General features: G+C 34.9%; 52 protein-coding genes and 1 pseudogene (1 of these 53 running past the window's edge). 13 read left to right on the forward strand and 40 right to left on the reverse strand.

The window, feature by feature from the left end; all coding sequences use genetic code 11:
* The 9 genes from ACIQ7L_RS16535 to ACIQ7L_RS16575 all read right to left on the reverse strand — a co-directional run.
* Positions 1-279: SH3 domain-containing protein (locus ACIQ7L_RS16535; protein ID WP_400570748.1), on the reverse strand; the 279-nt coding region annotated here is incomplete at its 3' end.
* A 268-nt stretch (positions 280-547) separates the two neighbouring features.
* Positions 548-2,404, reverse strand: a complete 1,857-nt coding sequence (locus ACIQ7L_RS16540; RefSeq protein WP_400570597.1) for a PTS fructose transporter subunit IIABC — start codon at positions 2,402-2,404, stop codon at positions 548-550.
* Positions 2,405-2,416: 12 nt separating this feature from the next.
* The gene (gene pfkB / locus ACIQ7L_RS16545; RefSeq protein WP_400570598.1) at positions 2,417-3,328 is read right to left on the reverse strand and encodes a 1-phosphofructokinase; all 912 of its coding nucleotides are present in this window, start codon (positions 3,326-3,328) and stop codon (positions 2,417-2,419) included.
* On the reverse strand, positions 3,325-4,077 hold the full coding sequence (locus ACIQ7L_RS16550) for a DeoR/GlpR family DNA-binding transcription regulator (protein WP_400570599.1): 753 nt from the start codon (positions 4,075-4,077) through the stop codon (positions 3,325-3,327). The genes pfkB and ACIQ7L_RS16550 overlap by 4 nt, the downstream gene beginning before the upstream one ends.
* 152 nt (positions 4,078-4,229) lie before the next feature.
* Entirely contained in the window at positions 4,230-5,393 is a 1,164-nt protein-coding gene (locus tag ACIQ7L_RS16555) for an iron-containing alcohol dehydrogenase (protein WP_400570600.1), read from the reverse strand.
* A 115-nt stretch (positions 5,394-5,508) separates the two neighbouring features.
* The gene (locus tag ACIQ7L_RS16560) at positions 5,509-6,051 is read right to left on the reverse strand and encodes a DUF420 domain-containing protein (RefSeq protein ID WP_097898793.1); all 543 of its coding nucleotides are present in this window, start codon (positions 6,049-6,051) and stop codon (positions 5,509-5,511) included.
* Between the two features lie 317 nt (positions 6,052-6,368).
* Positions 6,369-6,707, reverse strand: a complete 339-nt coding sequence (locus ACIQ7L_RS16565) for a hypothetical protein (RefSeq protein ID WP_141523114.1) — start codon at positions 6,705-6,707, stop codon at positions 6,369-6,371.
* Positions 6,708-6,768: 61 nt separating this feature from the next.
* Complete coding sequence (locus ACIQ7L_RS16570) at positions 6,769-7,911, reverse strand: BC_2427 family protein (RefSeq protein WP_400570601.1); 1,143 nt, start codon at positions 7,909-7,911, stop codon at positions 6,769-6,771.
* 156 nt (positions 7,912-8,067) lie between these two features.
* A complete protein-coding gene (locus ACIQ7L_RS16575) occupies positions 8,068-8,775 on the reverse strand; it encodes a CsxC family protein (protein ID WP_400570602.1) in 708 nt (235 codons plus the stop codon).
* A 388-nt stretch (positions 8,776-9,163) separates the two neighbouring features.
* Between ACIQ7L_RS16575 and ACIQ7L_RS16580 the strand changes: the two genes are divergently transcribed.
* Entirely contained in the window at positions 9,164-9,979 is an 816-nt protein-coding gene (locus ACIQ7L_RS16580; RefSeq protein WP_400570603.1) for a formate/nitrite transporter family protein, read from the forward strand.
* A 297-nt stretch (positions 9,980-10,276) separates the two neighbouring features.
* Positions 10,277-10,549, forward strand: a complete 273-nt coding sequence (locus ACIQ7L_RS16585) for an HU family DNA-binding protein (RefSeq protein ID WP_003199316.1) — start codon at positions 10,277-10,279, stop codon at positions 10,547-10,549.
* Positions 10,550-10,650: 101 nt separating this feature from the next.
* Here the strand turns inward: ACIQ7L_RS16585 and ACIQ7L_RS16590 are convergent, their stop codons facing one another.
* The 5 genes from ACIQ7L_RS16590 to ACIQ7L_RS16610 form a co-directional block, all read right to left on the reverse strand.
* Positions 10,651-11,382: an ABC transporter permease gene (locus ACIQ7L_RS16590; protein WP_400570604.1), complete on the reverse strand. Its 732-nt coding sequence runs from the start codon at positions 11,380-11,382 to the stop codon at positions 10,651-10,653.
* On the reverse strand, positions 11,367-12,293 hold the full coding sequence (locus tag ACIQ7L_RS16595; protein WP_400570605.1) for an ATP-binding cassette domain-containing protein: 927 nt from the start codon (positions 12,291-12,293) through the stop codon (positions 11,367-11,369). Before ACIQ7L_RS16595 ends, ACIQ7L_RS16590 begins: the two co-directional genes overlap by 16 nt.
* A gap of 140 nt (positions 12,294-12,433) precedes the next feature.
* Positions 12,434-12,739 carry a metal-sensing transcriptional repressor gene (locus ACIQ7L_RS16600; RefSeq protein WP_400570606.1) on the reverse strand — a complete coding sequence of 102 codons (306 nt, stop codon included), beginning with the start codon at positions 12,737-12,739 and terminating at the stop codon, positions 12,434-12,436.
* Between the two features lie 287 nt (positions 12,740-13,026).
* Positions 13,027-14,259, reverse strand: a complete 1,233-nt coding sequence (gene pepT, locus ACIQ7L_RS16605; protein ID WP_400570607.1) for a peptidase T — start codon at positions 14,257-14,259, stop codon at positions 13,027-13,029.
* A 207-nt stretch (positions 14,260-14,466) separates the two neighbouring features.
* A complete protein-coding gene (locus ACIQ7L_RS16610) occupies positions 14,467-14,856 on the reverse strand; it encodes a VOC family protein (protein ID WP_400570608.1) in 390 nt (129 codons plus the stop codon).
* Positions 14,857-15,101: 245 nt separating this feature from the next.
* Here ACIQ7L_RS16610 and ACIQ7L_RS16615 point away from each other — a divergent pair, with 245 nt between their 5' ends.
* Positions 15,102-16,292 (forward strand): DUF2515 domain-containing protein, encoded by a 1,191-nt coding sequence (locus ACIQ7L_RS16615; protein ID WP_400570609.1) that lies wholly within the window; start codon positions 15,102-15,104, stop codon positions 16,290-16,292.
* Positions 16,204-16,665: a CBO0543 family protein gene (locus tag ACIQ7L_RS16620; RefSeq protein ID WP_400570749.1), complete on the forward strand. Its 462-nt coding sequence runs from the start codon at positions 16,204-16,206 to the stop codon at positions 16,663-16,665. Before ACIQ7L_RS16615 ends, ACIQ7L_RS16620 begins: the two co-directional genes overlap by 89 nt.
* Positions 16,666-16,702: 37 nt before the next feature.
* On the opposite strand, the gene ACIQ7L_RS16625 is transcribed toward ACIQ7L_RS16620, so the two are convergent.
* Positions 16,703-17,302, reverse strand: coding sequence for an undecaprenyl-diphosphatase (locus tag ACIQ7L_RS16625; protein ID WP_400570610.1), 600 nt, complete (start codon positions 17,300-17,302; stop codon positions 16,703-16,705).
* Between the two features lie 527 nt (positions 17,303-17,829).
* On the opposite strand from ACIQ7L_RS16625, the gene ACIQ7L_RS16630 reads away from it, so the two are divergent.
* The 7 genes from ACIQ7L_RS16630 to ACIQ7L_RS16660 all read left to right on the forward strand — a co-directional run bounded on the left by ACIQ7L_RS16630 (position 17,830) and on the right by ACIQ7L_RS16660 (position 23,416).
* A complete protein-coding gene (locus ACIQ7L_RS16630) occupies positions 17,830-18,210 on the forward strand; it encodes a VOC family protein (protein ID WP_400570611.1) in 381 nt (126 codons plus the stop codon).
* Positions 18,211-18,578: 368 nt separating this feature from the next.
* Positions 18,579-19,973, forward strand: a complete 1,395-nt coding sequence (locus tag ACIQ7L_RS16635) for a sensor histidine kinase (RefSeq protein WP_400570612.1) — start codon at positions 18,579-18,581, stop codon at positions 19,971-19,973.
* Between the two features lie 96 nt (positions 19,974-20,069).
* Positions 20,070-21,143: an ABC transporter permease gene (locus tag ACIQ7L_RS16640; protein WP_400570750.1), complete on the forward strand. Its 1,074-nt coding sequence runs from the start codon at positions 20,070-20,072 to the stop codon at positions 21,141-21,143.
* Complete coding sequence (locus tag ACIQ7L_RS16645; RefSeq protein WP_400570613.1) at positions 21,143-21,856, forward strand: ABC transporter ATP-binding protein; 714 nt, start codon at positions 21,143-21,145, stop codon at positions 21,854-21,856. The genes ACIQ7L_RS16640 and ACIQ7L_RS16645 overlap by 1 nt, the downstream gene beginning before the upstream one ends.
* A 235-nt stretch (positions 21,857-22,091) precedes the next feature.
* Positions 22,092-22,460, forward strand: a complete 369-nt coding sequence (locus ACIQ7L_RS16650; RefSeq protein WP_098308159.1) for an HsmA family protein — start codon at positions 22,092-22,094, stop codon at positions 22,458-22,460.
* A 61-nt stretch (positions 22,461-22,521) separates the two neighbouring features.
* Positions 22,522-22,920 (forward strand): DUF2871 domain-containing protein, encoded by a 399-nt coding sequence (locus ACIQ7L_RS16655; protein WP_097895315.1) that lies wholly within the window; start codon positions 22,522-22,524, stop codon positions 22,918-22,920.
* Positions 22,921-22,933: 13 nt separating this feature from the next.
* The gene (locus ACIQ7L_RS16660; protein WP_335360840.1) at positions 22,934-23,416 is read left to right on the forward strand and encodes a CcdC family protein; all 483 of its coding nucleotides are present in this window, start codon (positions 22,934-22,936) and stop codon (positions 23,414-23,416) included.
* 154 nt (positions 23,417-23,570) lie between these two features.
* Here ACIQ7L_RS16660 and ACIQ7L_RS16665 read toward each other — a convergent pair whose 3' ends face one another.
* On the reverse strand, positions 23,571-24,239 hold the full coding sequence (locus ACIQ7L_RS16665; RefSeq protein WP_400570614.1) for an O-methyltransferase: 669 nt from the start codon (positions 24,237-24,239) through the stop codon (positions 23,571-23,573).
* Positions 24,240-24,306: 67 nt separating this feature from the next.
* Positions 24,307-25,581 carry an MDR family MFS transporter gene (locus ACIQ7L_RS16670; RefSeq protein WP_400570615.1) on the reverse strand — a complete coding sequence of 425 codons (1,275 nt, stop codon included), beginning with the start codon at positions 25,579-25,581 and terminating at the stop codon, positions 24,307-24,309.
* A gap of 138 nt (positions 25,582-25,719) precedes the next feature.
* Between ACIQ7L_RS16670 and ACIQ7L_RS16675 the strand changes: the two genes are divergently transcribed.
* Complete coding sequence (locus ACIQ7L_RS16675) at positions 25,720-27,447, forward strand: ABC transporter substrate-binding protein (protein ID WP_400570616.1); 1,728 nt, start codon at positions 25,720-25,722, stop codon at positions 27,445-27,447.
* Positions 27,448-27,949: 502 nt separating this feature from the next.
* On the opposite strand, the gene ACIQ7L_RS16680 is transcribed toward ACIQ7L_RS16675, so the two are convergent.
* A complete protein-coding gene (locus ACIQ7L_RS16680; RefSeq protein ID WP_400570617.1) occupies positions 27,950-30,733 on the reverse strand; it encodes a dynamin family protein in 2,784 nt (927 codons plus the stop codon).
* 605 nt (positions 30,734-31,338) lie between these two features.
* Here ACIQ7L_RS16680 and ACIQ7L_RS16685 point away from each other — a divergent pair.
* Positions 31,339-31,425, forward strand: a pseudogene (locus ACIQ7L_RS16685) (DNA alkylation repair protein); the annotation flags it as partial.
* A 393-nt stretch (positions 31,426-31,818) separates the two neighbouring features.
* On the opposite strand, the gene mutL reads toward ACIQ7L_RS16685, so the two are convergent.
* From mutL to ACIQ7L_RS16795, 22 genes are all read right to left on the reverse strand, one after another.
* On the reverse strand, positions 31,819-33,750 hold the full coding sequence (gene mutL / locus ACIQ7L_RS16690) for a DNA mismatch repair endonuclease MutL (RefSeq protein ID WP_400570618.1): 1,932 nt from the start codon (positions 33,748-33,750) through the stop codon (positions 31,819-31,821).
* Between the two features lie 8 nt (positions 33,751-33,758).
* Positions 33,759-36,431, reverse strand: coding sequence for a DNA mismatch repair protein MutS (mutS, locus tag ACIQ7L_RS16695; protein WP_400570619.1), 2,673 nt, complete (start codon positions 36,429-36,431; stop codon positions 33,759-33,761).
* Positions 36,432-36,611: 180 nt separating this feature from the next.
* Positions 36,612-37,154: an outer spore coat protein CotE gene (cotE, locus tag ACIQ7L_RS16700; RefSeq protein WP_400570620.1), complete on the reverse strand. Its 543-nt coding sequence runs from the start codon at positions 37,152-37,154 to the stop codon at positions 36,612-36,614.
* Between the two features lie 218 nt (positions 37,155-37,372).
* Positions 37,373-37,804, reverse strand: a complete 432-nt coding sequence (locus ACIQ7L_RS16705) for a YlbF/YmcA family competence regulator (protein WP_097895301.1) — start codon at positions 37,802-37,804, stop codon at positions 37,373-37,375.
* A 3-nt stretch (positions 37,805-37,807) separates the two neighbouring features.
* Positions 37,808-39,337, reverse strand: coding sequence for a tRNA (N6-isopentenyl adenosine(37)-C2)-methylthiotransferase MiaB (gene miaB / locus ACIQ7L_RS16710; RefSeq protein WP_400570621.1), 1,530 nt, complete (start codon positions 39,335-39,337; stop codon positions 37,808-37,810).
* Positions 39,338-39,780: 443 nt separating this feature from the next.
* Complete coding sequence (locus ACIQ7L_RS16715; RefSeq protein ID WP_097895298.1) at positions 39,781-40,647, reverse strand: 2-oxoacid:ferredoxin oxidoreductase subunit beta; 867 nt, start codon at positions 40,645-40,647, stop codon at positions 39,781-39,783.
* The gene (locus ACIQ7L_RS16720) at positions 40,634-42,391 is read right to left on the reverse strand and encodes a 2-oxoacid:acceptor oxidoreductase subunit alpha (RefSeq protein WP_400570622.1); all 1,758 of its coding nucleotides are present in this window, start codon (positions 42,389-42,391) and stop codon (positions 40,634-40,636) included. Before ACIQ7L_RS16720 ends, ACIQ7L_RS16715 begins: the two co-directional genes overlap by 14 nt.
* Before the next feature lie 247 nt (positions 42,392-42,638).
* On the reverse strand, positions 42,639-43,562 hold the full coding sequence (locus tag ACIQ7L_RS16725) for a dipeptidase (protein ID WP_400570623.1): 924 nt from the start codon (positions 43,560-43,562) through the stop codon (positions 42,639-42,641).
* A 62-nt stretch (positions 43,563-43,624) separates the two neighbouring features.
* Positions 43,625-43,885 (reverse strand): stage V sporulation protein SpoVS, encoded by a 261-nt coding sequence (gene spoVS / locus ACIQ7L_RS16730; protein WP_000404341.1) that lies wholly within the window; start codon positions 43,883-43,885, stop codon positions 43,625-43,627.
* Positions 43,886-44,033: 148 nt separating this feature from the next.
* On the reverse strand, positions 44,034-44,828 hold the full coding sequence (locus ACIQ7L_RS16735) for a TIGR00282 family metallophosphoesterase (RefSeq protein ID WP_003199419.1): 795 nt from the start codon (positions 44,826-44,828) through the stop codon (positions 44,034-44,036).
* A gap of 202 nt (positions 44,829-45,030) precedes the next feature.
* Entirely contained in the window at positions 45,031-46,593 is a 1,563-nt protein-coding gene (rny, locus tag ACIQ7L_RS16740) for a ribonuclease Y (protein WP_400570624.1), read from the reverse strand.
* A 477-nt stretch (positions 46,594-47,070) separates the two neighbouring features.
* The gene (gene recA, locus ACIQ7L_RS16745) at positions 47,071-48,105 is read right to left on the reverse strand and encodes a recombinase RecA (protein WP_400570625.1); all 1,035 of its coding nucleotides are present in this window, start codon (positions 48,103-48,105) and stop codon (positions 47,071-47,073) included.
* A 142-nt stretch (positions 48,106-48,247) separates the two neighbouring features.
* A complete protein-coding gene (locus ACIQ7L_RS16750; protein ID WP_400570626.1) occupies positions 48,248-49,486 on the reverse strand; it encodes a competence/damage-inducible protein A in 1,239 nt (412 codons plus the stop codon).
* A 20-nt stretch (positions 49,487-49,506) separates the two neighbouring features.
* Positions 49,507-50,085 carry a CDP-diacylglycerol--glycerol-3-phosphate 3-phosphatidyltransferase gene (gene pgsA, locus ACIQ7L_RS16755; protein WP_400570627.1) on the reverse strand — a complete coding sequence of 193 codons (579 nt, stop codon included), beginning with the start codon at positions 50,083-50,085 and terminating at the stop codon, positions 49,507-49,509.
* A 63-nt stretch (positions 50,086-50,148) separates the two neighbouring features.
* On the reverse strand, positions 50,149-51,048 hold the full coding sequence (locus ACIQ7L_RS16760; RefSeq protein ID WP_400570628.1) for a helix-turn-helix domain-containing protein: 900 nt from the start codon (positions 51,046-51,048) through the stop codon (positions 50,149-50,151).
* Positions 51,049-51,069: 21 nt separating this feature from the next.
* A complete protein-coding gene (locus ACIQ7L_RS16765) occupies positions 51,070-51,855 on the reverse strand; it encodes a DUF3388 domain-containing protein (RefSeq protein ID WP_012094875.1) in 786 nt (261 codons plus the stop codon).
* Between the two features lie 138 nt (positions 51,856-51,993).
* A complete protein-coding gene (locus tag ACIQ7L_RS16770) occupies positions 51,994-52,242 on the reverse strand; it encodes a DUF3243 domain-containing protein (protein ID WP_097895285.1) in 249 nt (82 codons plus the stop codon).
* 80 nt (positions 52,243-52,322) lie between these two features.
* Positions 52,323-53,036, reverse strand: coding sequence for an elongation factor P 5-aminopentanone reductase (gene ymfI, locus ACIQ7L_RS16775; protein ID WP_097895283.1), 714 nt, complete (start codon positions 53,034-53,036; stop codon positions 52,323-52,325).
* A gap of 181 nt (positions 53,037-53,217) precedes the next feature.
* On the reverse strand, positions 53,218-54,504 hold the full coding sequence (yfmH, locus tag ACIQ7L_RS16780) for an EF-P 5-aminopentanol modification-associated protein YfmH (protein WP_400570629.1): 1,287 nt from the start codon (positions 54,502-54,504) through the stop codon (positions 53,218-53,220).
* Positions 54,505-55,779, reverse strand: a complete 1,275-nt coding sequence (gene yfmF / locus ACIQ7L_RS16785) for an EF-P 5-aminopentanol modification-associated protein YfmF (RefSeq protein ID WP_400570630.1) — start codon at positions 55,777-55,779, stop codon at positions 54,505-54,507. It lies immediately after the preceding gene.
* A gap of 211 nt (positions 55,780-55,990) precedes the next feature.
* Positions 55,991-56,950, reverse strand: coding sequence for an ABC transporter permease (locus tag ACIQ7L_RS16790; RefSeq protein ID WP_400570631.1), 960 nt, complete (start codon positions 56,948-56,950; stop codon positions 55,991-55,993).
* A protein-coding gene (locus ACIQ7L_RS16795; RefSeq protein ID WP_400570632.1) for an ABC transporter permease crosses the window boundary here: on the reverse strand, positions 56,951-57,671 show its 3' portion. Its footprint extends 338 nt past the window's final position; only the last 721 of its 1,059 coding nucleotides appear in the window; its start codon lies beyond the right edge, outside the window; it ends in the stop codon at positions 56,951-56,953.

Below are 57,671 nucleotides of genomic sequence, written 5' to 3' on the forward strand. Positions count from 1 at the left end.
CCATCCGTTTTCTGTATTTGTAACATCTAACTTATTACCATTTAATAATTTACCGACAACTTTTGATTCCGTAGTTGGGTTTTCGCGTACGTTTAATACGTCTGTTGTTACAACAGTCTCTGCTTTTGCAGAAGTAGTGAAAATCCCAAGACCAAAAACCGCTGCTGCTGCTATACCAATTAATTTTTTCATGAATAGCCTCCATTCGCTTTGTTTTCGTGTCCTCATTATAGCAACAGTTTTTTTGGGAATTTGGAAAATCACACAATTACAAACCATTCGTAATAAATTATTAATAGTTTGTAATATAAAATTGAATGTAAAAAATAGATTTCTATCTGTATTCACATGAGTTTTACTAGAAACCTTCTCCTTATTGAATAAATATTTTTTTACATAAAAAATAATAGTGTTACTTCTCTGTTACAAAACACATGAGAACATTACGATTCTTAACCGCACCATGTCTTTTTATTTAACACATTGTATATTCAATTAAAATCGAAAAAGACAGCTATCCTACTAAACAGCTGTCCTTTTCGATTTCTTATTGAATTTTCTTTTTCCATATCCCTATCATAAGAGCCGATACAATAGATCCTATTAATATAGAAAGAATATATAACATTGGTTTATTTACTAACATAATGACAAACAACCCACCATGAGGAGCTGGTAATGTGATTCCAAATAACATCGATAACGCACCAGCAAGACCTGACCCAACAACACAACTTACAATCACACGGATTGGATCCGCTGCTGCAAATGGTATTGCTCCTTCTGTAATAAATGATGCTCCCATAATATAGTTTGTCAAACCCGACTTACGCTCTGCTTCTGTAAATTTCGTTTTAAAGAATGTAGTTGCAAATGCAATCGCAAGCGGTGGTACCATTCCACCCGCCATAACAGCTGAATGCACGCCAAAGTTTCCAGCCTCAATTGCAGCAATACCAAATGTAAATGCCGCTTTATTAATCGGACCACCCATATCAACAGCCATCATGCCACCTAAAATAAGTCCTAACAATATCGCATTTGTACCGCCTAAACCATTTAACCAACCCGTTAATGCTTCGTTTAAAGCAACTACAGGTGGATTCACAATTTTTAACATGAGTATACCTGTAATTAATAATCCAAATACCGGATATAATAAAACAGGTTTAATTCCCTCTAACTGTACTGGTAAATTTGCAAATAGTTTCTTTAAACCAAGAACAACATATCCTGCTAAGAAACCAGCAATTAATCCACCTAAAAAGCCTGCGTTTGCTTGTGCTGCTAAAAAACCACCGATAATACCTGGCATAAATCCTGGTCGATCTGCAATAGAACTAGCAATAAATCCAGCTAATATTGGGACAAGGAATGCAAACGCTCCTGTTTTCCCTCCACCAATGCTCATCAAAACTTCTGCAATCGGCCCTTCCGCTTTAATTCCACCAAAGAAAAACGCAAGTGCAATTAAAATCCCACCTCCAACTACGAACGGTAACATATTACTTACACCATTCATTAAATGCTTGTATATACCAAATCCTTTTTCTTTTTCAGCTGTCTCTGCTTTTCCACTTTCTTTTATCCCTTTAAAAACCGGGGCATCTTGATTTACAGCACGCTGAATGAGCTGTTCCGATTTTCGAATACCATCTGCAACTGGCACTTGAATGATATGCTTTCCAGCAAAACGATTCATCTCTACTTGTTTATCCGCCGCAACAATAACTGCTGTTGCACGCTCAATATCCTCTTTTGTTAATCCATTTTTCACACCAGTTGACCCATTTGTTTCTACCTTAATCGCAATTCCTAATTCTGCTGCTTTTGCTTTTAAGCTATCTGCAGCCATATATGTGTGAGCGATACCAGTCGGACACGCTGTGACAGCTAACACGTATGGTTCATTTCCCTCAGGCTTTACTGTCTCATTTTGCACTTCTTGTTCATTCTCTTTTTCATCAAACAAACGAATGATTTCTTCTTTACTTGTAGCTTCTAAAAGTTGTTTTCGAAACTTCTCATCCATTAATAGCGTAGATAAACGGGATAAAGTTTCTAAGTGCATATGATTTGCCCCTTCACTAGCGGCAATCATAAAGAATAAATGCGCAGGTTGTCCATCAAGTGATTCATAATTGACACCGCTTACACTTCGACCAAAACAAATAGCAGGTTGTTTGACCGCTTTTGTTTTGGCATGCGGGATAGCAATCCCTTCCCCAATTCCAGTTGTACTTTGCATTTCACGCTGTAAAATAGCATCTTTAAATTCTGATCTACTATTTAACCTTCCTGCCTTATCTAATTTCTCCACTAATTCATCGATGACAGCTTCTTTAACTGAAGCTGTCAAATCCATGATGATTGTATCCCTTTTTAAAATCTCTGTAATTTTCATATACTGTTCCCCCTACCGCTTTGTAATGATTACTTGGGATAATAATCCTTCCACTTTATCTTTTGTACACAAATCTGCAGAAAATGCTGTTGCACTTCCTGTTGCAACACCATAACGAAATGCTTCTATCACATCTTTTGTTTTTTCATACATCCCTACAAATCCTGCAACAAGAGAATCTCCTGCTCCAACAGAATTAATGACTTTTCCTTTTGGGACAGTCGCTTCATATACTCCCTCACTTGTGAATAATAAAGCACCATCACCTGCCATAGAAACAATTATATTCTGTACACCTTGCTCAATTAATTTTTTGCCATATGGAAGAATTTCTTCCACTGTTGAAAGCTTTTCTCCGAACAATTCTCCAAGTTCATGATGATTTGGTTTTATTAAGAACGGTTTATTTTTAATTACATGTTCTAGGGCACTCCCACTTGCATCAACAACTACTTGAATACCATGTTTTACTCCATAAGCAGCTATTGTCTCATAGAATGTTTTCGGGACAGAAGAAGGTATACTACCAGCTAATACAACACAATCTCCGGCCTGCATACTCTCAATTTTTTTCATTAGCTGGTCAAACTGTTCATCCGTAATAATCGGACCTTGTCCATTTAATTCTGTTTCTTCCTGTCCTTTTATTTTCACATTAATTCGTGAATCCCCATCTACTTGAACGAAATCAGTTGTAACACTTTCCCTTTGCAAAGCCTCCTTAATAAATTGTCCTGTAAACCCTCCCGTAAAACCAAGAGCTGTATTCTGAACATCAAGGCGATGCAGCACGCGAGAAACATTAATCCCTTTCCCTCCAGGGAATTTCATATCTTTCTCCGCTCGATTCACTGTCCCTAACATGAAAGGATTCACTTGGACAACATAATCAATGGATGGATTTAAAGTAACTGTATAAATCATTGTTTATCAACCTCAATTACATTTGTTTTTCTTTTATATTCTTCTAGCTCTTCTTCTAATACATTTGTAATAATCCTTGCCTCTTCGACATTTGCAATTTTCGCAAATGCAACTTCTGAAAATTTACTTTCATCTATTAAAAAATAACCTTCATTTGCTAATGTTAATGCCATTTTTTTCAGCAATGCTTCCTCCGGATCTGGCGTTGTATATCCAAGTTGTTCATGTACACCATTTGCTCCTAAAAAACACTTATCAAAACGATATTTCTGTATACTTTCCTGTGCCATGGCACCAATTAAAGCTTTCGTTCGGCTCTTCATCATTCCACCAAGCAAATAAGCCCGAATATTATTTTCAACTAATGCTTCAATATGCATAAGTCCATTTGTAACAACTGTAACGTCTTTATTTGTTAAATACGGAATCATTTCAAACGTTGTACTCCCTGCATCTAAATAAATACAATCTCCTTGCTCAACAAATGATGCAGCATAACTTGCAATTTGTTGCTTTATTTGAATGTTTTTGGATGATTTTTCAACCATCGTCGGCTCTTGACCTTTTCCGGTTAATATCGCTGCTCCTCCATGCACTCTTTTTAATAAACGCTGCTTTTCTAGTTGTGCTAAATCACGACGAATTGTTGATTCTGAACTCTGCGTTCTTTCAACTAATTGTTGTAATTTCACAACTTTGCATTCCTTTACAAGCTTTAAAATAAGCTGATGACGTTCAGGCGTTAACATATTATTCACCTCTTCTTTGATTACAGTATAATGAAAACGAATTCGAAAATCAACCAAAAACATTCAAAATTAGTCACAAACAATCAAAAAAACCCAATTAAAACAACCTTCTTGAGGCATATCAAGAAGGTTGTTTTACATTATCTTATTTTTTATAGTGACGCTCTATAAATTGCTACCACGTCTTCTTTATTTAACTTTTTGAAATGACCGAATTCACCATAAGCCATCGCTTTATCTGCCATTAAATCGACCTCGGCTTCTCCAATTTCATAATCAGCTAATCGAATCGGCGCTTCAATAGACGTCCAAAATTGACGTAAAGCTTCAATCCCTTCTAAGGCAACTTCCTTATCCGTTTTCCCTTCTTCTTCTACATGAAAGACACGTACTGCAAACTGTTTAAAACGCTCAACATTTTCATCTAAAACATGTTTCATCCAATTTGGGAATAAAATTGCTAAACCTCCGCCATGTGGTATGTCATGCACGGCCGAAACAGCATGCTCAATATTGTGCGTTGCCCAATCTCCTCGTACTCCCATTGCTAAAATACCGTTTAGCGCCATCGTTCCACAATATAAAATCGTTTCTCGATACTCATAATTTTCCAAATCATTTAGAAGTTTGGGAGCCGTTTCAATGACCGTTTTTAAAATAGACTCGCAATAACGATCTTGTAATTCTATATTTGTACCTTGATGAAAATATTGTTCCAATACATGCGACATAATATCAACCATGCCATAAATTGTTTGATTCCTTGGTACAGAAGTTGTATGAACTGGATCTAAAATAGAAAATTGCGGGAATGTAACAGGGCTTCCCCATCCATACTTTTCATTTGTCTCCCAATTCGTAATCACAGATCCCGCATTCATTTCAGAACCTGTCGCCGCAAGAGTTAGTACTGTACCGAACGGTAACGCTTCACTAGCGAATGCTTTCTTTGTCACAATGTCCCATACATCTCCGTCATATTTACTACCCGCAGCAATTGCCTTTGTACAATCAATTACACTTCCCCCACCAACTGCTAAAATAAATTCAATTCTATTTTCTTTACACATTTGAATTCCTTTATTTACAGTCGACAAACGAGGATTAGGCTCCACACCTGTCAATTCAAATATTTCTGCATCCATTTCTTTTAAAATAGAAATTACATTCTCATATATACCATTTCGTTTAATACTTCCTCCTCCATATACGAGAAGAACCTTTTTACCAAACTGCGGAATTTCACTTTTTAACTGCTCTAATTGTCCTTTACCAAAAATAAGCTTTGTCGGATTACGAAATACAAAGTTTTGCATTCAATCAACCACCCTTCTTTATTAAAAGCAACTATATTTTTGTATACCATATTTTTCTCATTTCTCCAAAATATTTGCCCAATAAAAAAATCTCAGCCAAAGAGGCTGAGATTTTTTATTGATAATAAGGTGAGATCATTAAGTAAACAATAACACCAGAAAGACTTACGTATAACCAAATCGGCATCGTCCAACGCACAATTTTACGATGACGTGTTAATTGATTTGTAAACCCAAATACAAGTGAAAACAGCGCAAGCGGTACAATAATTGCCGCAAGAAAAATATGTGTAATTAAAATAAAGAAGTACACATATTTAATAATTCCTTCTCCACCAAAATGCGTTGCTGGCGCTAAGTAATGATACGTTAAATATGAAACACAAAATAACAATGTTGTTGTAAATGCCGCAAGAATAAAACCGCGGTGCATTTTCACATTTTTTTTAATAATAGAGAACAACGCTGCCACTAAAAATACAAATGTAAAGCTATTAAAAATTGCATTTAACAACGGCAAAATTGTTACGTCAAAATGTACTTCTCCTTTGTAGCCAACAGGTCCAAAAAACAAAAATAAAATAATCGCATTGACAATTACAGAAAGCGTTATCACAATAGGAGCATAGCTTTTCTGATTTGTTGAATGATCCACCAAATTGTTCACTCCTTCTTCTTCCACATATATATAATTAACCTCACTATTTTAACATATTATTCACAGTGTAAATGTGACAATAGTTTGACACAGTAAGGTCAAACAAAGAAAAAATCCTTCTTAACTATACTTCTTAAGAAGGATTTTTTCGCTTTATTATTGAAATAGCAATGCGATTAGTTTTTGTTAAAAAACAGATCGCTATATGCTTGAAAAATTTCAGACATTTGATATCCCATTAATGAAATTGCTGTTAATGAAAAGAAACCAATCATAAAAAATCGAATCCACATATAAATCTCCTCCTTGTATTTAGCTTATAATACATGTGCTATATAACAAGTTGGATAACAATCTTCTTCCTCGCCTTCTTTTTTCTTTACAATCGCTGTTATAAAACGAATCATAAAGAATGTAACAAACGGAAGTTCTTCGTAATTTATATTGGCATAGCTTAGTAACGGCTCCCGTTGTAAATCAGATGGGGATGAGAAAGAATAGAACATACCTTGCTCTTCTATATATACAATGACAACTTTCATACAAAATAATATCCCGAGAAACGAAACAATATCTTGCCAATCTGTCGTATATAAAAAATTATAAAGATCTAATACGTACTCTTCCATCATCATCCCCCCTTTCTTTTTTACCATTTTCCTCGCCTTTGTATAAAAAGTCAAGAAAAATGTTTTATATACACTGTGTAAATAGTGATTATATGATTTCCACTTGTACATCTTGCTCCTGTAATACTTGAACGATTAACTCCAGCACCATATTTTGCATTAACTGGTACATTTTTTTCTGTGGCGTATTTTTCTCTACGGTATACTCAATATGCTGCAAAACATAACCTTCCACAAGTAAAATCCCTTTTTCAATCATTACCGAATTTTGTTTTACATTTATAGCTTCTGATAGTAAGACTTTACTTTCTGTCAAAATAATCTCCTGCGAAACCTTTTTAATTCTTGTGACTTTTTCTTTAAACATCACTATTTCTTGCAAACTAATCTCAGTTTTGTATTTTCCTATTTCTATTGGTAATTTCGTCGTTATATAATTACTGGATTTGCTGTCTTTTCTCTGTTTTGATATCAAATTGTGCATAGGAACCCACAAAGATTGTTCCATATTATCATTTTCAATATACCTTACGTCTTCCTGATTAGGAAGCTCTAGAAGTACCCTCTTTTCAAAAAGCTTTGAAGAAACTAAACAACAATATGGCTCTTCATGATAATGATGTACTGTAGCTAACAACTTTGTATCTAACTCATAAAACACTTTATTCGTTTCGCTATGAAATACAAATACTTCTTCATCTTTATTACTTAATATAGGCGAGTTTGAAAAACTAGACACTTCAGCAACAGTAGAAAATGGAGTTTTCACTACCATAGAACGTACTATACTTCCTATTTTTAATTCAGTATGTAAATTATCCTCTTTCTTTAATCCTTTGGGTTCATTCTCTTCTTTCTTCAGCTCTTGAAGTTCATTCTCCTCTTTCTTCAGCTCCTGAAGTTCATTCTTCTCTTTCTTCAACCCTTGAAGTTCATTCTCCTCTTTCTTCAGCTCCTGAAGTTCATTCTTCTCTTTCTTCAACCCTTGAAGTTCATTCTCCTCTTTCTTCAGCTCCTGAAGTTCATTCTTCTCTTTCTTCAACCCTTGAAGTTCATTCTCCTCTTTCTTCAACCCTTGGAGTTCATCATCCGCTTTCTTCAACCCTTGGAGTTCATCATCCGCTTTCTTCAACCCTTGGAGTTCATCATCCGCTTTCTTCAATTCTTGAGTCTTCTTATATTTAGAAAAAAATTTTTCCGCCATTTTATTATCAATCCACGGCTTATTCATCATCAATCACTTCCTAACCGATGAATTTATTCTATATTTTCTACGCTTCACACCGAATAGAGAGACATATGTACATAACCGCTGTTGTCATTTATATATGTTTTATACTGACAAAAAAGACATCACCTTTTCTATAGAAAAGGTGATGTCTTTTTTTTATAAACCTACTTCTCTAGTACGCACTTGCTGTACTTGTAATACTTTCAAAGTAAGGTCTAGTACAATTTTTTCACGCAGTGTATCGAACGGCTCATTTAAATTTGTAGGGCATGGTGAAAAATCAAGTTCAAAGAATTTAGCACTAATTAATTCACAAAATGGTTGTTCGTTATAAAATACCGAATTTTCGAAGAAGTACTTATCTAATCGAGGTAAATCACCATTCTTAGGATTAATAAAGTGAGAAGTAGTATCTGAAGAAGCTGCGATTATAGGTTGTGTTAGAAAATCACCATCTGCTAAATCTGCAAACCCAGAAAAATTAACATTGGCAATACGATCAATTAGATTTCCATTACACTTATCAGATGCATATTCAATATTTTTACGAATAAAGCCTTGTACAAATAATTTCGCTCTTGTAACGCGGCGATAACTTGTACCTGCTACTGGAGTAAAAGCGACAGGAACTAACTTACATTGTGTTAAAAATACATTTTTCAATACACGTTTAATTTCGACAGCAGGAGGATTTAACGGAATAGTCGATTCTACAACAATTTGAAGCGTTCTCTCAGCTAAAACAACTGGTACTTTTATCAATGCGTTTGGCGTAACAATTGGTGCTGCTGCTACATCAGATAATGGTGTTTGAGTTTGTCCCTCTACTTGACATGGTACATTAATCGGACATTGTTCACTCATATTTAATACTCTCCTTTTTATAAATAATTTTAGAGTTTTTTAAACTCTTTACGCTATAATGTATGTATTTTTTATAGCAATGCGTGGGTTTTCGTAATAGACTCTTTTATTATTTTATTGATAGAAATAAAATTCACTTTTTAATAGTCAATCTTACATGTATGATAGGAGCCTCCATGAATACTTACCTACTATTAACCTTCCTTTTCATACCGCACTAACGATTGACAATATCATACAAATTTTATACCATGTTTTTATGATATTTTTCTTAAAAGGCTGCTTATTCTACATAATAACGTATAATCTATATGAACAAATTCATATGATTAATAGATAAGTGTGTATGAATAACCATGTAGATTATTATAAAATGGAGGGGTTTTTTATGTCTGTCTATGCACCACACGAAATTACCGAGTTGGCCGCTAACTCAGGTAAAAAGAAAGCATCTTTACCACTACTACCGATGTTAATTCTTGGATTTTTTGGCGGCGCTTTCATATCATTTGGATATTTACTCGATATTCGTGTCATTGGAACAATGCCAAAATCTTTTGGATCACTTACTAGTTTTTTAGGCGCTGCTGTTTTCCCTATTGGCCTTATACTCGTTATCCTCGCTGGTGGTGAACTATTAACTGGTAATATGATGACCGTACCGATGGCTTGGTTTCAAAAAAAGATTACTTTCTCTAAAGTAGTAACGAACTTATTGATTATTACAATTAGTAATTTTATTGGTGCGGTTTTCGTTGCTTATTTCTTTGGCCATGTCGTTGGATTAACTGAAGGACAATTTTTAGCAAAAACCGTGTCTATCGCACAAGCCAAACTACATGATACACCCGTACAAGCATTCTTCTCTGCTATTGGATGTAACTGGCTCGTTTGTTTAGCTGTTTGGCTTAGTATGGGAAGTAAAGAGTTTAGCGGAAAAATCATTGGCATTTGGTTTCCTGTCATGACCTTTGTTGCCATTGGATTTCAACACGTTGTTGCCAATATGTTTGTAATTCCAGCTGCTATCTTCGCTGGTCATCTAACTTGGATGGAATACTTCCCTAATTTTATTGTTGTCTTCTTAGGGAATTTAGTAGGTGGTATGCTGTTTGTTGCTTTACCTTACTTTTTAACTTATAAAAAACAACTATCACCTCAAAATGAAACAGCTGAATTAAAGAAAAAATCTGTATCTGCTTAAGATAAAAAGAAAGGTATGCTTCTATTTTGAATTTGGCGTACCTTTCTTTTTTTATTCCACAATAGCTAGTTTAAAGTAAATAAAACTTTATTTTCCCTAAACTGATTATCATTTTCATCCAATGATGGTATAATTCTCGCTATCAATGGATAAACTTGAGGTGTTTTCTTCTATAAAATGAAACTCGTGTACGATACATTTTTCAATTTTTTTGTGAATCTATCTGCGTACACTTGTTCTCCACACTTTTATACGTTATAATAACAACTTAAATAGTATTACATATGAGGTGAAGAAATGAATAAAACTGAATTAATTAAAAATGTAGCACAAACAGCTGAAATTTCTCAAAAAGAAGCTACTGTAGTTGTACAATCTGTAGTAGAATCAATCACAAACACTTTAGCTGCTGGTGAAAAAGTACAACTTATCGGATTCGGTACATTTGAAGTTCGTGAAAGAGCTGCTCGTACAGGCCGTAACCCACAAACAGGTGAAGAAATGCAAATCGCAGCTTCAAAAGTACCTGCTTTTAAAGCTGGTAAAGAATTAAAAGAAGCAGTAAAATAATAAAAAAACAGCTTTCTCATAAGTGAGAAAGCTGTTTTTTTATTTTGGGGCCCTTTCTAAAAATTACTTCCATCCTAAAGATTTCTAAATTCATGTAAAAATTATACTACTCTCTTGTACTCTCTAATCGATAAAATGAACCCTATTGCAAAAAGACATAATAAACTTATGACTCCAACTGGATAATTAATAAACGTCCTTCCCACGCCTTCATGCGGACTAAATAATAGCGGTACAACCCATGGATACATAACATTCCCTGGGACATTTACTAGAATTAAATTAAAAAATAGCACAAAACATAATAGTATCACTACAGACAAAAAGCTTTTCCACCTTATCGCAAAAAATGCCCCAATTGGTATTAAACAAAAATGCATAATTGCCATTAGCGATAGCACTTTTAATTGTTGAAACAATAAAGGCATAGTAAACGGTAAATCTGTTATAAATATCCCTAAACATAGCGGTAAAATCAATAATAATAGCATTGTAATTACAATACATCCAAAAATAATAATTAATTTTCCAAGATAAAACGTTAATTTGGGAATGGGACTCGTAAATAAAATAATTTGTGTACCTTCTTGATACTCCCTAGAAAAGATGTACCCTGTTAATATATAAAAAGTGGCTGTACCTGTCATAAGATTAAAAAACATAACAATCGTTTTATAATATTCTGCCCAACCAGTTTGTGTAATTGAATACTTTGGGTTTATTGCATATATACAAAAGATAAGCAAGATTGTAATAATCGGTAAACAACCTATTACATATAAAATCTTAGAACTTTTTAATTTAATAAGCTCGGACTTCAAAACAGAGAGCATCGTCGCTCACCACCAATTATGTTCATAAAATAATCCTCTAATGTTTCTTTTACCATTCCAATCTCAAACACATCAATACCAGACTCAATTAAGTTTCGATTAATTTCTGCTGTGTTCGTTATATCATTAAACAACCTCAACTCTCCATCTCTCATCTCATACTTAACATTATGAAGTATCTTCCGTAAGGCATCTATACTTTTACTTATATTATTTACCCTTAAACGAACATATTTTTTGTACTTCTCTTCAAGCTCATTCCGATCACTTTCTTCTAATAATTTTCCAGCATGTATAATACCAATTCGTGTTGCTACTTGCTGCACTTCACTCAAAATATGGCTCGATACTAAAATCGTTTTATTATGTTCTTTTGCAAGTTTTATTAATAATGTGCGAATCTCTTTAATTCCTGCGGGATCAAGCCCGTTTGTCGGTTCATCTAGTAATAGCAACTCTGGATTATGTAATAAAGAACGTGCAATTCCTAGTCTTTGCTTCATTCCTAATGAATAATTTTTAACTTTTTTCAATTTTACCTGCTCTAAATCTACAATTGATAAAACACGCTGAATCGCTTTTTCATCCTTCATCCCCATATAATGACCGCTAATACGTAAATTATCAATTCCATGTAAGTTCCCATAAAACCCTGGGTATTCAATAATTGTTCCTATCTTTCTAAGTATCTCTCTATTCTTTTCATGAAATCTTTCCCCAAATAAAAATACTTCTCCATTCGTAGGTTTTAATAATCCCATAATCATTCGAATCGTAGTTGTTTTCCCTGCACCATTTTCTCCAAGAAAACCATATATTTCTCCTTTCTTTAAATGTAGCGATACGTTATCTACCACAGCCTTTTCATCATATATTTTTGTTAGATTTAATGTCTGTAATATATAATCCATTGTATCCACTTCCCTTTTTATGCTAACAACTAAATTTTACCAAATCAATAAATCAACGAGGCATTTTTTACGGAATATTAAGAAATTATTAAGAACTGTTAAAATAAAAAACAAGCTAGATAAGATACTAGCTTGTTCCATTACGCTTTTGAAAATCGTTCAAACACCGTCATTAATTCTTCAATTGCTTCGTCTCCATTACCATCTTTAATAGCACTAGAAACACAATGATTCGTATGATTTTTAAGTATCCCCATTCCAACCTTCTTCATCGCTGCATTAATAGCTGAAATTTGCACTAAAATATCAACACAATAGCGATCATTTTCGACCATGTTCTGGATACCACGTACTTGCCCTTCAATTCTCTTTAATCTATTCATGATTTGTTCTTTTTCTTTATCCGATCGATGAGTAGTAGCCTTTTCATTTTCTTTAGGATTCATTTTATCACCTTCTTAAAATTTCTACCGTATTAACAAATAGATATTTATAACAAACCTATTCAAATTTTATCTATATGTAATAACATCTAATCGGAGTATAACATTTATAACATAAAATATACATATGGATATACTCTATATCAAAATCCACTACAAAGTACTATGATCTTCTTGACCTATACTAAACCTTGAAAGCAATTCCCACACAAGTTCACTTTCATAAACCTTTACAATTCAACAACAAGAAAAAAATCCAGATAGCAATTTATTACTATCTGGATTTCTTTTTATGCCTGTTCTTCAAATAGGCGTGCTATTTCTATAATCACTTGAACAGCCTTTTCCATATTATCTACAGAAACATACTCAAATTTACCGTGGTAGTTTTCCCCACCAGTAAAAATATTTGGTGTTGGCAAGCCCATATATGATAATTGAGACCCATCTGTCCCCCCGCGGATTGGTTGGATATTTGGCTCGATATCTAAGTTTTTCATCGCCTCATAAGCAATATCAACAATTTCTCTAACTGGTTCAATTTTCTCAAGCATATTGTAATATTGATCTTTTATCTCAAGAATAATATTTTCTGCACCATATTTTTCTTGCATTTGTTTCGTAATATTTGTGATTTTATCTTTACGAGCCTCGAAATTATCACGGTCAAAATCTCGAATAATGTAATGAGATTTACTTTGCTCAACATCACCATTTACAGAAATAAGGTGATAAAAGCCTTCATGTCCCTCTGTATATTCTGGTGCCTCTTCTGCTGGTAACTGTCCATGAAATTCCATCGCTAACTTACTTGCATTGAGCATTTTATTTTTTGCTGTTCCAGGATGCGTATTATTTCCTTTAAAAATTAACTTTGCGCTGGCTGCGTTGAAGCTTTCATACTCTAGTCCCCCAAGTGGACCTCCGTCCATTGTATAAGCAAAAGACGCTCCAAAAGCTTTCACATCGAAATGAGATGGGCCACGACCGATTTCTTCATCAGGCGTAAATGCTACTCTAATCTTCCCATGTTTAATTTGTGGGTTATGTAATAAGTACTTCATGGCAGTCATAATTTCTGTAATACCAGCTTTATCATCTGCACCAAGAAGTGTTGTTCCATCAGTCGTAATTAAAGTATGACCTTTATATGATGGTAGTTCTGGGAATAACTCCGGCGTTAAAATTACATTTAATTCTTGATTCAACGTAATGGCCTTACCATCAAAATTTTCATGAATTTGCGGTTTCACATTCTTTCCTGTAAAATCAGTCGCTGTATCTAAGTGAGCTAAAAAGCCAATTACAGGAACATCTTTATCCGTATTCGCAGGAAGTGTTGCCATTACATAGCCATTGTCATCCATCGTTACTTCTGTCAAACCAATTTGTTTTAATTCTTCAACTAGTAATTTCCCGAACTCAATTTGTCCAGGTGTTGATGGTACTGTCTGACTTTCTTCATTCGATTGTGTATCTACCTTCACATATCTCGTAAATCTTTCTATAATTTCTTGTTTCAAATTCGTTCACTCCCTTTTCATAAATCTCTCTTTATTATAATCCTTAAACCGAAATATTTTAACTTTTTTGACTGTAATAGCATCATTTTCACACGATTCACTAGGAATAAGTCTTACAATGAGAACGGTTTCGATTCATAATTAAAAATTAGATATGGAAGCGAAAGCTAACAAAAATGACCTCAGATTTTTATACCTACGCTGTTTTTATTTCTCTATATACATGAGTACGATTCTCCATCCATCAGGATCTTCTATTGTAATACCTTTTTCTTTCCAGTACGGATTTTCTGGCTCAACTTCATCATAGCCCATTGCATGTAACCTACTATGTACTTTTTCAATTTCAGCTTTATTAGGCATATAAAATACAAGTAAGTTATCCTTTGTTGGAGCTGGACATGGACTACCATTCATATGCCTTGTAAACTCTAAATGATATTCTGCATCAGGTAATCCAAACATAATTCCATCATATCCTTCATGATTATGAAACTCACCTATACGTTTTAAACCTAGTCCTTCTTCATAAAATGTGATAACCTCTTCAAATTTATCTGTCGGGCGTGCAATTCTAAGCTGAACGCAATTCTTCATACATTCCCCTCCCTATAAAATATCATTATGCTCTTATCTATTAATATAAATGAGTTCCACATTTATTAAATCCCTCATTCGTATGAAGATGAAGTAGCACAAAAGGTTAATCGTGCTTGTAGTAAAAAGTATTACACTTTCTACATCCCCTAAAAAACAGTTCACATGTATTTATAATGTGCGTAATAAAATGGTGATAACCGTTCTACTAAACTTTAAAATTCATATTAACGGGAGGAAATGGAATGTACGAAAACAATCGAAAAAGAAAATGGAACGGGCCTTCCAAAGCAATCCCATTTTCTCTTTTAGAGGTAAAAAATGAACTAAAGAAAAAAAGTAAAAGCAATTCCCCTTCCCTTAAAACGTATACACTAACTACAGAAGAGAAAATGCTCATTTATAAAATTAAAGAACAAACAAAACTGCTTAACAAAAATAATGTAACGAGGACACGTGCTTATTATCAGTTTTACCTCCGGCACCCTGAGATACATTGGGCTCTGCTTGGACATATGGTATCACGTAATGGTGGGTGGAATATGACAGATTTAAAAGGCGATTTATATACAAGGCTATTATCAGAAAAAGATCAGCTTGCCTTTTTCTCTTTTTTAGAACGCGGGAATTGGTTAATTTTTCAAGATGTGTATCCGCAGTTTTTATTATATGAACAAAGTATCCAAAAATCTAAAGGATTATTCCACCTTCTATCATATCTCAATGTATCAACATTTATGGAAACAATGTGGAATTGTTTTTGGCGAACAGGCAATTGCTATACATTAGCCATCGCGACAATTATTAATGAACAAAGTTATTTAGAAAAAAGGGTAATACAAAATGCTCATTTTAAAAAGACAGTACTAAATAGTGTTGGATTTAAACTCTTTGACTTCTTCCGTTTTAATCACATCCTTTTTCCATTCTATGAAGATGAGACTAAGCAAAAAATAGTACTATTTGGTGATACAATGAAGCATTTCACTTCCGTGCATGAGCGGATTCTGCTCGGCAAACGGTTATACTCATTGTTATTTCGTAACGAACATATCTTACCTAAAGTGATACATTGGGCTCATGATCATCCACATACTGGATCACGAAAAGATTACTGGCCTCATTTATTTTCTAGTGTAAACGAATCCTTTTCACGTGAATTTTATCGACGTAGAATAAAAAAATGTCAATTACGAAAAGATGCAGATCGTTTATACAGTCCAGCATTACTTTACGCTTGGAAAGACCTTAAACATACAGAAGTGGAAAAAGAAGACTGGTTTGAAGATTGGCACATCGTGGACTATTTAATTGATAAAGGAGAAAATAGTAATGGAAAGATTGAGGATGACTATTGCAAAACGCTTAAAAAAATTGAAATTGCCATTCTCGCAAAAAAAAATATCCTTCTCAGAGAAGAAAAAACAGAAGAGTAATCACCTAGCGTTTGTCGTCACGATCATTCTCTCCTGTTTCATCGGGACATATTTAGACTTCCTATTTGTCAGTAAACAAATGTATGCCTTCCCAGTAAGACCATTCCCCACCATATTTGCAATCAACATTGCTTTTACATTATTAATATTACCGAGCTTTACTGCCCTCTTTTTACATATTGCAAAGATGTTGTCTACATTTTCAAGAATTCTATTTATTATTTTAATTGGAATTTGCGCGAGCATATCCGAACAAATCGCCGAAAGTTTAGGATTGTTCACTCATAGCGAAAACTGGCATCATACATATTCCTTATTCGGATATATGATTTTCATGTTTTTTATATGGAAAATTTATCAGTGGCTGCGATAATAGAACAAACTCTTTTCACAATTTCTTCAATGTATACTCAAAATCCTTTCGATTTGTTTTTTGATGGTAAAACATGTTGCTCTACTCTTTCATATAAAGTAAATAATTGTTTAATAAAAGAAAATTTCGTTGTTAACCAATATGACAATAAGGCTGAAATACTTCCTATTAAAGCCCCTATTGCAACATCGAAAGGATAATGAACCCCTACCCAAATACGGGAGATAGCTACACAGAATGCAAGTACAAACCACAACCACCCAATCTTTTTACGAACAAGCCAAAATGAGAAACAAATTGAAAAAAACAGAATCGTGTGGTCACTGGGAAATGAATTATCTACAGCATGATTGACAAGTTTATTAACATCAGGCAGTACTGCAAATGGTTGATAATTCGAATGAAATTTTCCTGCTATTTTTCCGATTATCTCAGCAGTCACGAAAGCAACCATCGCTTGAATAACCATCATCCTATTTTTTCTAGATCCAGTAAACCAATAAACTATAATAATTAAACCTAAAAAATATACCATATATTCCGCTAAAAATATCATGGTTGAGTTTAGGAACGAATATTGTTTACCTAAATCATTGATTACTCGAAAAGCATCAATATTTAATTGAGAAAAAGACATTTTCAAATTCCTCCTTATGTGCGTATATCACTATAAAACAAACACAAATCTAAATGGTTTACTCATGTAAAAATACCAACCTTCTTGTATGCTTATAATTTTATTATGGGAAAAAAGTTTTAAATGGGACTTAACTACTTCTTAACTATCTCTTAATTAAGAAGTATATAAATACAAGTTAAAACCTCTTTCTTTTTAGGGGTACGAGAGCATCTGGCCATGCAATGCGTTTTTCATTTCCCCTAAAGAATTAAGCATGAATAATCCTAAGAGATAAACAGAGGCACCAAATTACATTAGAACTTCTTATAACAAAAAAAGTGCAACGAATACACTAACGATTCAACCACTGTCTTTTAAAAATTGTAGTTGCTTAACTTTATTTGTTTATTTTCAAGGAGATTATGACTTGAATCATGAAAATAGTTGTTTATGCCTTACATTTGATATAATCATTAAACAGTTATATGTTATTAATACCTAAAAAAATCAATACGAACTGGACTAGAAGAAAGTGAGAGAAGCAAATGATTAATAAAGTCGGTCAAATTATGCTATATGTAAATAACCAAGATGAGGCATTGCAATTTTGGACAGAAAAAGTAGGATTTAGTGTAATTTCTGAAGAGGATAATGGTCAAGGTTTTAGATGGATTGAAATTGCTCCAACAAAGGAAGCAGGAACGAGTATCATTCTCCACGACAAGGAATTCATCGCCAAAATGCAACCCGAATTAAATCTTAATACACCTTCGATAATGTTTTTCTCAGAAAATCTCGACAAATTACATACAGACCTTTCGAATAAAAAAATCACAGTCGGAGAAATTGTAAGTATGCCTTCTGGCAAAGTATTTAATTTTGCTGATAATGAAAAAAACTACTTCGCGGTCATGGAAAAAAAGTAATCACAAAATTATAAGAGAAATGAAAAGTGTGCTGTCAGTTGTACTGGCAGCACACTTTTCATTTTCTTAGAAATTGTAATAACATGTTCATCTTCTGTTCATAAACATTTCTTATTCTACAAAAGTGAAAGGAGGAACACTTATACTTATTGTATTTTTCACTTTGTTGGATTTTCCAATCTCTTATATCATTTGTTGCCATCATTTTATTTAAAGTGAAACTTCCATCATTGGGAGTTTTCCTTCATCCCCTACTGTTCAGACACATGCCAGCAGTCAACTCCCTCCTATCTTCTATGTTTTCTCAAAATCTCGATACGGAGGTCTTACTTTCAAAAAATAGAACGATAAATTAGAGGTGAAAAAATATGCGCTCATTATATTCTAGATTCGTTATCATATCCATTTTTATTATGCTCGTTAGTAGTATATTGGCATTTTTACTTACAAATGTATATTATCATGTTTATTTAAAACCATATAACAGCGAGAAAATTTTAAAATATGCACAAGAAGTAAAATATTTATATGAGAAAAATACAGAACAAAATAAAGATGATTATTTACAGTCTATTTCTAACCTTGGCTTTGAAGTTTACGTAGTAGACGATAAAAAACAAGGCAAGCGGTACGGTGATAATTTCAAGAAAATGAATATTAGCGAAGAGACAATTGAACATGTATTAAAAGGAAATATATACAATGGGATTGCAACGTATCCTAATCGTTTATTTGCTACTGGTTTTTTTGACAATACACTTTTAAATAGTATTGGGATTCCTATCGAAAACAATGGTAAGGGTTATGCGCTATTTATTCGTCCGGATATTCAACAGCAATTTGGAGAATTACGTATTTTCTATGCTGTTTTATTAGGATTGATTATTGTAATCAGTCTAATTTGCATCGCGATAGCTACGCGCTTTGTCGTTCGCCCTATTCAAAGATTTACACATGCGACAAAAGAAATTGCAAATGGTAAATATGATTTAGTACTACCAGAAAATCGCAGAGATGAGATTGGGACACTTGCGACTAATTTTCGTAAGATGGCCAAAAGATTACAAAATTCAGAGCAGATGCGACAAGAATTTGTTTCGAATGTTTCGCATGAGTTTCAGTCCCCCCTATCATCTATTCAAGGGTTTTCTAAAACATTGCAAACAAATGATTTAACGAAATCTGAGCAGGAACATTACCTAGAAATCATCGAATCAGAAAGCAGGCGTATGTCCAGTTTATGTAAACAATTATTAATGCTTGCATCGCTTGATAAGGAAGAACTTACTTTACGTAAACAATCTTTTGATCTTGGACAGCAAATAAAAGATATTATTTTTATGCTTGAGTGGGATTGGAGAACAAAAGATCTTGCAGTTGAAATGGACGTTCCTAACATGCAAATTTACGGAGACGAGAACTTGCTCCATCAAGTATGGACGAATTTGTTTACCAATAGTATTAAATTTACAGAAAGCGGTGGGACAATTTCATTTGAAGCAGAAGAACTAGAAACAGAGTGGCGTATTTCGATTACTGATATGGGTATTGGTATACCAGAGAATGAAGTGAAAAAGATATTTGATCGATTTCATAAAGTTGATACTGCCAGAGATAGAAAAGTAAATGGAAGCGGATTAGGTCTTTCTATTGTAAAAAAAGTTATTGACCTTCATGAAGGAGCAATAACAGTTGATAGTGAACTTGGAAACGGAACGACCTTCTCTATTTACCTTCCAAAACAAGAAGAAGAATCTATCTAAACGGTAGACTCTTCTTTTGTAATCTTTTGTTCATATTCTGTTCATATTTCCTCTTTATGATAAGAGCATAGAACGAAACAAGGAGGAATGAACGTAATGTTTTTAGCACTTAAAGAATTAAAACAATCAAAATTACGATACGGATTAATTGGTACAATTATGATGCTTTTATCATTTCTTGTACTTATCATATCAGGTCTAGCAAATGGTTTATCTCATGATAATGCCTCTTCTATTCTCGAAATGAAAGCAGACAAATTTATAATATCAAGTGATGCCGAGGGTAAATTATTGCGCTCTCAAATTAAGAAAGAGAATGTAGATAAAGCATTAGCACAAGTTGATGAAAAAGATGCGGTTCCAATGCATCTTAAAATGACGACATTTGAAAAAGAAGGAAGTTCAAAAAAAGTTGATGCTGCTATTTTTGCAAGTAAACAAGATTCATTCATCGCCCCAAAAGTAATTGAAGGGAAAAACAGCGCTTTAGCAGACAATGAAATCGTTGCTGATGAATCCATCAAAGAAAAAGGTGTGAAGCTTGGAGATGAGCTAGTAGATCCTATTTCTAAGAAAACTTTCAAAGTTGTCGGTTTTACAGAAAATCAAATGTTTAGCCATACACCTGTTGTTCATATGAGTGAAAATGTATGGAGCAGCATTGCAATGCCAAATGAAAAAGATTACAGTGTAATCGCTCTAAATACTGATAAAAAAATTGATAATGTAGACAATGTAAAAGTTGTTGATAAAAAAGAAGTACTGCAAGGTATTCCAGGTTATAAAGAAGAACAAGGAACATTAACGATGATTATTGCGTTCTTACTTGTAATTTCAGCATTATTAATCGGTGTTTTCTTCTATGTCATTACATTACAAAAAACACACCAATTAGGCGTATTAAAAGCAATCGGAACAAAAAATTCATATTTAGCAGGTAATTTAGTTGTACAATCTATCTTCTTATCTGGTGTCGCTCTTGTAATCGGCATTGGCTTAATCTTGGCAGTAGAGACTGTTTTACCAGCCGGCATGCCATTCTTATTAACAACAACAACAATCTTGCAATATTCAGGTATCTTTATCTTAATTAGTATATTCGGTACACTAATTTCTCTATATCAAGTATTGAAAGTAGATGCATTAGAAGCAATCGGAGGTGGAATGTAATGGTAACAGAAGTGAAATGGGAAAACCCAGCGTCATTATTAAAGCTTGAACAAGTAAGTAAAGTATATGGCGAAGGAGATACAGAAGTGACTGCTCTGCATCCAATTACGTTAGATGTAAAAGAGGGCGAATTTATCGGTATTGTTGGTCCATCAGGTTCAGGAAAAAGTACATTACTTTCCATTGCAGGTGCACTTCTCTCTCCTTCAAAAGGAAACATTTATATTTCTGATCAAAACGTAACGAATTTATCAGAAAAAGAGATGACAAATATTCGTCTAGAAAAAATTGGTTTTATATTCCAATTCGCAAATCTCGTACCTTTCTTATCGGTTAAAGAACAACTTTTATATATCGCTAAGTTAAAGGGAAAAAATAAAAAAGAAGCTGACAAGTTTGCAACTGAATTACTGAAAACATTTGGATTATCACATCGAATGAATCATTATCCAAATCAACTTTCAGGCGGTGAAAAACAACGTGTAGCCATCGCTCGTGCGTTTATGAATAATCCAGACTTAATTTTAGCCGATGAGCCTACTGCTAGCCTTGACTCAAAACGTGCTAGAGAAGTCGTTGAATTAATGAAACATGAAGTGAAGAAAAATAAAAAAGCAGCGATTATGATTACACATGATGAAAAAATGCTTGATGTATGTGATCGAATTTTAACACTTCGAGACGGAAAACTACTACGAGAAAACGAAATTTAAGAACTAGTGTATAGTAAAAGTAATCTAAAAAAACTTTCTTATCCCCTATTTGATTAGGGAATAAGAAAGTTTTCTTTCATTTAAAGTATATTTTCATTTTTGTTTACAACATAACGTAATTCTAATATAATAATTAGGCAAATTTCATATGTAATATTGCGTTCATATTCTATTCATAATTCTCATGTAACATGCTTTATATAAAGCAAATGACTGTTAGAAAGGAATGATGAACGTGTTAGCATCTGCTATTACATGTATTACAGCTGCACTCATTTTTTATACAATCGGAGTATGGAGTGAAAAATTTCAAAAAACATTAAAACCTTGGCATGTCATTATTTTTTGGCTTGGATTAGTATGTGATACGCTTGGAACTACATTAATGGAGAAAATGGCTTCAGCAGGATCTCTCCTTAGCTTTCACGGAATAACAGGCTTATCAGCCATTTTACTTATGCTATTTCATGCCGTTTGGGCAACGATTGTGTTAATAAGAAAAGATAAAAAAATGATGACAACATTTCACACACTAAGCGTTATCGTATGGTTCATTTGGTTAATCCCATATATTTCTGGCCTCATATACGGAATGACAAGATAACTTTTAAACACAGCCTTATTCCCAAAAATAAACATTGCTAATACTACCTTAGGAGGTTATTATGAAAAAGTTATATAATGCATCTTTTGTCTATTTAATTATCGGTTTATTTTCCGGTGTATTTGCAAGAGAATATGCAAAAGCAAAAGGAATTCAAGGCACTACTTTGCTGAACCTTTTGCACACACATATGTTAGTTCTTGGATTTTTGTTCTTTTTAATTGCCTTTGCCTTGTCAAAATCATTTGCATTCCATGAAGCAAAAAGTTTTAACATGTGGTTCATCGTCTATAATTTAGGATTAGTTTTAACAGTATCTTCAATGGCGGCCCGCGGACTTCTTCAAATCAATGGAGCTGATTTTAAAGGATTAAGTCATATTGCAGGAATGTCTCATACTATCATCGGTGTCAGTCTCGTTTGGTTTATGATTCTATTAAAAAAATCCTACAAAGGATAAAAGGAGGTCAAACATGAACTTAGCTGTTTTATCAAGTATTATTGCTCTTTGTATGGCTATTGGAATGATGTTCCTTCGCTTAAAATCAGCAAAGAAACCTGTATCACTTAAAAAAATTATACTCCCGCCAATTTTTATGAGTACGGGCGCATGCATGTACATCTTACCAGAATTTCGATTAACAACATCAGAAATTCTCGAAGCAGTTATCGTTGGTTTATTTTTCTCTATTTTTCTTATTAAAACATCAAAATTTGAAGTACGCGGAACAGACATCTATTTAATACCTTCTAAAGCATTTATCTTTATTTTAGTCGGTTTACTTGCTGTCCGCATCGGTATGAAAGAATATTTAAGTCAATCAATTGATTTAGCACAATTAAGCGGTATGTTCTTCTTACTTGCTTTTGCGATGATTGTATCTTGGAGAATTGGAATGTACCGTTCGTTTATGAAATTGCAAAAGGAAATGAAATTTGTAAACAAAAGCCTTTAATCGAAAAAGCGCATCTCTAAATAACCTGAGCCTGATATACTATCGGGCTCAGGTTATTTATTTTCTTTTAAAATCGTTCATGGATGTATAGAGCAGCTTCACACATACTTCCCATGCATCATCTTCCTATCCATACATATTTTCCTTAATACGATCACAGTACTACACTTATAGTAAATCCATCATGCCCTTTGCTTCCTACAGTTTGTATTGCCGTAGAGGAAAGTCGCGGCTCAGATGCAAGAATATTGAAGAAATGACGAACCCCTTGAACACTAGAATCAGTACTAGAAACGTTTACTACCTCTCCCTTTCGGACTACATTATCCGCTATAATTACTGTACCCTTTCGAGATAATTTAAGTGCCCACTTTAAATATTCCGAGTTATTTTGTTTATCTGCATCAATGAAAATTAAATCAAATGGGCAGACTCCCTCACTATGTAATTTTGGCAACGTTTCAAGAGCAGGTCCAATTCTTACTTCTACTAAATTAGATAAACCTGCTCTCGCTATATTCAATTTTGCAACCTCGGCATGATGCACTTCTGATTCAAGAGTAATTAGATGGCCATCTGCTGGTAAAGCACGCGCTAGCCAAATGGTACTGTATCCTCCTAAAGTTCCAATTTCCAGTATTCTTTTAGCCCCTTGTATTAAAGCTAGCAAGTAAAGAAATTTTGCTTGATTTGGGGCTACTTCTATCGCAGGTAAGCCAGCCTTAATGTTCACTTCTAATGTTTTCTCAAGAATTGGGTCTTCAGGTAACAATTGATTTGTAATATATGTATCAATTTCCAGCCACTTTTTTAAATCTGCCACTATAAAAATCCCCTTTCATCCCTTTGAAAATGTATTCCCTACCATATTTCTCCTATCTAAAGTTACACTATTTGGCTTTAATTTTAGAAGATAAAATCACTTGCTCTTTTTGACGTTTTTTCACGATTGCAATCCGCGAACAAGCAATTCCAATACATGCAAAAATAATATAGAGTACTCCCATTCCAATTCCACCCAATACTTCGCCAATCATAATGCCAAGAACGCCAAATATTTTTCCAATTTGAAATACAAATCCATTAAAAGCCATATAAGCCCCTCGGCGTGAATCGTCTACAATTTCAGCAAGTAAAGATTGCCTTGTCGGAACGTACATCAATTCACCTATAGAAAATACTGCGACAGCAGAAAATAAAACAATAAAGTTATTTGAAAAGGCCAGTGCAGCGTATCCTAAGCCAAATAATAAAAATCCTATATACATAATCTTTTGCTCTGACTTATTGTTTAGCCATTTTGTAATTACAGCTGTAAATAAGATAATAAAAATCGTATTTTCGACTGTTAGTAAACTTAACAATTTCACCCCGCTGAGTGAAATTTCTATACCACCAAATAACGATACGACCTGTGCTTGAATTTCATTTTCCAACCTTATCGAGATAAAATGATTTCGTTGATACTCGATGGACAGTATAGCCACTCCTCCGATTGTAAACCATACAAAAGGAAGATCACGAATGACTGTTTGATAGCTTTGGATCATCGTTTTCAGCCCAAAAAGAGTCTCCGCGCCTCTCGATTGTGTAACAGAATATGTTTCCTGTATTAGCGCTATAGTCATCCATAAAGTCACTATAGAAATAGCTAACAAAGAAATTAACAGTTCAAAAAAATGTGATTCAAAAAACCAGCCTCCGATTATTAATCCAAGCATAATTGATAAATTGACAGCCCAATAGTTGATAGAGTACATCATGGTCCTGTTCTCTTTTGTACTGACATCTATCAACATTGCATCCGCTGCAGGGTTAACAAAACCAGTGGAGATACTTATAATCAGCAACATCAGAAAGGTAAGCCATGCGGATGTTAAAAATGGAGAATTTGCAAACATCATACCTGCAAATGCGAAAACCTTCATCCATTCTCCAATAACCATCATTTTCTTTCTGCCTACTGAATCCGCCAAATATCCACCGTACAAACTCGCGATAAATTGAACCGATACTTGTATCAATAATAATATCCCTGCATATGTCGGATTTAATTCTTTTGCGAAATAAATTGCCATAAAAGGAAATATCATTGAACCAATGACTCGGCTCATAAAAGATGTATAAATTCTTACTCGAATATTCGGATGCATATCCTTAAACAATTAAATTCACCTCCATATTCAGTATGCTTTGTTCAAAAGTGGAAAAAAAGGTTATAATTTAACCATAAATGTCCCCTTTAATATAAGTGTTGAGTATATAAGATAAACTGCTTCAAACAATATATGAGGAGTAATTACATGAAAAATCAAACCTATTTTCAAATGAGGGCTTATTTTTATTCAAGAGAAGAGAATCAATCCGTTACATTTAAACTTAAAGAACTAGAGAGTTTATGGTTTTGTACACAAAAAAATGTTAAGAGAAAGCTGCAGCAATTTGCAAATGAGAAAAAATTGATTTATATTCCCGGAAAAGGACGAGGCAATCCATCACAAATTGAATTTCATTGTTCATTCCAACAGGAAATAGAAGCTGAGGTACTAAAATTAATACAATATGATAAGCTAGAAGATGTTATTTTTTTATTACAGCTTCCCATTCCAAAAACTTGGATCACCAATGTATCTAAAGAAGTTCAAACCCTTTTTGGTATACATGTATCAGAACATACAAAAGACACATTAAGAACCATATATACTAGAAAATTAACTACACTTGACCCATTATATACATCCATTACCTTCGAAACGTTTTTAATTCATCAATTAGGTGATAGTTTAATAACTTATGATAAAGAAAACGACTCCCTTCAACCACATTTAGCTCACACCTGGGAAGGAGAGGCTGAGAATAAGATTTGGACTTTTCATTTAAGAAAGGGTGTACGATTTCATAACGGTCATGTATTGACAAGTGAAGATGTTAAATATACTTTTGAGCGTTTCCTTACAAGACCAACCTCACCTCATTATTGGTTTGTTGAAGATATAGAAGAAATTGCTTGCCTTTCTCCTTTTACTGTTTGTTTCAAGCTTAGGCGCTCTAATCCACTCTTTCCTAGATATATGAGTTCACTTAATCTTGCTATCTTACCAATAAATGAACCATTCGATGAAAATAAGTGGATCGGGACAGGCCCCTTCCGAATGAAAAAGCGGACTGATACAACGCTTGTCTTACAGGCGTTTGACGATTACTTTTTAGCTAGACCTTTATTGGATGAAATAGAAATTTATCGTATGTCTCCTGATACAACTAACTCAATGTCATATGAAATAAACAAAACAGAAACAAGTAATACACATCTGCACAAACAAAATATCGAGGTTGGATTCCATTTTTTAGCCTTCAATTTCAATCGGGATACTATAGTTCAAAATGCTTCATTTCGCGAGGCAATATATCATCTTATGGATACAAAAAAGTTATGGGCAGATTTAGGGCGCTCTAATCTTCAAGAATCATCAAGTTACTTTTTTTGGAGATCCAAACAACAGCCGAAAAGTCAAAGCTATGTAAAGACACTATTAAAAAAAGCAGGATATAATGGAGAATTACTTACTGTATACACGCTAAAAAAACAAAACTACATAGAGGATGCGGATTGGTTCAAAAAAGAAGCTACAAAAGTAGGTGTGCAAGTAGATATTAAAACCTTCACACTAGACGAATACTATGATCCATTTCTTGAAGACGCTGATTTATTATTCATGGGAGAAGCTGCTTCAACAGATTATCATTTATCTTTTATTGGTACATTTTTAAATAAAGCATCTATCTTTAATCGCTTTTTTTCCTTAGCACAACTAGTCCATTTAAATATTTACTTTGAAAATATTAAGCATGCAGAGACTAGCGTTGATAGAGAATTTTGGATAGAAAAGGCTGAGAGCTATATACGAAAAGAAAACTTATTCCTATTTTTATACCACCCCATTAAAAACCGTACATTTCATCCAATGATTAAAGATATTCAATTTGAATCATTCGGCTATGTTGATTTTAGGAAGCTATGGATTAAATAATCATGCTATATATACATCAATTAAAAAACCGACATAAAAAAACTCTCTTTTGTAGGTGGGAGAGAGCATGTGGCCATACATAGAAGCGGTCAGGGCCTTTTTCTGCCACATGCGAAGTAAAAACAGAAAGAGCAAACGAGTGTAGATTACTTTTTATTCTGCATAACAGGGATTTAGATGTAGAAAAATTAAAATGGATTTATATAAGTTAGTTTATAATGCCCCGCTATATTCTAGTGTTATACAATATTACGGTTACATCTAATAATACTACTAAAAATTAGTATCCTTATTGTAAAAATAAACATCCCAACAAACGAAAAAGAAGCGATTTATTTTATCGCTTCTTTTTCTTCACCTAATATTTTCTCGAAATAACAGACAAGACAAGACAAGACAAGACAAGACAAGACAAGACAAGACAAGACAATCTATTATTGCATGTCCATTCAATCTTTCCTACTCACTACTTATTTTCATTTCAGTAAAGGTAATTTTACGTTTACTCTATATTTGTTTCTAAAGTTAAATCTGTATAGGAATTATCCTCACCTATATTTAAGATTACTTCACATTGACGTAATCTCAATTCAAAGAGCGTTATAGAATCATGATAAACTTCAGGATTTGATTTCATTTTATGCAGTGTATCTTGTTTTTCTTGTATTTCTAAATGAGTGTTTTCTACAGCTTGTTCCAACGCGCCAAATGGATTTCTAAAGAACATATTAATATCCCGCTCTTGTGCATTTTCAAATAGCTCAAATTGCAAGAAAAATTTGTTCATAATAGAAGCCGTTACATCGGTATAATCTTCATTTTCTAAATACTGTTTGTATTTGTTATATAGCATAGCTTTATTTTTAGGAAGAACTCCAAATAATTTACCGGCACTTTTTAGTAAAAATTGTGCTGGTGTAAATCGGCGGAAGATATTTACTTCTTCCATTTGTATTCTAGTTGTCATTCTATCAATATCTCTGCGCCAGTCATCAAGCACTTTAAAGTCACATTCTAACTGTATTCGATTTTCTCCACATAAAGAATTAAGTCCTTCACTGATTTCTTCTAAGTACAATTGACTTTGAAGGAACTCGTTATTAGAAGTTGCAATCCAATTTTGCATAGAGCGAGCAAGATTAGGTAACACAGTTTGTTCTAGATATTTTTGAACCCTTTCATTCATCGCTGTATTTAGTTCAATATCAATGTGCCCAAAATCGCTTTCTTCACTAATTAAATCAGAACAACTCTGCAATAGTTTCGGAATATGTTCTGTAAGATCATTAGTAATTTCGTTTTTCATTGTACGATATGATTCTGTAATTAAATGAATTTTTTCCTTCTCAAAAGCAGTAAGGTTATTAATACAACCATCTAGTTTAACTAACATATCTTCATTCCAATTAATAGAATCCACTAGGTTGTTTTCCATCTCGACGCGTTTATCCAAAAGATATGTAATTGTTTTTCGAATGAAAAACAATAGCTTTTCAGTACGTTCTGCATCGATATTTTTATGGTTAAAGTTAAAATGAATAAACTCAGTTAAATCGTTTAGTTGTTGACTATTTGTATATAACGAAGAGTAAGGGAAAATTCTCGCATGCGGGAAATATGCGTTTATTCTCGCTTGCGCATCATGTATAACTCTTTTTGCTTCTGCTTCACTGTAAATGTTATCGATTTTATTTAATAAGAAATGAATTTGTAGATTTGGTGTATGTTCTTGAATACTTAATAGAATGTCACGTTCTTTGTCAGTAAAAGGTGAATCCGCATTCAATACGAATAATAATTCGTCTACAGAATTTAGATATTCGAATGTCTCATCTCTAGTGTCGTTGTTCCTATTAAAGCTAGGTGTAACAACGAATGTAAGTTTATTTTCACTTAAAAATCTGCATGGTAATTTAAATTCAACACATGCTCTATCTCTATATGTTTGGCGGTGTAGAGACATCATGTTATGGTAATCAGAGAAATTCTCAGTTGTTGTAATTGCTGAATCTGTTATAGCGTTAATTACTGTATGAGCGTCATTTTTAAAGACAACTACATTTGAGATTGAGTTTTCTAATATATTTTCTCCTAGGATAGAGTTAATAAATGAAGCTTTTCCGTTTCCTGAAGTTCCAGTTACTAAAAGGCGATTTGTTCTTAAATCTGCAAGCTCGCCAACTAACCATCTAAATCGATGACCCATTTCTAAATCATGTTTTTGTGCCCACTGTGTAATAGATTCAAAAAGATGTAAACTATACTCTAAGCCATTCACATGATTAATAGAATATGACAGTAGGTTTTCCACATGTTTTATATTTGCTGAATCTATTGTGGAAGGGAAAATCTCATCCCATGCCAATACTGCTGCAGATGGAAATACAGAATGAGACGGATTGGCTACCTTTAACCAATTTGTTAAAAGATTTGGAATGATCTCGTGTAATTGTCTTAGCATATATTGACCTTGAATTAATTCAAAGTACGTTTCTTCGTAAAGAGAAGAAATTTTGTCCCATATATCAGACGAATGTATTTCGATATGTAAGAAAAATTCATTTATTGTTTTAAGCCATAATAAGTAATTTTGTTCATTTTTATAGCTATGCCAAAGTGATGAAACAATTTGCGTAAATTGTACTTGATCTACATTATTTAATGTAACTAATACTTTATAAAAATAGTCTGGTGAAATATTTTTAGTAAATCCTTTATCGATATATCCTTTTAGAACCTCAAACCATGGAAAGGATTCTGTTCGAATTAACTCATTCACAGCAAGCTCTACTGCACTGTCAAAATCTTGCTGTTCTTCATAAAAGGAACGTGCAATTGTTGTGACGTTTGGATAATCGGGATTTAAAGAAACCGCTTCTTTAATAACAGCAAAAGCTGAATCAAGATTATTTTGCTCGATGTAAAGAGACAGTAATTGCAGTACAATTTCGGTCATAAGTATTTTGTTATCAGTAGTAATGGAGGTATAAACATTTTCAGCAACTGATAATTGGTTAAGTTCGAAGTAAGCATCCGCAATATTTTTTTGTGCCCATGGTGCTAATTCATTACTGACTTTCTCCCATTTAAAAATAGCTGATTCAAAATCTTGATGGTGATAATAAAATTCACCTTGTGCAAAACGAATATAAGATCCATCGGAAATCTCATTTTTTTGTTCGTTTAAATAAGCTTCTCCAAGTACTTGAAGAGGTGGATGTGTTTCATTCTCCATTAGGAATGTTTCATAATATATCTTTTTTATTAATTGTTTTTCTAATCTCATTTTTTCCCCCACTATATCTTGGAAAAATACATTTTTCTCCATGTGTCAATACTTTTTTTGTATTTATGCTTTTTATTTTAACAAAGAATTTCTCTTGGAAAATTTCATTTTTCTTTCATTTTTTAAGTAAGATTGAATTTTAATGAGAAAAGTTTCAGGTTTTTTTCAATTTCCTTTCAGTTGCGAAACAACATTAGATGTTCCTAATAACTTAATACGAATATAATATTCTACATTAAGTTATTAGGAACATTCCATGTAGAGTTCATTATAAAAACAATGTATAGTGAATATGTATGCCATGTTGTAAACGCCAGAATAAATTTTACAGTTTTCGCTAATATGAACTTTACACTTTTAGCCACATTTGTCGCCCACTTTATTTGGAGAAGCAGGTATGATAGCCTTGAAGCCCTGGTTCTTTTAATACCAGGGCTTCAAGGCTGTTTATCATTCCTGTAGAGGCTCCATGTCAAGTGGGCTATGCGCAACCTAAAGTGTAAAAGGGAACTTAGCAGAAAGTGTAAAATTCACCTTGGCGATGACATCAATTTGCATGCTTTTTATTCCATATTTAGATACAATAAACTTGTTTAATAATTCCTTCATCTTGTTATATAAAATCCCCTGATTTAACATTAGGTTATTTGAAACATAATACACTCGATAATTTTACTTATAATAAAGCTTTGTAGAAGATTACTGAATCCTATCGTGTGGATAAAGAAACGAAAATAAAGAAAACAGTTTATGCCTATGATATTGATATGTCCTTCAATATGAATTGACACATAATATATCTTGCCTATTGCTGAAACTCGTAATATTAATAAGGAAATTAAAAAGAAGCGATTTATTTTATCGCTTCTTTTTCTTTATATAAAATTTTATCAAAATAACAAAAACGGAAACCTCTTATTGTATATTCATCCTACTTTACCTACTCGTTTTCATTTCAGTAGAGGTAATTTTCCCACGAGTCTAATTAAATTTTTCCCAGTCTAGTTAATTTTCCCTCGAACACACCGAAGTTGTTACAGAACCTTTTACACAGTAAAGAACTTTTTTATTTGTTGACACCTATCCTACATCACCCGCTTAAACATCTTCTCCAGTTCATACGTCGAATGGTGCACAAGTATAGGTCTACCGTGCGGACATGTGTAAGGATTTGTTGTTGTGCGCAGTTCTTCTAGCAATGCAAAAATTTGATCGTTCGTTAAATATTGATTTGCTTTAATTGATGCTTTACAGCTCATCATGATGGCTGCTTCTTCACGTAGTTTTTTAATATCAACTTTTTTTAGTTTGACGACTTGTTGCATTATTTCATCGATGATTTCTGTTTCTTTTCCTTTTGGAAACCATGTTGGGTGTGAACGAACAATAAAGGATTGATGACCGAATTGTTCTAGGAATAATCCCACCTTCTTTAACTCCTCTAATTGTTCTTCAACACGTAAAAATTCCGTAAGAGATAAATCAATACGATATGGTACAAGTAGTTCTTGGACTTCTTGTGCTACTTGTCCTACTTTATCACGGAAATATTCATAATTGATTCGCTCTTGCGCCGCATGCTGATCAATCATATATAACCCTTTATCATTTTGAGCGAAAATATAAGTTCCATGCATTTGTCCAATTGGATAAAGCGGTGGTAAATCGTTTCCGTTCATTTCGATTTCTTGGATTTCTTCTACTTCTTCTAATTCAAAATCCTCATCATTGCTGTCCCAGCCTTTTTCTTCTTGAAGAGACTCTTCAATGATTGGTTTAGACGGTTGCCAATTGTTTTCTTCTCTTACTATAGACTCAGGAGGTTGCCATTCTTGCTTTGGTGGTTGCCAAAGTAGATTTTGGTTTTGTGGTTTTGCTTGAACCTCTTCCTGTTTCTCATCCATCCCAGTCGGTAAGACGATATTTGGCATTGGTGGCTCTTTCGGCTTTGTATGTTCAAAGTGAAATTGTTCTTGCACACTTTCATCTTTTTCTTTTTTCTTCGTTACAACACCAGCATCTGGAATAAGCTGCACTTTTTTAAATGCATCTTGCAATGTTTTTTCAATGAGTTGTAAGAGTTCTTGTTCTTTACTAAAGCGCACTTCTAATTTCGCTGGATGAACGTTTACATCCACTAACATCGGATCCATTTCAATCGATAGAAACCCAATAGGATAGCGCCCAACTGGAAGCAATGTATGATATCCTTGCTGCACAGCTTTCATTAATACATAGTTCCGAACGTAACGGCCATTTACAATTGTGGACATGTAATTACGAGATGCCCTTGTTACTTCAGGTAACGTTACATAACCACGAATCGTAAAGTCTAATGATTCTGCTTCAATTGGAATCAGTTTTTTCGCAACTTGAATGCTGTAAATCGCTGCAAGTACCTGTCTAACATCACCATTTCCTGATGTATGAAGCAGTTTTTTCTCATTATGAAACAGTTTCAAAGATACTTCTGGATGCGACATCGCAATGCGATACACAATATCCGTAATATTCCCTAGCTCTGTATGAATTGTTTTCATATATTTAAGGCGTGCTGGTGTGTTAAAAAACAAGTTTTGAACAGTAATATCTGTTCCCTTTCGGCTCGCCGTCTTTTCTTGCTTAATAATGTCTCCGCCTTTAATAATGAGATGCGTACCTGGCGCATCCCCTGTACTTGTAATTAGCTCTAATTCACTAACAGATGCAATACTTGGCAATGCCTCACCACGGAAGCCAAGCGTCCGTATGCGAAACAAATCATTTTCATCTTTAATTTTACTGGTTGCATGTCGTTCAAAAGCAACGATGCAATCTTCTTCTGCAATGCCATCTCCATTATCGATGATGCGAATTTTCGATAATCCCGCTTCTTCTAAGTGGATTTCAATAGATGTACTATTCGCATCGATGGAATTTTCCACAAGTTCTTTTACAACTGAAGCAGGTCGTTCTACTACTTCCCCTGCAGCAATTAAGTTAGAGAGTTGATCATCGAGTTTGCGAATTTTCCCCATCTACTTACTCATCCTTTCTTTAACTTTTTCTGTAAACGATACAATTCATTTAATGCTTCTAGAGGCGTCATATCAAGTAAATCCATTTTTTTAATTTGCGTTAACACAGCTGTTTCTTTTTGATCAAGTATAGACTTGTCCTGTTTGTTCGCAGGCTGTTCTGCGGCAAAGAAAGATAGCTGTGATTCTTCCGCTTCTTCGTTCTTCTCTGGCATTGTTTCCACTTCTTCTTTTACAACGACTGGTTCTTGAACGATTTCTTCTTGGACTTTTACTTCTGCTCGTTTTGGAATGATGATTTCCTCTTGCCCTTCTAACTGCGCTAATACTTCTTTCGCACGAGCAATTAAGCTATCTGGAAGCTCCGCAAGCTGTGCAACATGAATCCCATAGCTTTTATCTGCTGCTCCGTCTTGAATTTTATGCAAGAAGACAACTTTTCCATTTTCTTCAATAGCTGAAACATGTACATTTTTCAGCTGTGCTAAACTTTCTTCTAACACTGTTAATTCATGATAGTGTGTTGAGAATAATGTTTTCGCTCCAATTTGGTCATGGATGTGTTCGATGATTGCTTGTGCAAGTGCCATACCGTCATACGTAGAAGTGCCTCGGCCAATTTCATCAAATAAAATTAAACTTCTTTCTGATGCATTTGCAATCGCATTTTTCGCTTCTAGCATTTCGACCATAAACGTACTTTGACCTGAAATTAAATCATCTGCTGCTCCAATTCTCGTAAAGATTTGATCAAAGACTGGTAACACCGCTTCTGTTGCTGGTACAAAGCAACCGATTTGTGACATAACAGTAATAAGTGCTAATTGGCGCATATACGTGCTTTTACCAGACATGTTTGGACCTGTAATTAAAAAGACATCCATATTTTCTGGCATCATACAATCGTTTGGAACATACAGCTTTCCATTTAATACTTTTTCTACAACAGGATGACGACCATCTTTAATAAAGATTTCACGCTTATCTGTTAAAACAGGTTTGACAAATTGTTCTTCTTCACTTACTGTAGCAAAACTTTGCAGTACATCTAATTCACTAATAACTTTTGCTAAATGTTGTAATTTAGGAATAAATACTTTTACTTCTTCACGCAGTGCAGTGAATAAATCATACTCTAGTTGCACAATTTTTTCTTCTGCCTCTAAAATCAATGTTTCTTTTTCTTTTAATTCATCTGTAATAAAACGCTCCGCATTTGCAAGCGTCTGTTTGCGCTCATAACGCCCTTCTGGAAGCGAAGCAAGGTTGGCTTTTGTCACTTCAATATAGTAGCCAAAAATACGGTTGTAGCCGATTTTTAACGATTTAATTCCTGTAATGTCACGTTCACGTTTTTCAAGCTCTGCAATCCATGTTTTCCCGTTTTTACTAACATAACGGTATTGGTCTAACTTATCATTATAACCGTCTTTTATAATATCGCCATCTTTTATAGAAAGCGGCGGATTTTCTTGAATACTTCTATCTAATAACTCCGTTAAACTTTCACATGGATCAGCACCTTGAATTAACCTTGCCGCATAAGAATTATCTAATAGACTAACCGCTTCTAAAATTGTTGGTATTTGCAGAAGGGAACGCTTTAATTGCAGTAAATCACGCGCATTGACACTACCATATGCAACTTTTCCTGCTAAGCGTTCTAAATCATACACTTCTTTTAGTTTTTCTTTCAAATCTTCACGCAAGAAATAGTCATTCACAAATGTTTCAACCATTTCTAAGCGTTCTTCAATTTTTTCTTTCTGTATAAGCGGACGCTCCATCCACTGTTTTAACATACGACCGCCCATAGCTGTTTTCGTTTTATCTAATAGCCATAATAACGAACCTGTCTTCTCTTTTGTTCGAAGCGTTTCTGTTAACTCTAAATTTCGTTTCGAATGTACATCCATTTTCATAAATTGATTTGTATAATAAATATCCACTGGCTGCAGGTGATCTAATGAACGTTTTTGCGTTCTTAGTACATAATTCAATAAGCGTCCCACTGCTGTAACTAATTTCGTTTGCGTTACATTTTTCACAAGATGCTCTAATCCTTCAGGAACTTTCGTTTCATCTTCGTAAGAAATTGTCATTTTTAATGTTTCTGTTAGCTTGTTTAGCTCATCTTTTGAAAATGCAGACTCGACAACTATTTCTTTTGAACCTGTTGCATAGACTTCTAGCAAGATATCTTCTACCGTACCTGTTAACAATGTTACCGTATTTTGTCCTGTTGTTAAGTCATTACACGCTAGCGCATAAGAACCATCTTCAAAGTGTGTTAATGCCGCTAAAAAGTTATTTTCTTTCTCGTCAATTGTACGCCCTTCCATCATCGTCCCTGGCGTAATTAATTGCACCACTTCACGGCGCACTACTCCCTTAGCTGTTTTCGGGTCTTCTACTTGCTCACAAATCGCTACTTTGTATCCTTTTTCAACGAGCTGTTCAATATAATTTTTCGCCGCATGATATGGAACTCCACACATTGGTATACGATCGCTACTACCACCATCTCGGCTTGTTAGTGTGATTTCAAGTTCATGTGCCGCCTTAACCGCATCCTCAAAAAACATCTCATAAAAATCGCCTAATCTAAAAAATAAAAAGGCATCTTGATAGTCTGCCTTGACCTTTAAATATTGTTGTATCATAGGGGTATACTGAGTCATCTGTTTCCTCCATACTTCATAAAAATGCGCTATATATTTATATGTTGCACTTCACGGATACTCTTATCTCCTCTTTTAGGAGTCTCTCTTCATTATAGCACATTTTCATCAGGAAAATTGTCCATTCAGTATCACTTATATAATATAAAAAGCTAGGAAGAAATTCTTCCTAGCCCTCCCTTACTCCTCTTCTGCATCTAAAATAAAGTTTGGATCTAATTCTTCAAATTCATCATCGCTAACCTCAAAATCACTATCGCCTTCTGGACATCCATCTGGGTTTATACTGACGCAAATTTTTGTTTCCCCAACTACTTCCGTTAGAAATTCACGCTCTACAGTTACAACAATTTTGTTACCATTCGGTGAAACAACCGCTTCTAAACAGTTCGGATGCTGAATAACACGAGCAATAATTTCGGAATCTTCACCAGAAAAATTTTTATCACGATAGCTGATGTTCACCTCATCTGTGTAGTTAATACGTTCTGTTACAACTTCCGTTTTCGTATTTTCATCAAACGAGTACCATGTATTCACATCGTAATACCCTTCAATTTCCACCATTTTCCCACTTCTTCTTGCCTCATATGTGTGATTAATTACCCAACATCCGAGAATACTTGTCGGTTCATTATTTGATTCACATGTATGCGTCGATTTTGTATACTTACGTCCTTTTCCAACTACTGCCTTTGTAATAATCTCTCTGAATTCGGACATTTAAAACCCTCCTCAATCGATATTCATTTAATCATATGCGTGACAATAGCGGAATGTGTCATTCTTTTTTGAAAAGAGTATGTATCATTACAAAGTGAAACTTTAATCAGTAGTGGAGTTCTTCACCTTCACTACTCATTTCACCTCACCAGTCAAGATTTTATGAGCAATATTAGCGGGATAAAAATAAAAAAAGAGATGTCTATAAGACATCTCTCTTAGCAACCGCAATTACCTTTTTTACTTTCTACTTCTGCACCAGTTTCTCCTTTTAATACATCTCCACCAGTCGAAATTAAAATTTCATCCGTTACGTTGTTAGAGATCGTGCTCGCTACAAGTTGCAATAAATCATTAACATATGTTTGTGAAGACTTGAATTCCTGTACAACCGGAATACTATCCAGTTTATCTTGAAGAGCATCAATTTCCGCTTCTACTTTTTTCAATGCTTCCCATTTCCCGTAATGCTGTAAGTTTACTGCTTGTTTTTGCAGTGCTTTTATTTCATCAATTGTACGCTTTACATTTTCATTCTTATGGATTTGTGCTTCTGCACGTTTAAAGAAATCCACTTCTTCTGTTTCAGCAATCATTTTCGCTAATTCTTTTGCTTGCTCAACAATTTCATCTTTTGTATATACTTTCATCTATTATTTCACCTCAATCGGCTCCTCAACTAATTCCCCGTTTAGAGACCAAGTTTTCGCTTCTGTTACTTTCACTTTTACAAGCTGACCGATTACAGATTTTGGAGCTACGAAGTTTACAAGTTTATTAGTACGTGTGTAACCTGCAAGTACTTCTGGATTATTCTTACTTTCTCCATCAGCCAATACTTCAACAATTTGTCCCTCATATCGTTTATTCTTTTTCATAGAATACTCATTTACTAATGCATTTAAACGCTGTAAACGTTCTTTTTTCACTTCCATCGGGACATTATCTTGCATTTTTGCAGCTGGTGTTCCTTCACGAGGTGAATAAATGAATGTAAATGCACTATCAAATTCTACTTCACGATATAAAGACATTGTTTCCTCAAATTGCTCGTCTGTTTCATTCGGGAAACCAACGATAATATCAGTTGTTAATACTGCATTCGGAATCGCTTTTTTAATTTTACGTACAAGTTCTAAATAATGCTCACGTGAGTATTTACGCGCCATAATTTTAAGCATATCTGTGCTACCAGATTGTACTGGTAAGTGGATATGTTCTACTAAATTACCACCTTTTCCAAGCACCTCAACTAGGTGGTCATCAAAATCACGCGGGTGACTTGTTGTAAAGCGAATACGCGCTATATCAATCTTACGAAGTTCATCCATTAAATCACCAAGACCATATTCAGTATCATCGAAATCTTTACCGTATGCGTTTACGTTTTGACCAAGTAATGTAATTTCTTTATAACCATTTGCGGCTAAATGGCGAACTTCATTAATGATATCTTCTGGGCGACGGCTTCGTTCTTTCCCGCGTGTATACGGTACGATACAATACGTACAGAATTTATCACATCCATACATAATGTTTACCCAAGCTTTAATATCACCACGGCGTACCTTCGGAAGGTTTTCAATTACATCTCCTTCTTTCGACCAAACTTCAACAACTGTCGCTTTAGAAAACATCGCATCTTTTAAAATATAAGGTAATCGATGAATATTATGTGTACCAAATACCATATCTACATATTGGTTTTTTTGCATAATTTTGGTTACAACAGATTCCTCTTGAGACATACAACCGCATACACCGATTAAAAGATCCGGATTTCGTTGTTTTAATGATTTTAAATGACCAAGCTCTCCGAATACTTTATTTTCAGCGTTTTCACGAATGGCACAAGTATTTAATAGAATTACATCTGCATCTTCCGTTGCAAATGTTGGTTCATATCCAAGCGCTGTAAAAATACCGGCCATTACTTCCGTATCATGCTCATTCATTTGACATCCGTAAGTACGGATATAAAACTTTCTTCCTGCACCAAAATTACGAAACTCTTCTAGCAGACCGAAATCACGATCAATTTTCACTTCTTCTTTCCCGCGCTTTTTCGCATCCTTTAAAGAAGGTGGCTGATATACACTTTCAAAGTATTTGCTATAATCTTTTTCTTCCTTTTTCGCAGAAGAATTTGCTTGTTGACTTGCTAATCGTTGTTGCTCGTTCATGGGTAATCTCCTTTCAACCTTAACTATACACTGTAGTCTATTCCAATAACGATCAGACCCATCTTAAAGATTAGAATAGTTTGAGAGATAACTTGCCCCTTTGAAACTCGAGTAATCGATCTAACCACCTATAAGAATGGAATCTTCCCGACACGAATAGACATTCCCTTTTTTATTGTTTTAACCTTGTCCTTGTAAAAAAGCATATTGCTTTATTTTCCATATACACTATCATAGTATAAAGTGTTTAGCCAAATTTAACAACAAAGAGACTACATCCCCCGCGCATCCTAAAGCGAATGAACATGATGTCCTAATACAACGATCCATTAATTATTTTATCATTCTGAATTTTCTAAGTAAATGTTTTGTAATAAAATCCTCCTATATTATTTCAAACCTAAAGTAAAAAAGCTGCCAATTGGCAGCTTTTTATTTCATGATTACATAAATTCAGCAACAAGCTCATCAAACATCTTTTGATCCATTTGTAAGTCAGCTTGAACTAAAGGTTTTTCACTGTAGCCTTTTACCAGATCTTGATAAGAAGGCTGTTCTGTATTTTGGTAAATCAGACCTGTTACTAGACCTTTGTTTTCCATCAGCGTTTGCATTGCAATCATACGGTTAGATGGATCATATCCTTCTACTGTGCTTAGTTTTGTTAAATTCTCTTTAAACCAATCATACGTATTTACTTTATTATAAGTAACACATGGGCTAAATACATTGATTAAAGAAAACCCTTTATGCTGAATACCAGCTTCGATCAGCTGCGTTAATTCTTTTAAATCACTAGAGAAACTCTGTGCCACAAAAGTCGCACCTGCTGTTAATGCCATTTCCATGACAGATAGTGCTGGTTCAATTGAACCTTGTGGTGTACTTTTCGTTTTAAATCCAGCTTCACTACGTGGTGAAGTTTGACCTTTTGTTAGCCCGTAAATTTGGTTATCCATTACGATATACGTAATGTCAATATTACGACGAATAGAATGGATTGTGTGTCCCATACCAATTGCAAAACCATCGCCGTCACCACCAGATGCGATAACTGTCAAATCACGGTTTGCCATTTTCACACCTTGTGCGATTGGAAGTGCACGTCCATGAATACTATGCACACCATAGGAATTAATATAACCTGAAATACGACCTGAACAGCCGATACCAGAAATAACTGCTAATTCGTCTGGATTTAAACCAACGTTAGCTGCTGCACGTTGAATCGCAGCTTGCACCGAGAAGTCTCCGCAACCTGGACACCAGTTTGGTTTTACACTGTTACGAAAGTCCTTAAATGTTGCCATTTAATACAACCCCTTTTTTGCATTCGTTGTAAATTTCTTTTGGTAAGAATGGATTCCCATCATATTTTAAGAGACTAGAAATTTTCTCACCATTACCAAGATTCATTTTCATAATGTTAGCAAGTTGACCAGTCGCATTGTTTTCTACTACAACAACGCGCTTCGCACTCTTCACAAGTGGATCGATTTCAGCCGTTGGGAACGGATGGATTAAACGCACATGAGCGTGATTTACTTTCATTCCTTCTTGCTCTAAACGTTCCATCGCTTCCTCAATTGCACCTCGAGTAGAGTTAAAACCAACTAACAATACATCAGCATCATCATACTTGGCATTTTTATAAACAGGGGTATTGAACTTCAAGTTCGCCATTTTACGGAAACGTTTGTCCATTTGTTCTTTACGATTCAGCGCTGATTCAGATGGTTTACCAGTCTCATCATGCTCTACACCAGTCACATGGTGAACACCATTTTTCATACCAGGTAGAACGCGTGGTGAAATACCATCTTTTGTCACTTCATAACGTTTGAAATATGCTTTATTTTCACGCTCTGGTAACTCTGCTTGTAAATCAAGCTTACCACGGCGAATTTCTACTTTATCTAACTTCAGTGGTTCAACTGTTTGTTTTCCTAAAGAAAGCTGTAAATCTGTTAAGAAGATAACTGGAACTTGATATTCTTCCGCTAAGTTAAACGCTTCTACAATATCATAGAACGCTTCTTCAACAGTACTTGGCGCCATTACGATTTTGGGAATTTCACCATGTGTTCCATAAATCATTGCCATTAAATCAGATTGTTCTTGTTTTGTTGGTAAGCCCGTACTTGGACCACCACGTTGTGTATCTACGATTACAAGAGGTGTTTCTGTAATACCTGCTAAGCCAATTGCTTCCATCATTAAGGATAGACCTGGACCTGCAGATGCCGTTAATGTACGAACACCAGCATAGTTTGCACCAATAGCCATTGTACAAGCCGCAATTTCATCCTCAGTTTGGATTACAGTCCCGCCTACTTTTGGAAGCTTTTTAATTAAGTATTCCATAATTTCAGATGCAGGTGTAATTGGATATGCAGACATAAAGCGAGCACCACCAGCTACTGCTCCAAATGCAATCGCATCGTTACCGATCATAAACATGCGTTTTTGACCATCAGCTTTTTCAAGCTGCATCATATTTACTTTCTCGCCAAGCAATTCTTTCATATATTGAGAGCCGCGTTTGATTGCTTCCATATTCTTTTGAACGACTTGCTCTCCTTTGCGACCAAAGATCTCTTCAACAACCTCTAAATAAACAGTTTCATCTAACCCTAGTACCGAACTAGATGCTCCAACAGCAACCATGTTTTTCATTAATGATGTACCTAGTTCTGAAGCAATATCTGTAAACGGTATCACATATAGATTCACATCTGCATTTTCAGGTATAGTCGGATTAAATTTCGCATCCGCAACAACAATTCCGCCTGGACGTAATTCGTGGAAATTAAAATCGATTGTTTCTTGATCAAATGCAATTAAAATATCTAAATCATCTGATATCGCGCGCACCTCAGTTGTACTTACGCGAATTTTATTATTTGTATGACCGCCTTTAATCCGTGATGAGAAGTGGCGGTAACCGTATAAGTAATATCCTAATCGGTTTAATGCAATACAGAAGATTTCTCCTGTACTTTCAATTCCTTCACCTTGTTGTCCTCCAACTTTCCATGAAAGTTGACTAATCATCTCCTACACCCCTTTTGGCTGCATTCATTGTAGTGTATTTTTTTACAGTAATAGTTTAGCACTTTTTATACAAATAAACTACAATGGACGCAAATTATACCTCTTCTGACTTCCCTGAATCTTTTGTATAATCTTAATTCGTCTACCATTCTAGCCTTACCATACAAAAAAAGCAATAAATTGTTTTTATTTCGTTTTAATTTTTCGAATTTTTAAATTGTTTATATTGACTATTTTAAATCCAACACTAAAAAGGAATATGTTCAACAAAATTATCATATAAAAAATTTCGAACACTCGCCTCACTGTATCTTTTACAAAGTTCATTAATTATATGTTCATAGCTTCTATACGCTTCTATTCCTACCACCATCTCTGGCATACCATCAAAATCCGAGCCAAATCCTATATTTTTCTCTCCTCCAAGCGAACAAATATGTTCTACATGGCGTAATATATCATCTATATAGGCTGGTCGATGATTCGTTAAAAACTCAGGTACAAAGTTCACACCAATCACAGCATTTTTTTGAATCAGTACTCGTATTTGTTCGTCTTTGAGATTACGTGGATGGTGACATAGATTGTGACAATTCGAATGTGAAGCAATTGGATATTGAGCGATTTCCATTACATCCCAAAATCCTTTTTCATTTAAATGAGATACATCTGTCCATAAACGAAACGAATTAAGTTCTTGTACAACTTTTTTACCAAAAGCAGTTAACCCTGCTCCCCTTGTTTCCAGTGCACCATCAGCTAGTAAATTCGCATAGTTCCATGTTAACCCGAAAGATCGTACTCCTAAGCGATAAAACAAGCGCAATTTCATCATTTCTTTCCCAATCGCTTCGCACCCTTCTAATGTTAAAATGGCGCCAATTTCACTTTTTCCTAACTGCTTTATATCTTTTTTCGTCTGTATCAATTTCATACCTGGTAGCGATAAAATTTCCTTATGAAATATATCTACCATAGTTAGGGCAACTTCAAAACGTTCTTCATACGCTACTGTTTCTGGTACATATATCGCAAAGCATTGTATACTTCCTTTTCTCCGCTCTAATTGTTCAAAAGTAATATATAATGCTGGATCACTTTGGAAATGTTTTTTTCCTTTTGCATTCCATAATTGCCATAACACATCACAATGCGCATCAAAAACTTTCATTCCCTTGCCCCCTTTACCATAAAAACAACCTGTTTGCACACAAGCAAACAGGTTGTTCAAACTTAACGAGGTTCTACAATTAGCTTTATCGCTGTACGTTCTTCACCATCAATCATAATGTCTGTAAAAGCTGGGATACAAATCAAATCCAAACCACTAGGCGCTACAAATCCTCTTGCAATTGCTACTGCCTTCACGGCTTGATTCAATGCACCTGCACCAATGGCTTGAATTTCTGCTGTTCCGCGTTCGCGAATCACTCCAGCAAGTGCACCAGCTACAGAGTTAGGGACCGAAGTTGCTTTAACTTTTAATATTTCCATTCCACGTTTCCTCCTCGTTTCTAAAAAAAGTATTAGCGATTATTTCACTTTAACTTATATTCACGAGGAACGAGGCGTATTCCTGCTAAATCTCTGTAATTTTTCTAAAAAATTAAAATATAATGTTTTTTCTAAATTTTATAGAAAACTATTCAAAAAATGGCTGATCATCATTAATTAAAATGCGCTCAATTTTTTTCGCTTTTCCTGTATTTGGATCCACATCAATTAGTACTGCACTTAATTGTGTTCTACCATTTGTCACTTCAAAACGCACAGGTAAATTTGTTAAGAACTTTTTCAGTACAGCTTCACGATCCATACCTAAAATTCCATCATATGGGCCTGTCATACCTACATCTGTAATATACGCTGTCCCGCTTGGTAAAATACGATTATCAGCCGTAGGAACATGTGTATGCGTTCCTACTACCGCTGTAGCACGACCATCTACATACCAGCCGAGCGCTTGCTTTTCACTTGTTGTCTCAGCATGAAAATCAATAAAGATAATATTCGTGCGCTTTTTCGCAATATTAATTAACTCATCTACTTTTCGGAATGGACAATCAATTGGTGGAAGGAATGTACGACCTTGCAAGTTAATTACCGCTACTTCCGTACCATTACAATTCACGAAAATAAGACCTTTTCCAGGAGTTCCTTCTGGGAAATTGGCCGGTCTTGCAAGATATTTAGCATCATCAATAAATTCAAACACTTCACGGTTATCCCAAGCATGATTTCCAAGTGTAACTGCTTGTGCACCACATTCTAAAAAGTTTCGGTATATTTTCTCTGTAATACCACGACCACCTGCTGCATTTTCTCCATTAATAATTGTTACTGTAGGTGTATATTTTTTCTTTAATGCCGGTACGTATTGTTGAATCATCCCTCTACCAGGAGATCCTACTACATCCCCAACGAATAATATTCTCATATCTATTACCCTTTCTATATACTACTTTTTCATTACCATACCATATTACAAGCTATTCACTTGTAATAAAACCATATTGCTCATTTAAAATTTCCTGCCATCCTACTATAAAAATAATGTATACGGGCTATTTACGGTGATGGAAGTGTCACTTTATTTTACCCAATTCCAACACAAAAAAATAAAGTGGCATTTCACCACTTTATTTTGCGTATTCCACTGCACGTGTTTCACGAATAACAGTTACTTTAATATGGCCTGGGTAATCCAGTTCATTTTCGATACGCTTTCGAATATCACGTGCTAAACGATGAGCTTCTAAATCATCGATTGTATCTGGTTTTACCAGAATACGAACTTCACGTCCTGCTTGAATTGCAAAAGATTTTTCTACGCCTTCATAAGACTCTGAAATCTCTTCTAACTTTTCAAGACGACGAATATAGTTTTCAAGCGTCTCACTACGAGCTCCTGGTCTTGCAGCTGACAATGCATCTGCCGCAGCAACTAGAACTGCAATGATTGAAGTTGGTTCCGTATCACCATGGTGAGATGCGATACTATTTATAACAACAGGGTGCTCTTTATATTTCGTTGCGAGTTCGACACCAATCTCAACGTGACTACCTTCTACCTCATGATCAATTGCTTTTCCGATATCATGTAATAGACCAGCACGTCTTGCTAGTTTTTCGTCTTCACCAAGCTCTGCCGCCATAAGTCCTGTTAAGTACGCTACTTCCATAGAGTGTTTCAATACGTTTTGTCCATAACTTGTACGGTATTTCAAACGACCTAAAATCTTAATTAGATCTGGATGTAATCCATGGACACCTACTTCAAATGTTGTTTGTTCTCCTACTTCACGAATATACTCATCCACTTCACGTCTTGATTTTTCGACCATTTCTTCAATACGTGCTGGGTGAATACGTCCATCTTGTACAAGCTTATCAAGAGCGATACGAGCTGTTTCACGACGAATTGGATCAAATCCAGATAAGATTACTGCTTCTGGTGTATCATCAATAATAAGGTCAATACCTGTTAACGTTTCTAACGTACGAATATTACGACCTTCACGCCCAATAATACGTCCCTTCATTTCGTCATTTGGAAGATTTACAACCGAAACGGTTGTTTCAGCAACATGATCAGCTGCACATCTTTGCATTGCAAGAGATAAAATCTCTTTTGCCTTCTTATCCGCCTCTTCTTTCGCACGAACTTCACTTTCTTTTACCATAACGGCAATTTCATGAGAAATTTCACTTTCTACTTTCCCTAAAATGATTGCTTTCGCTTGTTCGCGTGTTAGATTAGAAATGCGCTCTAATTCCGTTTGTTGCTTTTGAACTAACTCTCCCACTTTGCTTTCCAACTCTTCAATCTGTTGTTGTCTCGCTACAAGAGATTCCTCTTTCTTTTCTAACATTTGCTCGCGCTTATCGAGCGTTTCGTCTTTACGATCAAGGTTCTCTTCTTTTTGCATTAAACGATTTTCTTGTTTTTGTAATTCGCTTCTACGATCACGAATTTCTAATTCAGCTTCTGTACGAAGTGTATGAATTTCATCCTTTGCTTCTAAAAGCGCTTCTTTTTTAAGTGCCTCTGCTTCGCGATTCGCTTCGTCTAAAATACGCTTCGCTTCATTATCTGCACCATTAATCTTCGCTTCTGCAATAGACTTTCGAACAAAAAAGCCAACAACTGCACCGACTGTTGCAAGCAAAATGGAGATGAGTATCCAAATTGTGCTACTCATGATTTCACCTCCCCTTGCTATGAATGAAAAAAGACTGTCGGCATGTACATTGAATTGCAACGTACAGCAAAGACCGTCGTCCCGCTTTTTTTAAGGGACTTTCTTCATTTCACAATTAAAATGTCATATTATTATTTCGGTAAGATTTAAATCTTACTCCGAATATTACTTCTCTTCTAGAGAAGAGTGTATCGTATATAAGAAAGAATATACATTCTCATTGTATCTATCGCATTTTTCATTGTCAAGCGTTGTCTACTTTTACTTTCTTTCCCTTTGCCATATGAATCTTCCTCTAAAAAGAAAAGCGGTACCACATTATCATGACAAGCTATACTAAAACCCATCTAACAAGCTGAAAAACGTATAAAAATCCCTCTCCATACTATTTTAGTAGCATAAGGTAAAAACTTCATCAGCAAAGACCTTGCTGCCTACAATCGCTAAAAAAAAATAAAAGACACGAAATCGTGTCTTTTATTTTTCAAGAAGAGTTCCATCTTCCATGCTTTCAGAAGCAGAATCTTCACCAATTCCATGGTGTTCACGAATAAAGAAGGCAATTTCATCTCTTACATCCGGATTTTCTTTTAGGAACTGCTTCGCGTTTTCGCGCCCTTGTCCCAGGCGTTCTTCGTTATAAGAGTACCAAGCGCCACTCTTTTGAACGATATCAAGTTCAGAAGCCATATCTAAAATTTCACCTTCTCTTGAAATTCCTTCTCCGTACATAATATCCACTTCAGCAACACGGAATGGAGGTGCTACTTTATTTTTTACTACTTTTATTTTTGTTTTGTTACCAACAATATCATTGCCTTGCTTTAATTGCTCAGCACGACGTACCTCAAGACGAACTGTTGAATAGAACTTCAACGCACGACCACCTGGAGTTGTTTCTGGGTTCCCGAACATAACCCCAACTTTTTCACGAATTTGGTTAATAAAGATTGCAATTGTTTTCGATTTATTAATCGCACCAGAAAGCTTACGAAGTGCTTGTGACATTAAACGCGCTTGTAAACCAACGTGAGAGTCACCCATCTCCCCTTCAATTTCCGCTTTTGGTACAAGAGCTGCTACAGAGTCAATTACGATAATATCAATTGCACCGCTTCGAACTAATGCCTCTGCGATTTCTAATCCTTGTTCCCCTGTATCAGGCTGCGATAATAGTAACTCATCAATATTAACACCTAACTTCTGTGCATATACAGGATCCATCGCATGCTCTGCATCAATAAATGCTGCTTGTCCACCTTGACGTTGTACTTCCGCAATCGCATGTAATGAAACTGTTGTTTTACCTGAACTTTCAGGCCCGTAGATTTCGATAACACGACCGCGTGGATAACCACCAACTCCAAGCGCTACATCAAGTGCTAACGAACCACTTGGCACCGTTGAAATTCTATGTTCTGCTTGTTCTCCTAACTTCATAATTGAACCCTTACCAAATTGCTTCTCTATTTGTTTTAACGCCATATCTAATGCCGCTTGACGATCACTCATTCAAATTCCTCCTTAACTGAATTGCTAATTTTATTATACCTATTTTCATCTCAATTTGCCAACAAAAATCGAACGTTTATTCGATTTTTTTATTTCCAAATTGAAAACATCTAATTTTTATCATAAAAAAACTAGAAGAAACTCACACCTCTTCTAGTTTTTTATACAAATGATAAAATCCATATTTCACAGATCGTTCTCTAATTTGTTGACGACTTCCACTTAATTTAAGAGGAAAGACCGCTGTCGGCTCATCCCTAATTGCTAGCCCAACAAATACAGTACCCGGCTCTTTATTTTCTGAAGCTTCCGGTCCTGCTACTCCAGTGAAACTAATCCCAATATCCGCTTTTAAAAGTGTTTTAACATTTTCAGCAAGAACACGTGCACACTCTTCACTAACTGCTCCAGCTGTGTGTAATGTTTCTTCAGGTACGTGCAATATGTGCTGCTTTACGTCATTCTGATAGCAAATGACACCGCCTTTAAAAATAGAAGACACACCAGCATTTTCTGTTACTTGATTCCCAAAAAGACCACCCGTTAAACTTTCAGCACAAGCTAAAGTAAAACCTTTCTTCTTCAATAAATCAATTGCTTTATAATGAAGAAAATCTTGGTTATATCCGTAGAAAAATTCTCCTACTCTTTCTAAAATCAAGCTTTCCACGTGTTGAATTAACATTTCTGCATGTTTCACATCGTGATGCTTTGCTGTTAAACGAAGCGTCACCTCTCCATCAGAAGCAAGCGGCGCAATTGTTGGATTCGTTTGTCTATCAATTAAATCTTGTACTTTCACTTCTAGTTGGGATTCGCCAATGCCAAAAAAGCGAAGAACACGAGAATAAATGCGCTCTCCAGTTGTAAAGTTACGTAAAAAGGGGTCTACGTAGTTCGTATACATCGGTTGCATTTCCTTCGGTGGACCTGGTAATAAAATATAAACTTTTTCATTTTTATTTAATCCCATTCCTGGCGCCATACCGTGATCATTTGCAAATACTGCCGAGCCATTTAAAACAAGTGCTTGTTTCTTATTATTCTCTGTAAACTCACGGCCAGTACGTTTATAATACTCACTAATGGACGTTAAAGCAATTTCGTCATAAACAAGTTCTTCACCAATAACAGACGCAATTGTTTCTTTTGTTAAATCATCTTTTGTCGGCCCAAGCCCACCTGTAAAAATGAGTATATCTGCACGCTTCTCAGCAATTTGAATTGCCTCTTGTAAACGATGGTTATTATCCCCTACCACAGTATGATAATACACATCGATCCCAATGGAAGCCAATTTTTCGGATAAAAACTTCGCATTTGTATTTGTAATTTGCCCGAGTAATAATTCTGTTCCAACCGCAATAATTTCGGCATTCATTCCGATTCCCCCATAAACTGCTATTTTGAGTTTACAAAAGCAGCTCTATTTTTCCAGAAGTAATCCCAGCCAGAAATAACTGTAAAGATTAGTGCAATCCATATGAAAATATCCGCAACCGGAATATGGATTAAGTTTAATGGTACATCGTGTAATAAATATGCTGAAATTGCAATAATTTGTGTCCATGTCTTAATTTTCCCTAGCATGTTAGCCGCAACAACTTCTCCAGTTCCAGCTAGCACAAGACGTAAGCCTGTTACAGCAAATTCACGACTAATGATTACAATAACAATCCACGCTGGTACATATTGCATTTCAACCAATGTAATAAGGGCTGCTGAAACAAGTAGCTTATCTGCTAATGGATCAAGAAACTTCCCTAAATTTGTTACAAGATTATACTTTCTTGCATAATGACCATCAATCCAATCCGTAGCTGAAGCAACAATAAAAATAAGCGCTCCTACTAAATGTTGAATTGGTAAATCTACATTCCCAATTGTATATACACCCCAATCAAAAGGAGCCAGCATAATCACTAGAAAAATTGGAATTAAGCAGATTCGAGATATTGTAATTTTGTTTGGTAAATTCACAGCTATTCCTCCATCATGTCAAAAACATTTGTTCATTGAAAAAAGTCATCGAAGCGATGACTGTTATTGTGCAGGTTGCCCTGCCCCTAAGTTTTTAATCACCAATCTTTGGTGCATTGTCTCTTCGGGACTTATACCATAATTAATAACTTTACCATTTACTTTAATTTCAATATTAGGTGCATTACCGATATTAAGTCGCACTTCTTTTTGAGCGGTTAAGTTTTGTGGTACCGTTTGTCCTGCTTCTAACGTAGCATTATAAAGTTCATTACCATTTTCATCTTTAATATCTACATAACTTGTTCCCTTTGCTGAAAGTTCCAATTGTAACTCTTTATTGTTCATTTCATATGTAGATACTTTTCCACTTGTCCCTACCAATTTCATCTCATCTTGTCCTGCTGGTGGTTGCTGTGCTTTTTGCTCATCTTTCTTTGGTTCTTCTTTTTTAGGTTCTTCCGTTTTTTTCTCTTCTTTCTTTTCATCTAACGGCGAACCCTTCGCTTTTTGTACTTCAATTTGTTCACTCTTATTTTGCGTTACTGATCCAGCATCTTTTGCAGTTAACCATTGAAAAATAAACCAAACCGCTACTCCTAATGCAATTACCAATAATGCAATTAAAATTTTCGGCATATGATCTGCGAATGGAAGCGATGTAGCTTTTTGCATTGTTTCCTGCGTTTTTTGACCTGTTGATACTTGTGGTACATCATGAGATTCAGATTGCGGTATTGTACTTTGATACTCTACAAGCAATTCCTCTCCGTCTAATCCAACAGCATCTGCATATTGTTTAATAAACGCACGTGCATAAAACGCACCTGGCAATATGCTATAATTTCCCTCTTCAATTGTCGCTAAATAACGCTTTTGAATTTTTGTAATCTCATGTAGCTGATCGATAGACAAGCCTTTCGCTTCTCTTGCTTCCTTCAGCTTTTGTCCTAATTCCGTCACTGCTAACACCTCAATATTTCTTTAAAAGTCAAACATAGAGAAATTATTTTGCGTTCCTTGCTCAATTTCATCTACTAAATTATATTGAATTTCTTCATCATAATCGTTACGCAATTCAATAATATAATCAAAATCATCAAGTGTATATTCTGATTGACTCACAAATACATCCGGATGTTCCACAACCTTGGTTGCAGGTAATCTCATAATTTCACGCACAAGCTGCCAATGTCTTTCATTTGCACGCTTTGTTGAAACAATTCCATCTAATATAAAAATATTATCGTCGCTATACTCATCTTCAATCAGTTGACTGCGTACAGTTTGTTTAATAAGGGTTGATGATACAAACAGCCAACGCTTATTTGCACAAACACTTGCGGCGACAATAGATTCCGTTTTTCCAACGCGAGGCATCCCTCGTATCCCGATGAGCTTATGACCCTCTTTTTTCATTAATTCTGCCATAAAATCAACGAGTAATCCTAATTCATCACGTACAAATCGGAATGTTTTCTTATCATCTGCGTCCCGTTGTATGTACCTGCCGTGCCTAACTGCTAGTCTGTCCCGAAGCTTTGGCGGACGATATTTCGTTACCGTTATATTATCCATCGTATTTAAAATTGATTCAAGTCTAGAGATTTGCTCTTGATTATCACACATAAGCAAAAGTCCGCGCCGAGCATTATCTACACCATTAATTGTGACGATATTAATGCCAAGCATACCGATTAACGAAGAAACGTCACCAAGCAAGCCAGGTCGGTTTTTATGTATTTCATATTCAAAATACCATTCAATCATTCAAGATCACTCCCCTTGCTTACTTTACACCTACGTACTATATTATATGATTTCACGTTAATAGGGAAGCTAAATGTACAACCAAATCAAGGTATTTTCAATACTAAAAAAAAAGAGAGGATATTCTCCTCTCTTTTTTTACTTATGTTGTACAAACTTCACCATTAAATTCGCGATTGTATGTTGCTCTTGTTCGTCAGCAACTTTCCAAAGCCCAGCTAATAGTTTTTCTTGATCATTACGTGCCTCTACTTCATTCGCAAGATAGTCACCAACGCGGAATGCCATATCTGAAACAGCTCCCCCATCAAGACCCTTTCCTTGCGCCTGCTCTAAACGCTCTCCTAAAAAGCTTTTCCACTGATCAAAGTTTTCTAATACTGACATATTTAAGCACCTCACTATTAAGTAATAGAATCATGCTTAATTTGTACAATTCCATGTTTTTTATGTATGTATTTTGCATTTTAACAATGCCATCCACCGTTTACTCCAATAATTTGCCCCGTTATATACGAAGCCCCTGGTGATACAAGGAAAGAAACTGTTTTTGCTACTTCCTCTGGACATCCAATTCTCCCAGTTGGAATCTCCTCTGCCATCCCATTCTTATCTTCCTCTGAAAATACACTTAGCATTTCTGTCTCAATTGCTCCCGGTGCCACTGCATTGACACGAATCCCACTTAAAGCCACTTCTTTAGCCAATGCTTTTGTATACGAATTTTGCGCACCTTTTACCATTGAATACAACACTTCACAAGACGCACCCATTTGTCCCCAAATCGATGAAATAATAACAACGTTTCCACTTCTGCGGTGAATCATTGATGGAATTGCAAGCGACAGTAGTTTATATACGCTTTTCACCTGTAATTCCACCATTTCATTTAACTGTTCATTTGTAACATCTGTCACTAAACCAAATATACTTTTTCCAGCCGCATATACAATTACATCAATCGGATGATGAATTTGTGCCCACAATTTTTCTGGTCCATCTGCAGCTGCTAAATTTGCTTGAACGGGAATCATTTCATCAAATTGGTTTTCTAGTTCTCTTACCTTTTCTTCGCCTTTGTTATAATGCACATATACTGTATAACCATCTTCATTTAACTGTTTTGAAATTGCAGAGCCAATTCCTCCGCTTCCTCCAGTCACTAATGCAAATTTTTTCATACTTTTCCTCTCTTATCCTTTCATCTATAAAGAAACTTTTTCAAATTACACATTCTTTCATACATCCCCAAACAAATAATACCCCCATCTTACGATTTAGCAATAGCTAAAAAGTTAGATGAGGGATAAAATGGCTGTAAATCCCCTGAACACTAAGCAGTTCCCTTATTAAAGTTTCCCTTTATTGTTTCGGCAAGACTTGGCAAATACTCATTCTTTCTTCAGATAAAAATACTTTTGCTGCTTCTTGTAAATCTTGAACAGTTAAATCCTCTAAAACGGAAAGAGCATCAAACAAGCTGGATTCATTAAATGCATAACGTGTAAATTGATTTGCAATATATTCAGGCGAGTTAAGCGATCGTAAAAAGCCGCCAATTTTCTTTTTCTTTACACGCTCTAACGTCGCTTCATCTAACTCATCATAATTGGTCTGTAATAAAATGCTTTTCAAACGATCTGCTAACTCATCAGGCTGTTTCGTATCGCCACCAACCATCGCAAAACCAAAGTTACTTTCTTCGGTATAATCATAAGAGAATGTATCATCAATGAGTCCTTCATTATATAAAGACTCATAATGAGTTGATCCTTTCCCAAATAAATAATCTAAAAGTAATGTAATCGCAATCTCTTGTTTTAAAAGTTCTTGCCCTTTTTCTTTGAGCCCTGTCGCCTTTATACCGACTAAACATTTCGGTGTTTGAACAGGCATAGAAATAATTTTCTTCTTTTCATTTACCTCTTCTGGTTCACTCTCAAATGAACGTACAATCTCCGGTTGATTTTTATAATCCTTTTTCGCCTGATTTTCACGGACTAAATCCATTGTCTTTTCCGGGTCGATAGCTCCAACAACAAATAACAACATATTGCTTGGGTGGTAAAATGTTTCATAACACTCATACAATAAGTCTTTTGTAATTTTACTAATAGACTCAATTGTTCCCGCAATATCAATTTTAATTGGATGCTTGACAAATAAACTATCAATTAATCCAAAATATAAACGCCAATCTGGATTATCTTGATACATTTGAATTTCTTGACCAATAATTCCTTTCTCTTTTTCAACCGTTTTTTCAGAAAAATACGGTTCTTGGACAAAATTTAATAATGTATTTAAATTTTGCTCTACATTTGATGTACATGAAAAGAGATAAGCTGTTCTCGTAAAGGATGTAAAAGCATTTGCAGATGCCCCTTGTTTACTAAACAATTGAAATGCGTCATGATCTTCTTTTTCAAATAATTTATGCTCAAGGAAATGAGCGATCCCATCTGGTACCCGAGTCATTTCTTCTTTTCCAAGTGGAACAAATGTGTTATCGATGGAACCATACTTTGTTGTAAATGTCGCAAACGTTTTATTAAATCCTTGTTTCGGCAACATATATACGTCTAATCCATTAGGAAGTTTTTCGTAATAGAGCGTTTCTTTTAATTGTTCATAAACTATTTTCTCCATCTATTCTCCCTCCGTTCCGTGTAAAAAGTAAATTGTATCTAATTCAATGCCATTGGCAACCTTTACAATTTCTTCTTTCGTAACACGCTCAATGCCAGTTAACCATTCCTCTACTGGGCGCGTACGTTCTGCAATCACACCATGATAAAGCATTTCCACGAAACCACGCGGTGTATCAACTGCCTCTAAAATTTGATTTTGAATAACACTTTTTGTTTGATGGATTTCTTCTTCTGAAAAGTCACCACTTTGCATGGCCTTCATTTGCTCTTTTATAATCTCCACCGCTTTTTCATAATTTTTCGCTTCAATTCCAGACATAACAAAGAGAAGACCTTTATGACTTTCAAATCGTGATGCTGCATAATACGCTAAACTATTTTTTTCACGAACATTCACAAATAATTTTGAGTGTGAGAATCCACCAAATAAACCGTTAAACAATTGCAATGCAAAATAGTCTTCATCACGGTACGTAATATACGTACGATATCCAATATTTAATTTACTTTGCTTTAATTCTTGTTTTTCAACAATTTCTTTCTCTTCATTATTTCGTTTATGAAGAAGGACATTTTTTTCTTTTGGGGCACGCGGCGAGATTGAAAAATATTTACCAACAAGCTCGACCGCATTTTCTGAAATATCACCAATAATATAAAGATCCATTTCATCTTCTGCTAACACTTTTTGATAATACCGATACAAGCTTTCATTTGTAATAGAAGCAACGCTCTCTTTTTTCCCATTTGCACTTAATCGATATGGCTCTACTTTACACATTTCTTCTATTAATCGCTCGTTAGCATAGCGCATTTTATCATCATATGTTGCTTCAATCCGTTGCAAGAGTGCTCGCTTTTCACTTTCTACAATAGAGTGTAAAAAGCTATCCCCTTCCGTTGCTGGATGTAACACAATATCAGACAACATAGAAAGCGCCTTTTCAAAAAGGGGCGGCGCGTCTTGTAAATACGTTTCATTGGCGATATCCACATAAATAGAGATGATGTGATCTTCTCCCTTTTTACTTACATCCACCGCTAAAGAAGAACCATATAATTCCTCTAAATATTGGCGAAGACGAATCACGGATGGTAACTTTTCTGTCGCACTTTGTAAGACGTATGGCAATAAAGCTCGCTCCGTCACCGTTTCTTCATTTAAAGGTGCTTTAAAGCGAAATACAAATGTATTTGTTTTATATTTGTCTGTAGGAATAATATGTACTCGCAAACCACCTAATTCATGCATTTGCTGTTCCATCAGTTTCATTTATAGCCCTCCTTTACGTATGTAGGAATATTCCTCTTCAATATACAGTTTTTAGAAATAAAAAATCAACTTTTCTCTCTTATCATCTTTATATCCTTTTCCTTCTAATCATTTCTTCATTAAAAAGCAGAAAATAAATTTCTGTATTAAGCATATTCTATGTAAAAAAGCCCGCACTAATGTGCGAGCTTTTTCTATACTTTTTAAAAGATTACCTTTTTCCTTTTTCATACGGTGTTCCAAGTGCTTTTGGAGCTTCTGAACGTCCTACAAAACCGACAAGTGCTAAAATCGTGAACACATATGGTAATATTGCTAAGAAAACACTCGGAATTTCTTTTAATACAGGGATTGTACCACCAGTTACCCCTAGCGATTGTGCAAATCCAAAGAATAAAGCAGCTCCTAGTGCCCCAATTGGGTTCCATTTTCCAAAGATCATAGCAGCTAACGCTAAGAAACCTTGTCCCGTAATCGTTGCACCTGAGAAGTTGTTTGAAATTGACAGTGCAAAGACTGCACCACCTACTCCAGCAAACATCCCTGAAATGCAAACAGCAATATAACGCATTTTATATACATTAATCCCCATTGTATCCGCAGCCATTGGATGTTCACCAACCGCACGAAGACGAAGACCAAATGGTGTTTTATAAATGATATACCAAACAACAAATGCTAAAATAATGGCAATATACGATGTTAATGGTACATTTGAGAAAAAGATTTTTCCGATAACCGGAATATCCGAAAGTCCTGGAACATCAATTTTTTCAATACGGTAGTGAATAAAATCAGTTTGTCCTTTACCAAAGATTTTCTTAATCGCAAAAACAGTTAAACCAAGAGATAAAAAGTTAATTGCTACTCCACTAACAACTTGATCCGCACGGAATGTAATCGATGCAACTGCATGAAGAAGTGCAAATAATCCGCTACCAATTGCTGCAAATATAAGTGCAATCCAAGGAGTCATAGCGCCCCAAGTATCCCCCATTAATAGCGTTGTAACAACACCAACAAATGCACCAAATAACATTAATCCTTCCAATGCGATATTTACAACACCAGAACGCTCACTAAATACGCCACCTAACGCTGTAAAGATTAGAGGTGCTGCCGTGTATAACGTACCCGTCACAAGAATGGCTAAAACATCTAGAAAGCTCATTTATTTCCCCTCCTTGCTCATGCGCGTAAGTGCCCAGCGTAAAATATAACTACAAGCAACAAAGAAAATAATACATGCAATAATTACATTAATTAACTCAGATGGTACATCCGCTTCAAAGTTCATTTGCGGCGCTGCACTTTTTAAACCTCCAAATAATAATGCAGCAAGTACAATACCAAATGGATTATTCCCTCCAAGAAGTGCTACCGCAATCCCGTCAAATCCAATTCCGGTAAACGTAGCCATTGCTGTCATACTTTGGAACGTCCCGAGCCCTTCCATTGCTCCACCAATGCCAGCAAATGCACCCGCAATTGTCATAGATAACACAACATTACGAGACACTTTCATACCAGCATATTGAGACGCTTGTTGGTTAAATCCAACTGATTTCAATTCATAACCTAAAGTTGTTCTATCTAATAAGAACCACATAAGAATCGTAACAAGAATTGCGACAACAATTCCCCAGTGAAGGCGAGAACCATCTGTTAAAGAAGCTAACCAATCTGAAGCTAATGACGCACTCGGCTGAATATCATATGTTTTGTCATTACCTTCATGTAAAAAGCGTTTAATGATGTCATATGTAACATATAGTGCAATGTAATTCATCATAATCGTTACAATAACTTCATTAACCTTAAATTTCCCTTTCAAATATCCTGGAATAAAACCCCATAGCCCACCAGCTATAGCTGCCACTAAAATAGACAAT

Origin of the sequence: Bacillus sp. NPDC094106, from assembly GCF_044764345.1 — a bacterium.
Lineage (GTDB): Bacteria > Bacillota > Bacilli > Bacillales > Bacillaceae_G > Bacillus_A.

Coding starts and splice junctions, on each gene's coding strand:
- ACIQ7L_RS16540 (WP_400570597.1), bottom strand. CDS start 2,404: ATGAAAATTACAGAGATTTTAAAAAGGGATACAATCATCATGGATTTG.
- pfkB (WP_400570598.1), bottom strand. CDS start 3,328: ATGATTTATACAGTTACTTTAAATCCATCCATTGATTATGTTGTCCAA.
- ACIQ7L_RS16550 (WP_400570599.1), bottom strand. CDS start 4,077: ATGTTAACGCCTGAACGTCATCAGCTTATTTTAAAGCTTGTAAAGGAA.
- ACIQ7L_RS16555 (WP_400570600.1), bottom strand. CDS start 5,393: ATGCAAAACTTTGTATTTCGTAATCCGACAAAGCTTATTTTTGGTAAA.
- ACIQ7L_RS16565 (WP_141523114.1), bottom strand. CDS start 6,707: ATGGTAAAAAAGAAAGGGGGGATGATGATGGAAGAGTACGTATTAGAT.
- ACIQ7L_RS16570 (WP_400570601.1), bottom strand. CDS start 7,911: ATGAATAAGCCGTGGATTGATAATAAAATGGCGGAAAAATTTTTTTCT.
- ACIQ7L_RS16575 (WP_400570602.1), bottom strand. CDS start 8,775: ATGAGTGAACAATGTCCGATTAATGTACCATGTCAAGTAGAGGGACAA.
- ACIQ7L_RS16580 (WP_400570603.1), top strand. CDS start 9,164: ATGTCTGTCTATGCACCACACGAAATTACCGAGTTGGCCGCTAACTCA.
- ACIQ7L_RS16585 (WP_003199316.1), top strand. CDS start 10,277: ATGAATAAAACTGAATTAATTAAAAATGTAGCACAAACAGCTGAAATT.
- ACIQ7L_RS16590 (WP_400570604.1), bottom strand. CDS start 11,382: ATGCTCTCTGTTTTGAAGTCCGAGCTTATTAAATTAAAAAGTTCTAAG.
- ACIQ7L_RS16595 (WP_400570605.1), bottom strand. CDS start 12,293: ATGGATTATATATTACAGACATTAAATCTAACAAAAATATATGATGAA.
- ACIQ7L_RS16600 (WP_400570606.1), bottom strand. CDS start 12,739: ATGAATCCTAAAGAAAATGAAAAGGCTACTACTCATCGATCGGATAAA.
- ACIQ7L_RS16610 (WP_400570608.1), bottom strand. CDS start 14,856: ATGAAGAATTGCGTTCAGCTTAGAATTGCACGCCCGACAGATAAATTT.
- ACIQ7L_RS16615 (WP_400570609.1), top strand. CDS start 15,102: ATGTACGAAAACAATCGAAAAAGAAAATGGAACGGGCCTTCCAAAGCA.
- ACIQ7L_RS16620 (WP_400570749.1), top strand. CDS start 16,204: ATGACTATTGCAAAACGCTTAAAAAAATTGAAATTGCCATTCTCGCAA.
- ACIQ7L_RS16625 (WP_400570610.1), bottom strand. CDS start 17,302: ATGTCTTTTTCTCAATTAAATATTGATGCTTTTCGAGTAATCAATGAT.
- ACIQ7L_RS16630 (WP_400570611.1), top strand. CDS start 17,830: ATGATTAATAAAGTCGGTCAAATTATGCTATATGTAAATAACCAAGAT.
- ACIQ7L_RS16635 (WP_400570612.1), top strand. CDS start 18,579: ATGCGCTCATTATATTCTAGATTCGTTATCATATCCATTTTTATTATG.
- ACIQ7L_RS16640 (WP_400570750.1), top strand. CDS start 20,070: ATGTTTTTAGCACTTAAAGAATTAAAACAATCAAAATTACGATACGGA.
- ACIQ7L_RS16645 (WP_400570613.1), top strand. CDS start 21,143: ATGGTAACAGAAGTGAAATGGGAAAACCCAGCGTCATTATTAAAGCTT.
- ACIQ7L_RS16655 (WP_097895315.1), top strand. CDS start 22,522: ATGAAAAAGTTATATAATGCATCTTTTGTCTATTTAATTATCGGTTTA.
- ACIQ7L_RS16660 (WP_335360840.1), top strand. CDS start 22,934: ATGAACTTAGCTGTTTTATCAAGTATTATTGCTCTTTGTATGGCTATT.
- ACIQ7L_RS16675 (WP_400570616.1), top strand. CDS start 25,720: ATGAAAAATCAAACCTATTTTCAAATGAGGGCTTATTTTTATTCAAGA.
- ACIQ7L_RS16680 (WP_400570617.1), bottom strand. CDS start 30,733: ATGAGATTAGAAAAACAATTAATAAAAAAGATATATTATGAAACATTC.
- mutL (WP_400570618.1), bottom strand. CDS start 33,750: ATGGGGAAAATTCGCAAACTCGATGATCAACTCTCTAACTTAATTGCT.
- mutS (WP_400570619.1), bottom strand. CDS start 36,431: ATGACTCAGTATACCCCTATGATACAACAATATTTAAAGGTCAAGGCA.
- cotE (WP_400570620.1), bottom strand. CDS start 37,154: ATGTCCGAATTCAGAGAGATTATTACAAAGGCAGTAGTTGGAAAAGGA.
- ACIQ7L_RS16705 (WP_097895301.1), bottom strand. CDS start 37,804: ATGAAAGTATATACAAAAGATGAAATTGTTGAGCAAGCAAAAGAATTA.
- miaB (WP_400570621.1), bottom strand. CDS start 39,337: ATGAACGAGCAACAACGATTAGCAAGTCAACAAGCAAATTCTTCTGCG.
- ACIQ7L_RS16715 (WP_097895298.1), bottom strand. CDS start 40,647: ATGGCAACATTTAAGGACTTTCGTAACAGTGTAAAACCAAACTGGTGT.
- ACIQ7L_RS16720 (WP_400570622.1), bottom strand. CDS start 42,391: ATGATTAGTCAACTTTCATGGAAAGTTGGAGGACAACAAGGTGAAGGA.
- ACIQ7L_RS16725 (WP_400570623.1), bottom strand. CDS start 43,562: ATGAAAGTTTTTGATGCGCATTGTGATGTGTTATGGCAATTATGGAAT.
- spoVS (WP_000404341.1), bottom strand. CDS start 43,885: ATGGAAATATTAAAAGTTAAAGCAACTTCGGTCCCTAACTCTGTAGCT.
- ACIQ7L_RS16735 (WP_003199419.1), bottom strand. CDS start 44,828: ATGAGAATATTATTCGTTGGGGATGTAGTAGGATCTCCTGGTAGAGGG.
- rny (WP_400570624.1), bottom strand. CDS start 46,593: ATGAGTAGCACAATTTGGATACTCATCTCCATTTTGCTTGCAACAGTC.
- recA (WP_400570625.1), bottom strand. CDS start 48,105: ATGAGTGATCGTCAAGCGGCATTAGATATGGCGTTAAAACAAATAGAG.
- ACIQ7L_RS16750 (WP_400570626.1), bottom strand. CDS start 49,486: ATGAATGCCGAAATTATTGCGGTTGGAACAGAATTATTACTCGGGCAA.
- ACIQ7L_RS16765 (WP_012094875.1), bottom strand. CDS start 51,855: ATGATTGAATGGTATTTTGAATATGAAATACATAAAAACCGACCTGGC.
- ACIQ7L_RS16770 (WP_097895285.1), bottom strand. CDS start 52,242: ATGTCAGTATTAGAAAACTTTGATCAGTGGAAAAGCTTTTTAGGAGAG.
- ymfI (WP_097895283.1), bottom strand. CDS start 53,036: ATGAAAAAATTTGCATTAGTGACTGGAGGAAGCGGAGGAATTGGCTCT.
- yfmH (WP_400570629.1), bottom strand. CDS start 54,504: ATGGAGAAAATAGTTTATGAACAATTAAAAGAAACGCTCTATTACGAA.
- yfmF (WP_400570630.1), bottom strand. CDS start 55,779: ATGAAACTGATGGAACAGCAAATGCATGAATTAGGTGGTTTGCGAGTA.
- ACIQ7L_RS16790 (WP_400570631.1), bottom strand. CDS start 56,950: ATGAGCTTTCTAGATGTTTTAGCCATTCTTGTGACGGGTACGTTATAC.